The organism is Marinomonas sp. ABL3_031 (assembly GCF_056161265.1).
On the sequence record NZ_JBSWYU010000002.1, the window covers coordinates 346,029 to 403,699 of the forward strand.

Below are 57,671 nucleotides of genomic sequence, written 5' to 3' on the forward strand. Positions count from 1 at the left end.
CGCTGTTGGCTGGAGTGTCTCGACTGGCGTGATGACTTCTATTTCTTGGGCATCAACTTCGGCACTGGAAGCCAGCTCAATGCTGCCATCAAAGCCAGTTTTTTCAGTCTGCTCATGGGGTTCAGCAACAAGCACTGGTTCTTCCTCCAAAGGGCTCACGCTGCCGTTTGGTTGCACCGCAGTTTGCTGACACGCCGTTAAAAAAACCGCAGCAAACAATAAAGATATTTGCTTTTTACTCAATTTCGCCCCTTACATTTGGCAACTTTCGGGTAGATTGATAGTCTACTCTCTTCATTCGAGGTGATAAACGATGACTTTATCACTATTTGTCTTTCTCTATTTATTGAATGTATTTATGCGTCTGATCCTTGCTTGTTATGCTCTACTGTTTCACCTGTCTGCGTTTGCCTTTACGTTTGCTCCAACCAGTCCATTTGAGCAAGCGCAATTTTTACCCGCCGAGCAAGCTTTCCAATTGTCCGTCAGCGCACCGAAAGAGGGACGCTTTAACGCCACCTGGGAAATTGCCGACGGCTATTATTTGTACCAGCAACGTTTTCAGTTTTCGGGACCACAAGCGGATCATTTGTATTTTGCTCCCTTTCCTCAAGGTGAGGCTCATGAAGATGAATACTATGGCAAGGTGACCATTTATCGTCAGCACATCAGTTTACCCATTTATTATGACATTCAGTTACCCGCCGGCACTCAGATTCAGGCCAACCTGCATTTTCAAGGCTGTGCCGACAAAGGGCTTTGTTACCCGCCACAAAGTATGCCGATAAACTTTACTGTACCGGATAATGACAGCACACAAGCCGCTAACAAACAGTCCTTCGCTCAGCAAGCTTCAGCAATAGCACCAGTACCGACAACCGCCTCCAAAAAGGACTTTACGCCCTCCAGCGCCCAGCAAGTCATTCACGCTTTGCAACAGGATACCTGGTTTAGCAGTCTGTGGTTAATGTTCGGTTTGGGATTGTTACTGTCGTTGACCCCATGTGTCTTGCCTATGGTACCGATTGTCAGTGCCATTGTGTTAGGCAATCAAACAGACCATCAAGACAATAAAAAGTTCACCGCCAGTCTGCGTGGTTTGTTGTTGAGCGCGGCTTATGTTCTGGGCATGGCGCTGACTTATGGGGCCATTGGCGGATTAGTCGGTTTGCTGGGATTGGGCTTTAATTTACAAGCTCAGTTGCAAAACCCCATTTTGATTGGTTTTAGCATTCTGATATTTATCTTATTGGCGCTGGCCATGTTTGGCTTTTATGAATTGCGTTTGCCCACGCGATGGCAAAATACCTTACAAGGCTCACGACTTTTTTCTACCAATCAAAAACAAGTCTCTGTCAATCAACAACCGGATTCTGTGAATCATAAGCGGGCTAGTTTGGCCGCTTTTGTGGCGGGTATTCTGGCCACATTAATCGTCTCCCCTTGTGTTTCTGCTCCGCTTGCTGGGGCGCTTTTGTTCATTAGCGGTCAAGGAGACGCAAGCTACGGCGCGCTTATTCTGTTTGTAATGGCCTTAGGCATGGGCACGCCTTTGCTGTTAGTTGGTCTGTTTGGTGCCAGCATTTTGCCCAAGCGCGGCGCTTGGCTGGAAGAAGTAAAAGTCATCATGGGCTTTGGCTTGTTAGCGGTGGCGATTTGGCTATCACGGGCTTGGCTGCCGAGCGGAGGCGAACTCTTGTTATGGGCCTTGTTCGCCCTTACGCTGAGTGGCTACTTTATACATCGCGGTGTTAAAGTGGCATCTCACCCATTGCGTTGGATATTGGCATTGGTGTTTTTCTTATTGGGCAGCATACAAATGGTCGGCGGATTAAGCGGCGCGACCTCACCTTTACAGCCTTTTAGTCGCTTTACTTCCCATTCCGTTTTTAAGGACACCTTGTCTACAGATACTGCCTTATTAGCATCCCACGAAAGTGTGTTTGATGCGCAGATTGGCAGTTTGGCCGAACTGGATCAACTGATAAAGGACGCGGACCCACGCCCCATGGTATTGGATTTGTATGCAGATTGGTGCATCAGTTGTCGCACCGTAGAAGCCATTTTGGCATCCAATGAGGCACAACAACATCTTGCGCAGTTACGTTTGATTCGTGTTGATGTCACAGACAACACAGAAGACAACCAAGTGCTAATGCAAAAATTCCAACTTTATGGGCCACCCTCCTTGATTTTTTTGGACAATCAAGGAGGTTCCTTAGCAGAGCTGGCTTTAATAGGTGAACCCAGTCGACAAGAGTTGATCGAACGCTTAGCCGCTTTGGTCGCTTTACCTGAAGGATAACGGCTTTTTTTCACCAAAATCCCTCTCACAAAAGACATCGGTTTACCTTAGGTTGCTTTTTGACCTAAAGTGGTTTTTTTCTGTTTTTTCCCCGAAGAACTGGACAATATTCTGCTTTTTATTGATAATCCGAATCGGTTACAAGCTTTAACATTTCTATTTTTTCATTCGAGTTTTGTCTAAAGCCGTTTTTACGTTACCTACAATTTACAACCCTCAGTGTGCAAACACTGAAACACTAATACAAACAGAAGAGAGTACCCATGGACATTCGTAAAATTAAAAAACTAATTGAACTTTTAGAAGAGTCAAATGTATACGAAATAGAGATCAAGGAAGGCGAGGAAGCCGTTCGTATTAGTCGTGGTGGTTCACAGGTTGTTACTTCAGTTGCTGCTCCAATCGCTGCGCCAGCACCGATTGCCGCCCCTGCTGCGCCAGCAGCAGAAGCAAGTGCACCTGCAGCGCCAGCCATTACAGGCCACCCTGTTAAATCACCTATGGTCGGAACTTACTACAAGTCTTCAGCACCTGGTGCTAAGCCATTTGTCGAAGTCGGCCAAAAGGTTAATGTCGGCGATACTATTTGTATCGTTGAAGCCATGAAGATGATGAACCAAATCGAAGCGGATAAAGCCGGTACCATCGGTGCCATCCTAGTCGAAGACGGCGAGCCTGTTGAATTCGATCAGCCTCTCGTTACCATCGTATAACCCAACACAATAGGTTTCATCATGCTTGATAAGGTATTGATTGCTAACCGAGGCGAAATCGCGCTGCGTATTTTACGTGCGTGTAAAGAACTCGGTATCAAAACCGTTGCGGTTCACTCGAAAATTGACCGCGACTTATTACACGTTCGCCTTGCAGACGAATCTATCTGTATTGGTCCGAACCCATCCTCTGAAAGTTATTTGAAAATTCCAGCCATTATCAGTGCGGCGGAATTGACAGACACTTCAGCTATTCACCCAGGTTACGGTTTTCTTGCTGAAAATGCGGATTTCGCAGAGCAAGTGGAAAATTCAGGGTTTACTTTTATCGGTCCGAAAGCGGAAACCATTCGTCTAATGGGTGACAAGGTTTCTGCTATCAAAGCGATGAAAGAAGCAGGCGTTCCTACGGTTCCTGGTTCTAATGGTCCTGTGCCTTCTGATCCAGATGAGTGTCTACGCATCGCTAACGAAATCGGTTATCCGGTTATCGTCAAAGCGGCCGCAGGTGGTGGTGGTCGTGGTATGCGCGTGGTTCACAATGAAGCCAGCCTACTTAAATCTATCAGTGTTACCCAATCTGAAGCCGGATCTTATTTTGGTGACAGTACGGTTTACATGGAGAAATTCCTCACTAACCCTCGCCACGTTGAGGTTCAAGTCTTGGCCGATGGTCAAGGCAATGCCATTCACCTTTATGATCGCGATTGTTCTTTGCAACGTCGTCACCAGAAAGTATTGGAAGAAGCGCCAGCGCCAATGTTGGACGAAACATCTCGCCAAGCGTGTTTGAAAGCCTGTGTCGACGCTTGTATCAAGATCAACTACCGCGGTGCAGGGACGTTCGAATTCCTTTACGAAGATGGTCGTTTCTACTTCATCGAAATGAACACGCGTGTTCAGGTAGAGCACCCAGTAACGGAAATGGTAACGGGTGTAGACATTGTGAAAGAACAATTGCGCATCGCCAGCGGCTTACCACTGTCTTTGAAACAAGAAGACATCAAGCTAAACGGTCACGCGGTTGAATCTCGTATCAATGCAGAAGACCCTAAGACCTTTATGCCAAGTCCGGGTAAAGTGGAATACTTCCATGCCCCAGGTGGTATGGGCGTTCGTGTGGACTCTCACCTTTACAGTGGCTACTCAGTACCACCTACCTATGACTCCATGATTGCCAAAGTCATTTGTCATGCGGGTGATCGTACTTCCGCACTGAAACGTCTTTCTGGTGCGTTAGATGAAACCTTCATCGATGGCATTAAGACCAACATTGCGCTGCAAAAAGAGCTAGCCAATGACGCTAACTTCATCGAAGGTGGCGTAAACATCCACTATTTGGAGAAAAAGCTCGGTCTTTAAGGATCCGCGCTCAGAGTCTGACGAGGAAAAGAATCGTCAGACTCTGTCATTTTCCGCTCGCCTCACGCATCAAGCTTCGTTATTCTATTCTTGTAAATTCATTGTTGGACATCTTTTATGCCTTGGTTGCAAATACGTATTCACACGACGCCCGACCACGTTTCTGCTTTTGAAGACACCTTATTAGAATGTGGCGCTATGGTGGTTACCTTTGAAGACATTCATGATGACCCTATCTACGAACCAGAGCTAAACACCACACCAATGTGGAAAAATACTAAGGTAACCGGTTTGTTTGAAGCGGAAGCCAAAGTCGATGAAATTCGTCCAGTGGTAGTGCACAAAGCACAATCCATTGGCGAAGATGACATTGATCTAAAAATTGAAATCCTGGAAGACAAGGATTGGGAAAGAGAATGGATGGACAACTACCATCCCATTCAATTTGGCGAACGTTTGTGGGTTTGTCCAAGCTGGCGTGATGTACCAGATCCCAGTGCCGTCAATTTGATGCTGGATCCAGGCTTGGCCTTTGGAACCGGTACTCACCCAACCACGGCCTTATGCTTAAAATGGCTCGATAGTATTGATTGCCAAAACAAAACCATTATAGATTATGGCTGCGGTTCCGGTATCTTAGGCATTGCTGCCCTATTGCTTGGCGCGAACAACATGGTGGGCATTGACATAGACCCTCAAGCGGTTGAAGCAACACAAGAAAATGCCTCTCGCAACCAGATTGATCCAAGCCGTTTGGAAGTAAAATTGCCACCTTATGAGACAGATTTGCAAGCCGATATTGTGGTGGCAAACATATTAGCAGGCCCATTAGCCCAGTTAGCCCCCACTATTGCAGCTTTGGTAAAGCCGGGTGGTCAGTTGGCTTTATCTGGTATTTTGGCGAACCAAGCGCAAGAAGTCATCTATGCTTACCAAGATTGGTTTAGGATAGAAAACGTGACCGAATGCGATGAATGGGTTCGCATTGTTGGCACCAAACACACTTAACTTTATTATTGAATACATTGCTTTGACTTAAGGAATACATTTGCCCATGGCCAATAGCTTAACCACACGTTGCCCAAAATGTTCCACTGCATTTCGTGTCAGTGATGATGTCTTGAGCATGGCCAAAGGCAAGGTTCGCTGTGGTCAGTGTTTCCATATTTTTGATGCCAAACAGGCCAGTGTGAAAGCAAGTATCGAAGACGCGAATACTGCGCCTCAGCAAACGCCGGCAGTAGAGACTAAAAACGATACGACAAAGACAGCAACAACCTCGTCTACCAAGATGGACAACCGACTGGCCCCTGCGGATGACGCCGTGAATCCGGATTGGCTCAGCACCTTATTTATCGATGAAGATTTGCAACCCGCCGCTGATAATGCGGCCCTTCAAAAACCAAACGCTCAGCAAAATCGCTACCAACAAAGAATCCATCAGGCCAAGACAGAAAACACTAAGACAGAAAACACTAAGACAGAAAAAGCCAAAACCACCTCCAACAACAAAGAAACAACATTCGAATTGGCCCCTTGGGAAGTGGAACTGGCCGAAGTGGAAGCAGCCTTACAGGCACGACCGAAAAATGCTGAAAAACCGGCACCACGTCCTGCTGAACAAGCCGTACCAAGCAGCGCGCAAGCAGCGAATAAGTCGCCGACAACGTCTGCCAAACACACCAATACCGCATCCCAATCTGCTCATAGTTTGACCAATAACAGCGCGGCAAGCGCTTCCAGTAATATGGCAAAAGCAAGCCCTGTAGATGCAGAAAGCGCCCATCAGCCAGACTATATGACAGCCCTGCATTCATTGGCGCAAAGTGCCTCAGAGCAAACCCGCCCACCCGCTGGCGCTCAACAACACAGCTTTTTAGAGCAACTGTCCGCTCAGCAAAGTTTGGCGCCACTGCTGGAAGAAGCCAAAGCTAAGGCATCTGTCAAACGCTCTCATCCTTGGCTGTGGTTCATTGCCATTGTCTTGGGACTGGCTGTTTTAACAGGACAAGCGGCCAACCATTTCTTTGATGAAGGCAGCCGTTCATCCCATTTTCGCGGTTTATATCGCATGTTGTGCTCTTATACAGGTTGCACTTTACCAAGGTTTGAAGACGTCAGTAGCATATCCATTCAACACGTACGTATTCAAAGCCATCCAAGCATTCCAAATGCGTTAATGGTCAATGCCATCATTACCAATAACAGTTCTTTTTCGCAGCCCATGCCCAAAATCGCTTTGGAATTCTTTGATTTAAATGGCAAACCTGTTGCCGCACGCTTGTTTGCACCCAGTGACTACTTACACAAAGACTTTTTAGACATCACTTTCATGCCACCCAATACCCCAATTCATCTGGTGATTCCCATTCAGGATCCAGGTGCGAGAGCGGTGACGCATGAATTAAAAGCCTTTCCGGCAGACACTCGCTCCTACTAATGACGGCCATTTTTTAAAGAAAAAACCCCTTTTCTGTAAAGCATTCCTGACAGATGAAAAAAAAGCACAAAAAATAGCCAATTTTTCACCTGTCAAGACTTCAAAAATAGAAATTGCCTAGGTATTATTCTCGCCCGCTCGACACAGTCGAAGATCTTTAACATTCAATCCAGTATTCAGGAACATCATGGCATTTGCTATTGGCCCATATTGCGTTGAAAAGCCGGTTATTCTTGCTCCTATGGCAGGCGTAACCGATTTGCCTTTTCGTCGCCTCTGTCATGACCAAGGCGCAGGTCTCGTGGTCTCAGAGATGGTCACATCCGATGTCCGACTTTGGCAATCCAATAAAAGTCGTCATCGCTTAGTGCACGATGCTGAAGTGTCACCAAGATCCGTGCAAATTGCCGGTGGTGATCCACAAATGATGGCCGAAGCAGCACAACAAAATGTGCAGCTTGGCGCACAAATCATTGATATCAACATGGGCTGTCCAGCAAAAAAAGTGTGTAACAAGGCCGCAGGTTCTGCCCTGTTGAAAGATGAACCGCTGGTTCGTGACATACTGGAAACGGTTGTAAATAGTGTGTCCGTGCCGGTGACACTGAAAATACGCACCGGCTGGAGTCAAGAGCAAAAGAACGCCCTTACCATTGCTAAAATGGCGGAAGACATTGGTATTAAAGCCTTGGCCATTCATGGCCGTACGCGCGAATGCAAATTTCAAGGCACTGCCGAGTACGACACCATAGCACGAGTCAAACAAGCCATTAGCATTCCGGTGTTCGCCAACGGCGACATCAAGGATGCACAAACGGCGAAATTCGTTAAGGATTACACGCAAGCGGATGGCATCATGGTAGGACGTGCAGCACAAGGCAAGCCGTGGATTTTTCGCGAAATTAATCACTATTTACAGACCAATGAATTGTTGGATCCTCCCTCTCTTGCAGAGGTAAGAACATGGGTTATTCAGCATGTACGCAACCTACACGAGTTTTATGGAGATTATCTCGGTCTGCGTATTGCTCGCAAACATGTTGGCTGGTATTTACAAACATTAGCGGATAACACGCAGTTTCGCAGTGTGTTCAATCGTATTGATAATACGCAAGAACAGTTAGACAAATTAGAAACATTCTTTGTTGGTCACTAGACCAATGAATTGGTACTTAATGCATCGGCCACTGAACAGAATTCGGTTCAATGGCTAATGCCATTATTAAATGGTTAGCTTTAAAAAAAGAGAAGGTCATTCCGTGCTAGAACAAACTCAAACTCATACGTTTCAAGCCGCTTCTTCAGATCAGTCACAAACGCTTCGTGACCATGTTGAGAAAGCACTACAAAACTATTTCGCTCATCTTGATGGGCAACCGGTGACTGACTTGTACCAATTGGTACTCGCTGAGGTTGAGGCGCCTCTGCTTGAGTCAGTGATGAGCTATACCAAGGATAACCAAACGAAAGCATCAACACTTCTAGGCCTTAACCGAGGCACCTTGCGCAAAAAATTAAAGCAGTACGGCATGCTGTAAGCATTAAAAAAAAGGGCGAAGTTCGCCCTTTTTTTGTTTTTCCCCTTATTCATTTAATGTTAACTACATTGCGAGAACCATGATGGCAAATCAAAACACTGTGACTCCAATCAAGCGCGCGCTAATCAGCGTTTCCGACAAAACAGGCATTGTCGAATTCGCTCGTGAATTGGCCGCTCAAGGCGTTGAAATTCTTTCCACTGGCGGTACCTATCGTTTATTGCTCGAAAATCAAGTCGCTGCTATTGAAGTATCAGATTACACTGGCTTTCCAGAAATGATGGACGGTCGTGTAAAAACCCTTCACCCAAAAGTACATGGTGGTATTTTGGGGCGTCGCGACATGGATGGCGACATCATGAAAGAACACGGTATCAATGCCATTGATATGGTGGTGGTCAACCTTTACCCATTCGAAGCGACCATTGCACGCCCAGATTGCGATCTACCAATGGCCATTGAAAACATCGACATCGGTGGCCCAACCATGGTTCGCTCTGCTGCCAAAAACCATAAAGACGTTGCCATTGTGGTATCCCCTAACCGCTACGCAGACATCTTAGCCTCTTTACAAACAGATGGTGGTCTCACCTACGAACAGCGTTTCGACCTAGCAGTACAAGCCTTTGAACATACTTCTCACTATGACGGTGCTATTGCCAACTACCTAGGCAAAAAAGTCACTGGTGGCAGTGAAGACTTCGCGCGTACCTTTAACTTGCAGTTCAACAAGCAAGAAGAAATGCGCTATGGTGAAAATCCTCACCAAAAAGCCGCTTTCTATGTGGAAGCCAATCCTCAAGAAGCCTCTATCAGCACAGCTAAACAGCTACAAGGTAAAGCCCTTTCTTACAACAACATTGCAGACACAGATGCGGCGTTGGAATGCGTAAAGAGCTTCCAAGAACCTGCTTGTGTGATCGTAAAGCACGCTAACCCATGTGGTGTAGCGACAGCAGCCAGCCAACTTGAAGCTTACGACTTGGCGTTCCAAACCGACCCAACCTCTGCTTTCGGTGGCATCATTGCCTTCAACCAAGAATTGGATGCGCAAACTGCGCAAGCCATCATTGACCGTCAGTTTGTCGAAGTCATTATTGCGCCAAGTGTTAGCCCAGCGGCAGTAGAAATCGTGGCGGCAAAACAAAACGTTCGCTTACTAGCCTGTGGCGAATGGTCACAAAACAAACCTGCCGCGCTCGATTACAAGCGTGTTAACGGTGGTCTTTTGGTACAAGATCGTGACGACGGTATCATCACGTTAGACGACTTAAAAGTAGTATCAAAGCGCCAGCCTTCGGCAGAACAACTGAAAGATCTATTGTTCGCATGGAAAGTAGCCAAATTCGTTAAATCCAATGCCATTGTGTACGCCAAAGCCGGTCAAACCATAGGTGTTGGTGCAGGCCAAATGAGCCGTGTTTACAGTGCTAAAATTGCCGGTATTAAAGCCGCGGATGAAAACCTTCAAGTAGCAGGTTCGGTGATGGCATCGGACGCCTTCTTCCCATTCCGTGATGGCATTGATGCAGCGGCTCAAGCCGGTATCACAGCGGTTATCCAACCGGGTGGCTCCATGCGTGACGAAGAAGTCATTGCCGCTGCCGATGAAGCAGGCATGGCCATGGTGTTCACTGGCATGCGTCACTTCCGTCACTAAGCTCTGAGCCAATAAGTAGTGACCCGCTAAGTATGAATCAAAGCGCCATGTAAAACGGCGCTGTTTGATAAAAAAGGATGAGATAATGAAAGTTCTTATTATTGGTAACGGTGGTCGTGAGCATGCTCTGGCATGGAAAACCGCTGAGTCCGCCCAAGTTGAAAAAGTGTTTGTTGCACCAGGTAATGCTGGTACAGCAAGTGAGCACAAGGTTGAGAATGTTAATATCGGCGTAACAGACGTTACTGAGCTTGTGGCATTTGCACAGCAAGAAAAGATTGATCTGACCATTGTTGGCCCAGAAGCGCCATTGGTGATTGGCGTGGTAGATGCCTTTGAAGAAGCGGGCCTCGCCATTTTTGGCCCCACTCAAGGGGCAGCTCAATTGGAAGGTTCGAAAGCCTTTACCAAAGACTTCTTAGCACGTCATAAGATACCGACAGCAGCCTACGGCAACTTTACTGAAATCGCCCCAGCGGTGGCTTACATCAAAGAACAAGGTGCGCCGATTGTTGTTAAAGCCGATGGTTTGGCGGCGGGCAAAGGCGTTATCTTGGCGCAAACTGAAGAAGAAGCCATTGCGGCAGTGGAAGACATGCTGCAAGGCAATGCTTTTGGCGATGCTGGCAACCGTGTGGTGATCGAAGAGTTCTTAGTCGGCGAAGAAGCCAGCTTTATTTGCATGGTCGATGGCGAAACCGTATTACCTATGGCCACCAGCCAAGACCATAAAGCACGCGATAATGGCGACCAAGGTCCTAACACTGGCGGCATGGGCGCTTACTCCCCTGCTCCTGTGGTAACCCCAGAAATTCACGATCGCATTATGAATGAAGTCATTATGCCAACCGTGAAAGGCATGAATGCCGAAGGCAATCGCTACCGTGGTTTCCTATACGCTGGGGTGATGGTCGCTCCCGATGGCACACCAAAGGTGTTGGAATACAACTGCCGCTTCGGTGACCCTGAAACTCAACCTATTATGATGCGTTTGCGCTCTGACTTGGCACAAATGTGTTTGTCCGCGATCCAAGGTGAGCTGGATAAAGTCGAGGCCGATTGGGATCCTCGTGCCAGTTTAGGCGTGGTATTGGCGGCTGGCGGTTACCCAGCAGACTACAACAAGGGCGATGTGATTTCTGGTTTGGACACAGTGCTGCCAGCACATCAAAAAGTCTTCCAAGCGGGCACCGCAAGCAAAGACGGCCAAGTTGTTACCAATGGTGGTCGTGTACTGTGTGCCGTGTCTTTGGGTGACACAGTCGCTCAAGCGCAAGCGGGTGCTTACCAAGTTGTTAACACCCTATCTTGGGACAAGGTGTATTTCCGTACCGACATTGGTCACCGCGCCATTGCTCGTGAGAAAAATTAAGACAATCAAACACACAAAAAAGGCTTCCGTGGAAGCCTTTTTTACTCTGTTTCATTGGTTTTTTATCTATCTGATTTGCATTGCAAGCAGCAATTATGGTTTTAAATTGTTCGCTTTCTTGTCTAACCAAGCCTTAAATACTCTGCCTACTTCCAAGACAAGTAGACCAAAAATCACGCCAGCCATCCAATCAAGTGCCAACAAGAAACCAAGCGTCGCTATCAAACCATAGCCATAGATATAATTAGTTCGCTTTTCTGGATTGGCCGAGCGCGTAAACCAAGTTACCAACAAAAGTAACAAGCAGAACCAAACATAATGTTCAAGCAAAAATGGATATAGCATTCAATCCCCTATCTAGTTAATAATGATAGCCTTCACAGACACAACATGGGCCGGCATTTTGCTTCGATTCATTTTACTCCTTTTATTTTTTGCCTCCAACTTCGCCTTGGGCAAAGCCAATATTGCCATCATTGATGACGCACATTCGTCTTTTAACATTGGCCAAAGTGCCTTCTACTATATCGATGAATCCAAAAGCCTCTCTTATCAAGATGTCTCTTCCGATGAATACGCCAAACGCTTCCGACCTTTAGCCAGAGACTATGTGCAATTTAGCATCACCGAGGGCAATATCTGGATACGTACCGAAGCGGCCATTCAGACTAATATACCGACACCTATCTTGTTGGACATTAGTGCGCCACGCTTACAGGAGTTGGATTTATTTTTACCCAATTTGTTTGGTGGTCAGGTACAAGTCGAATTGGGAGGCACAAGACCTTATGCCAACCTGCCGATTGATGGGTTAAGTTATGCCTACCCTTTGCCCAGCAATATTCCGCCCATTTTTACCATTTACATCAAGATGGCGTCACATTTACCCATCAATGCCAATATGGAATTGAAAACCCTTTCGCAGGCCAACAAAGACGCACAAAACGAAACCTTGTTTACGGGACTCTTGATCGGCGTACTCACAACCTTGTTTGTCTGCAATGTGTTTTTCTTTGTCAGAACGACTCGTACCATGTATCTGATTTATGGTGGCATGCTGGTGAGTATTGCCATTCTGCACTTAACCCTACATGACCATATTGCTCAGTTATTCCCCCATCATCCCGGCATTCAAGAACGCGTTTACAATTTAGCGTCGTTGAGCGGTTTAACCGCGATTGTCTTCTTCTCACGTTTATATTTGGACACCAAGCGCCACTTGCCCATGATGGATAAGTTGCTCTTCTTCATCGGTTCCTTCAATGCTCTTTTGGGCATTTTGTTTACTCTTGTACCAGATAAAATCAACATCATGATTTTATCTGGTAGTGCTGTAATCACCCTTATCATTCTTACTTTTCATGCCATCTATGCCTTCGTCAAGAATGTCCCCTACTCGAGTTATTATCTGACCGCGCGCATTGTCTTATTTACTGGACACTTTACATGGATTTTATCTGTCTATGGGGTGATTCCTAGTCCATTGTTATTAGAATGGGGGTTGACCGTCACCATCATTTTGGAAGCCTTGATTCACTTTACGGGCATGATAGCGCAGACCACGCCTCTGCTGCAGAAATATGCTCATCGCCGCGGCTACTCGCAAGCTGAAATGTTCGATTTATTATCCGATTTATCAAGCCGCTTGCGTCGTCAGATCAATGTGACTGACGGGGTTCTTAAACAACTTAATCATGTCACCAAAAGCGCCGACGACAGTCTCTTTGTTAAAGCGGGACAAATGGCCAATCAGAATGTAAAAAGTCTGATCGAGCGCGTCGATGTGCTGACCGACATCAAAGACAATCAGTTCCCCGAACAAGTCACGCCACTGGCATTAACCAAATTGCTCGACGAAGCCTATGAAGCCTTTCAATTAGTGGATCAGGACAACACGAGCTTAAACATGCACAGTAACAATATCGATCGCGTTGAAGTACTACAAAATGCCCCCTTGATTAAGCATCTCATTGTCGTCTTAGCACAAGAGTTTAAGCACTTTACCGATCAACCACTTAATATGAATTTCATTCGCCACGACATAAATCGTGACGGCATCACCATGCTAGAAATCGAATGCTACCCCTTACCAATTCGCGCCTACAGTCATTACAGTCGCTTTGATCTTGGTTTAAATTACATCAAACTCATCATTGAACATTTAAGAGGCAAACTACTGGAAACGGCAAACGATCAAGATCGCATCATCAATATCCAAGTGCCAATTCGCGTTCATTTACGCCAGAGTGCCATGCAAGATCATTTATCAGAACAGTTTGATATTGTGCTCTTTGGACAATCCGATGAAGACATGCAAACCGCTCACTTCCTAACCTACAAGCACAGTAATAAAATCGAGCAATTCAGCGAATTGGATGCGCTATTAGGGTATTTTCAGAACCCAGACCAACGTCAATCTGGTTCCATTATTTTAGTATTTGATAATGGTGGTCATATTCCTCATGTGACCTTACAACGATTATTACCACTGATGCGCGACGAAGATCAGTGTTTACTCATCAGTAAGAATGTTAAAATGTCACTAGATTATGCACAAAAGCTTGGTTTTGATGATTTATTATCCTCTGCCGAAATCAACGACCAATTAGAAGCACGTTTGATCAAGCTGATTCAAAAAGGCGCGCGATTTAAATCGTCTCCTTTGTCTAAGATCAAAGCTTTGCGTAAAAGCCCTTGATGCTAATCCACTGAGCACAAATAATACCTAGGAGTAATTATGGATTGCCTATTTTGCAAGTTGGTTAAGGGAGAAATCCCTGCCACTATCTTGTACCAAGACGACGATGTCATTGCCTTTGAAGACATCATGCCACAGGCGCCAACGCATTTTTTGGTGATCCCTAAACGCCATATCGCCACCTTGAATGACCTAACGGACGAGGACGCCAGTTTGGTAGGCAAGTTACAAGTCACCGCCGCGAAGGTTGCCAAGCAAAAAGGCATCAGTGACGATGGCTATCGCGTAGTCATGAATTGCAATGAAATGGGTGGTCAAACCGTCTATCATATTCACATGCATGTGCTTGGTGGTCGCAGTATGACTTGGCCGCCAGGCTAACAAGGAGCTTTCAATGACATCCTTTGTTGATAAAGCGGTCTTGCAGTTAGACCGCGCTTTGCAAACCCTAGTACCTCATGTGGCAAACGCCTCGCGTCCTTCGCCAGCTCAAGGGTTAGAAGAAGCGGAACTCAGCACAGCAGAACGCAAGCATGCTGCTGGTCTGATGCGCATTAATCACACCGGCGAAGTCTGTGCCCAAGCCTTGTATGCTGGTCAAGCCACCACAGCAAAATTGGCCAGTGTACGGGACGAAATGGAGCACGCCGCAGATGAAGAGATCGATCATCTGGTGTGGTGTGAGCAGCGTTTGTACGAACTTGGCAGTCGTCCAAGTGTACTGAATCCTCTTTTTTTTGGTGCTTCTTTTGTGATTGGCGCTGGAGCGGGGTTAATCAGTGACAAGCTGAGCCTAGGTTTTGTGGCTGCGACCGAAGATCAGGTGTGTGTCCATCTTGAAAAACACATGGCGAAACTACCAGAGCAAGACCAAAAGAGTAAAGCCGTACTGGAACAAATGCACATAGACGAGGCCAAACATAAGGCCATGGCCCTGGATGCCGGTGGTTATGAATTCCCTACACCTGTGATGAAGATCATGACCAAGGTATCTAAAATCATGACGTCTTCCACTTATCGAGTTTAATTATGAACAGAGATTTGCACTCCATCCGTCGTGACTATCAATTTGATGATTTGCTTGAAGAATCCGTCGGAGACAAGCCTTTCGATTTATTCGATCACTGGTTAGAAAATGCCATCGAGCAATGTCTTGATGACCCAACGGCCATGACATTAAGCACGGTCGGGGCCGACGGATGGCCGCATTCACGGGTGGTCTTATTAAAACAACGGGATGATTCAGGGTTTATCTTTTTCACCAACTACGACAGTGAAAAAGGCCAACAGCTTACGGCCAACAACAAAGCCTGCATTAACTTTTTCTGGCCCGCCTTATCCCGCCAAATTCGCATTGAAGGGGAAATTGAAAAAGTCGCACGTCAGGTGTCCAGCGATTACTTCGCCACGCGTCCTCGTGACAGTCAATTGGCAGCAAGAACCTCGCAGCAAAGTGCGGTAATTGCCGACCGAGAGGAACTAATAGACGCTTATGCTGAGGAAAAAGCCAAGTTTGCTGAGCAAGATAAGATACCTTGCCCAGATAACTGGGGCGGCTATGTTTTAGCACCTCGCTTTATCGAATTTTGGCAAGGTCGCCCAAGCCGTTTACACGACCGAATCTGTTTTACTAAACAAAATGAGGGTTGGAGCCGAACCCGTAAAGCGCCCTAATCTCGAGCCTTGTTAAATTCATAGTAAACGTCGAAAGGTCAAACTGATACGCTCATGTTTGACCTTTTTCCTAACCGGCAGAGTATGTTGCCATAAAACTTGTACTGATGGTGCCATGATCAACCAAGAAGCATCTTCCACTTCAATACTGTGCTTAATACTGTGATCTTGTTTGTAGCGAAACACAAAACTGCGTCTTGCCCCCAAACTCAACATGGCCACCACAGGCGCAGGGCCTAGACTGGCTTCGTCATCCGCGTGCCAGCCCATGTACTCTTCTCCATTCTCATACCAATTCAGCAAAACCGCGTTAAAGCTTTGTCCTGCAAGCTGTTCCGCTTCCTGCTTTACCGCCAATAAAACATCTGGCCATCCAGTGCCAAGATGATCTTTGCCCGAGTAGCGATAGCAAACGCCCGCATCGGCCACAAAAGCCACTTGCCTTGGCACCTGAACATCGCGACCATACATGCGCAAAGTCTCTCGCTGCCACGTCAGCTCCTGTTGCAACTTGGCCATTAACCCTTGCTGGCTTGAGCTGGAAAATAAGTAGCGGTATGATGGTTTGATCGCCATTTAGACCCGTACCTTTGATATCATGCTTTCCCCTATTCAGTCCATTAGTACGAACCGCAGTTTGTTATTGGATGCGTATCGCGGCCTTGCGGTTGCGCTGATGATAGTGTTCCACTTTTGTTGGGATTTGCGACACTTTAACTTTCTTGAGTTTGCCATTCACGACCCTTTTTGGATCCACTTTCGCAGCTTGATTCTAACGCTTTTTTTAACCGCTGTCGGTTGGTCAAGCTATTTAGCCTTACAATCCAGCAAAGCCAATGCCTTTTGGCCTCGTGACCTAAAGCTGTTCATTTCTGCCACGGCCATTTCTTTAGCCACTTATTTGGCAGCCCCCAATCAGTGGATTTACTTTGGTATTTTGCATTTTATCTTTGTCGCTTCTTTATTGACCCGCCCTTTGCTTAGGTGGCCGTTGTTCTCCGCATTACTCGGCGCCGGTATTCTGGTGATATATAAAACAACCGATTGGCTACTCTTTCCCAATGCTTTTGGCTTTATTACTGAACACATTATCACTTTGCCATTTCGCACTTTGGACATTGTCTTTCCTTTTCCTTGGATTGGCGTGGTACTCATTGGGCCTTTATTAGGCTACCTCGGCTGGCATAAGCGCCACATAGGACAAACCTTACCAGTACGACTACTGGCTTTTATAGGACGTCATGCCTTACCTATCTATTTAGTGCATCAAATGATTTTATTCAGTGCAGTAGCTGGTTTCAAAATGGTGCTTGAGCGGTTATCTTGAGCTTTTTTTGTGCAATTAAAATCACCTGATTTTCGACGTTAAAAATTGCTACAAAAACCTTTTTCAGCGCTTGCCAAATTGGCAATCTAACAATGATCAAGCAGACAAGGTAAGTAACCACTTAGTCAGTATAAATTTCTTAATTTTCGCTGTTTTTCAAGCCTTGATTTTCAATCCATTGGGCACTATTGTTCGTTACAGATTTCAAATAAAACACTATATGTAGTGTTTATTTATGTAAACAAACACAATATAGTGTGTAGTAACACTTTTTCTAATAATGCGCTAATGGGAAGTTAAGGCATGAGCACTCTCACAGTTACTAAACGTAACGGGACGACCGAAAATATCGATCTAGACAAGATTCATAAAGTCATTATGTGGGCCGCTGAAGGGTTAGATAATGTCTCCGTTTCCCAAGTAGAATTGAAAGCTCAAATACAATTCTTTGAAGGCATTCGTACTACGGATATTCACGAAACCCTAATCAAATCTGCGGCGGATTTGATTTCGGAGAATACACCAGATTATCAGTACTTAGCAGCACGCCTTGCCATCTTTCATTTGCGCAAAAAAGCCTTTGGTGACTTTGAACCACCGCATTTGCTTGACCATGTGAAAAAATTAGTAGCGCAGAATCGTTATGATGCGCACTTACTAGAAGACTACAGCGCAGAAGAGTTCGATCAATTGAACAGCTTCATTGATCACTCACGTGATATGAACTTCTCTTACGCGGCAGTAAAACAACTCGAAGGTAAGTACCTAGTTCAAAATCGCGTCTCTGGGGACATTTACGAAAGCCCACAGTTTATCTACATCTTGGTTGCGGCGTGCTTGTTCGCTAACTATGACAAGAGCACACGTCTGGATTTCATTCGTCGTTTCTATGATGCCGTCTCTCAGTTCAAGATCTCTTTGCCAACACCCATCATGTCCGGTATCCGTACCCCAACTCGCCAGTTTAGTAGCTGTGTATTGATTGAATGTGGTGATTCTCTGGATTCCATCAATGCCACCTCAAGCGCGATTGTGAAATACGTGAGCCAACGTGCAGGCATTGGTGTCAATGCTGGTGCCATTCGTGCATTAGGTAGCCCAATTCGTGGTGGCGAAGCTTTCCACACAGGTTGTATTCCTTTCTACAAGCACTTCCAGACAGCGGTGAAGAGCTGTTCACAAGGCGGCGTACGTGGTGGCGCGGCAACCGTGTTCTACCCTATTTGGCACTTGGAAGTAGAAAGCCTATTGGTATTGAAGAATAACCGTGGTGTCGAGGAAAACCGTGTTCGTCATTTGGATTACGGCGTGCAATTCAACCGCTTGATGTACCAACGTTTGATCAAGGGCGAAAACATCACCTTGTTCAGCCCATCGGATGTACCTGGTTTGTACGATGCTTTCTTCGCAGATCAGGAAGAATTTGATCGTCTTTACACACTTTATGAGCAAGACGACAGCATTCGTAAGCAAAGCATTAAAGCCTCTGAATTATTTACTTTATTTGCTTCTGAGCGTGCCAGTACAGGTCGTATTTACCTACAAAACGTTGACCACTGTAATACGCACAGCCCATTCGACCCTAAAATGGCACCGGTTAAACAAAGTAACCTGTGTTTAGAAATTGCTTTGCCGACCAAACCACTACAACGCGTTGACGACCCTGAAGGTGAAATTGCCTTGTGTACCTTATCGGCATTCAACCTAGGTACGCTTGAAGATTTGAACGAGCTAGAAGAATTGGCTGAATTGATTGTTCGCGCCTTGGACAGCTTGTTGGATTACCAAAATTACCCAATTCCAGCGGCTCAGCGTGCAACAGAATTGCGTCGCACCTTGGGTGTCGGCGTCATCAACTACGCTTACTACTTGGCGAAAAATGGTGTGAAATATTCAGATGGCAGTGCCAACGAGTTAACGCACAAGACATTTGAAGCCATTCAGTACTTCTTGCTAAAAGCGTCTAACAGGTTGTCAAAAGAATTCGGCCCTTGCTTAGCCTTTGACGAAACCACTTACTCGAAAGGCATTTTGCCAATCGACAGTTACAAGAAAGAAATCGATACGGTTTGCCCGCCAACCCTAGATTACGATTGGGAAGCCTTGCGTAAAGAGATTGTGGAACATGGCCTGCGTAATTCGACGTTGACGGCACTGATGCCTTCTGAGACCTCTTCTCAGATCAGTAACGCGACCAATGGTATCGAGCCACCACGTGGTTTCGTGTCGATTAAAGCCAGTAAAGATGGCATCTTGAAGCAAGTGGTTCCGGAGTTTGAACGCCTAAAAGACAACTACGAATTATTGTGGAGCATTCCATCCAACGATGGTTACCTACAACTTGTTGGCATCATGCAGAAGTTCGTTGACCAAGCGATTTCCGCTAACACTAACTACGACCCACAAAAGTTTGAATCGCAAAAAGTACCCATGAAGGTGATTTTGAAGGATCTGTTAACAGCTTATAAATTGGGTGTAAAAACACTTTACTATCATAACACTCGTGACGGGGCCGAAGACAAACAGGAAGACATGGACGATTGCGCAGGCGGTGCTTGTAAGATCTAAAGACGCCCGACTTACGTAAAACCTAAGCCCCATTTCATTGGGGCTTAGTCATGTTAAAAAGCCAAACACATTAATTAACAAGGCTCGCGGTTCGCAGCCTTGCGCATTAGAGGATATTATTGCGAGATGAGTTATTCGACTTTCAACCGCAAACATTTCGACAGCATGAAAGAACCTATGTTCTTTGGTGAAAACGTCAACGTTGCTCGTTATGATCAACAGAAGCACCCTATTTTTGAAAAGCTGATCGAGAAGCAGTTGTCTTTTTTCTGGCGTCCAGAAGAAGTCGATCTCTCTACTGACCGCAAAGATTTTCAACGCTTAGAAGAACACGAACAACATATTTTCTTAAGCAACTTAAAGTACCAAACCTTGCTAGACAGCGTACAAGGACGCTCACCCAATGTGGCCCTGCTGCCCATTGTGTCATTGCCTGAACTGGAAACCTGGATTGAGACTTGGTCGTTCAGTGAAACCATTCACAGTCGTTCTTACACCCACATCATTCGTAACATTGTTAACGACCCAACCAAGATCTTCGATGACATTGTGAACAACGAAGAAATCACCAAACGCGCCGACAGCGTCTCCAAGTACTATGATCGTTTGATTGAGATGGTCAATATTTACAACACCATGGGCTTAGGGACTTTCAATATTCCCGGCAAAGGCGATGTTGACATCTCTATGCCGGAACTGAAAAAAGCCCTGTACCTGACCATCGCTTCCGTGAACGTACTGGAAGCCATTCGCTTCTACGTCAGTTTCGCGTGCAGTTTTGCCTTCGCTGAACGTACTTTGATGGAAGGTAACGCTAAGATCATTAAACTGATTGCCCGTGACGAAGCCCTGCATTTAACAGGCACTCAGCATATGTTGAACCTAATGGCATCAGGCAAAGACGATCCAGAAATGGCAACCATTGCGGCACAATGCAAAGATGAAATGCGTGACATCTTCATCGAAGCGGCTCAACAGGAAAAAGAATGGGCCAGCTACTTGTTTAAAGATGGCTCTATGATTGGTCTAAACGCGCAAATCCTAGGTCAGTATGTGGAATACATCAGTAACGTTCGTATGCAAGCCGTTGGTTTAGAAGCTTATTTTGAAACTAAGCACAACCCGATTCCATGGATCAATGCTTGGTTAGTAAGTGATAACGTGCAAGTTGCGCCACAAGAAGCGGAAATCAGCTCTTACTTGGTTGGCCAAATTGACAATGATCTAGACGAATCGGATTTCGATGACTTCGACCTCTAAAGTAGACATCTACCAACCTGAGCAAGCAGAACAGACGTCATCACCTGCTCAGGACAAGGATCAAGTTCACCGTGTGTTGCTGGGTAAAAAGCAAATTCTGGTAACAGAAGATGAACCCTTATTGATTCAACTCGAGCGTGCTGGTATTCATGTTGAATACCAGTGTCGTGAAGGTTACTGCTCGTCTTGTTCGATAAAGCTGCTGTGGGGACAAGTGAGTTACCCATTCGAGCCCATGGCTTGGGTACAAAGCGGCTATTTACTCGCCTGTTGCGCCATTGTCAAAAGCGACATTGAAATCGCCTTCTTCGACTAACAAACCTCTCTTCTATTTTTCTTCGCGCAAGGTTTGATAGCCTGCGTACAAGCGCGTGGCTGTCGTTAGCCAACAAATGCAGCCGAACACATAGGCCAAAACGCTGAAATAATTTGGCAATAAGCAAGCTAATACCAAGAAGGCAATGGTTTCTGCCCCTTCCGCCAAACCGCCTAAGAAATATAGGGACTTATTACCGTATTCCAAACGTTCGATGTTGCGTTTTTGCGCCATAATCGCAAAGGCTAAAAAACTGCTTCCCGTGCCCATAAAAGCAAAAATCAAGAAAGCCGCTGCCAAACTATTGTCCAATGGATTGGCAAGCGCGAACCCAAACACCACCCCTGAATAGAAAATAAAATCTAAGGTGATGTCTAAATATCCGCCCAAATCCGTTGGTCCTTGCAAGCGCGCCACAGCGCCATCTAAGCCATCCATCAAACGGTTGATGATCACGCACCACAAAGCCAGATCGTAAGCTTGCCAATACAAAGCAGGTAGGCTCAACATTCCTACTATGAATCCCACTATGGTGATTTGATTGGCGGTGATGCCAAGAGCATCAATGGCTTTGGCAAGATTACGCAATGGCGACTTCAAGTGCTTAATGAAAAAAGGGTCAAACATCAGGTTACTTCTCTTTTGTGAAGACGAAAGCCAAGCTGGCTTGATATAATAAACACACATTCTGCAACAGCAAGGTTAGTATGACACACGTAAAACAGTATGGTTCAACCGGCCCAAACTTAATGGTTATTCATGGTTTATTTGGTAATGCTAACAACTGGCACTCCATTGCCCAATCCCTTGCTGAAAATTTTACTGTGTATTGTGTTGATCTCCCTAATCATGGCAAATCCGCCACCATGGAAGCAGCCACTTACCCCAAAATGGCTGAAGCCATATTGACGTGGGCGGAGCAAGCCGGTTTGGATTCTTTCTATCTTCTTGGCCATTCCATGGGTGGCAAAGTCGCCATGCAAATGGCCAGTCTCACCAGCAAGATAGAAAAGCTCATTGTGGTGGACATAGCACCAGTCGATTATCAAGCCAGTCACACCAAAATTCTGCAAGGTCTGCAAGCATTAAAAAGCCAAGTCTTTAAGAGTCGCAAAGACGCAGATAAGCTATTGGCTGAATACGAGCCGAATATGGCGGTACGTCAATTTTTACTGAAAAACCTCAGTAAAACGGAACAAGGCTTAGTCTTGGATTTGGCGGTTGAGCAAATTGCCTCAGCCTACCCGACTATTCTCCAGAAACCTCAGTTAACGCTACACAATCCGTTAACCACCCTATTCATTAAGGGTGAACATTCTGATTACATCATTGCGGATTACCAACAGGCTATCATGGAGGCTTTCCCTAATGCTGACTACAAAATGCTTGCTGGCACTGGACATTGGTTGCATGCAGAAAAACCCATCCCCTTTACCAGTCTGGTAAAGCGCTTTTTACTGAATGGATAATATTGACCCGTACTCGTTTTAACATTCTGTGTCAGAACACAGACCAAACTGTTCTTTTAAATAGAGTTGAGAGGGCAACACAATACCGTGTGCTTTCACCAAATAGGGATTAAAACTCACCTTTAATACACTTGGATAACCTGCCGGAGGCAAAATACCAGTGCTCTGCCAACGAGTGACCATCTTACTCAATAAGGTTAATTTAGCATCAGCATCAGAATGAATAGCAAACAAAGCACCAGCGCGTACGAAGGCAAAAGAGGAACCGATCATCACTTTTCGTTGATGAAACAGCAATTTGAGTATGTCTTGAGCATTACCTTTTTGGAACAATTGGCTATCCACTAAAGAAAATACTAATTCAGACTCTTCCAACAAGTGGTTAACTGACATCAAAACCGACATACGATCGGTGTTGGTCTGCCAGAAGACAAACTCAAAACCATATTTTTCCGCCTTTTGTTGCATTACAGCTTGATCCAATTGTAAAGCGTCAGAAAACAACACCGCCAAGGGTTTTGGATCCAACCAAATGGCTTTCAACAAGGCCAAACGTTTCTCCACTGGGGCACCTGAGAAGACCGCGGAATGGCTTACAGAACAGTTTTTAGAAAGACTGTAAAATTCTTCCCGACCAATAAAAAGACCAATTACCGCGCCACGAGACATGGCCAAACAAGCCTGTTTAAATGACTTGGCACCAATGGTTACCACCACATCTTGTGCTTCAACTCGAGCAATGTTGTTGAGGAAGAAAGTGTCTCGCACAGGAATAGGTGACTCGTTGATAGACAGACGCTTTGACAATTGAAAACTCAAAGAGCGCACTGAACTTTCATCAGAATCATGCAGCACAAATATGGCTGCCGAGACTTGGAAAGCCATCAGACAGCCTATAATGATTGAAAAAATCCTTTTCAAAATGATCATATTCCGACGCTAAAAGCTAAGACTGGCAAATACATAAGTATAGGTGTCTTTCTCAAAATTATTATTTTTGGTGACAAAACCATTGTCGTCCAATCGACCTTCTGCTCCTACACCGAAATTCGCTTTGGTATAAAGTCCGAAAGAATGGCGGTAGGACAACCAGAAATTCAGTAGTTTATAATCCAATCCCCCCAAGTCTTTACCGTACCAATAATAGCCTTGCGCAGACCAATTATCGGCCAAGGGAAGACTGCCAAATAATGATACAATCACAGGGGTTGTAGCCCGTTTAAGCTGTTCATTGTCGGTATCCGTATCTTGGTAGGCAAAAGTAATACGCGTCATGGCGCCCGATCGCGTTCGCCAATCTAATTCCAATTCGACACCGTTAATCGCAACGTCTTCAGTAACGCCTTCTTCTATCGGAGCATCAATACCACTAAATGCTGAAAACACTTTTGAACTCAATACCATGTCATCCACTTCATCATGGTAGAGTTTAATGTCTAGGGAGATTCTGTTACTTGGCCAAAAATGATAATAACCCAACTCATAAGAAGTGATTTTCTCCGCCTTTTCTCCCTCATCCGCGTAAGTCGTGGTTGAAGTCGCGCCGTTTGATAAGACATAATGCCAACGCAAATATTCATCCGCTAAATCCGGTGTGCGAACGGCTTTAGAAACATTGAATCTCAGCGCATCTTGTTCGCTTAACTTATAGGTCAAACCCAACTTAGGAGAAAGAAAGCCCCCACTCATGTCACTGTGCTCGAACATTGCACCTGTGTTCAACACCCAACCTGAATTAACTCGATACTCCACATTTGAAGACAAGCGAAACACTTCATCTTCTGCAGTGCCCGACAAATAATGCTCAGATTGTGCGTTTTCCCAACGATACCCTAACGCTGAGATCACTCTAAGTTGCTCAGATGCTTGCCATGTACTTTGCAGCTCTATATCACGTCGTGTTTCAACTAAGTCCACTTCATAGGATTCTTCGAGATCAGAGCTAATCGTGTCACCAAAAATTTGTGCATAAAAAGTTGGCGACAGAGTCACTTGATGCCATTCGTAAATATCCGATTCATCGTAGTAGGCTTGCAGTTTGAGTTCGTGATACTCCGATGTCTGCCACTGATAGGCCATCTTAATGTGCTCGCGATGAACAATACGTTCAGGGTCATTGATATCGTATGAATTCAGGCCATATTCCGACGGCTCAATGTTCGCGACCAAATAACTCGCTCCTAAGTCCAAATCGAAACTCGTGGTGGCCGTTTCCTTGATCATTAACAGATTACCCATACTGGCACCATGGCCATCATGACGGTCGTCTCCCTCGTCATCTAGATCAAAACCAGCAATATTATTCGTAGAGGCCGATGCCCGATAACTCCAATCACCACTCAAGCCACTGTGCTGACCATACAAGCGATAATCCCCCTGAGATCCCGCATAAGTGGAAACACTGTTACCTAAGGTTTCAAGTGGAGAGCGGGTAATGATATTGACCACAGCAAAAAAGGAATTGATGCCATAACTGGCCGCATTTGGTCCGCGATTGACCTCTACACGTGCCACATCCTCAATACTGATGGGCAAGGTTGCCCATTCCACTCGCGCGATACCTACACTGTAAACTGAGCGACCATTGATCAATACCTGTATGCGTCGATATTGATCTAATTGAGTGCCATGATAAGACGCGACTATTTCACTAGAGGCATGGTATGGCGCCACAGAAAAGCCCGGCACAAACTGCAATAAATCCTCTACGTACTGCACATTGACTCGTCGTATGAATTCACCATCCAAAACAGACAAAGTAGAAGAGACATCCACTCTTGGTTGGGAAATTTTAGAAGGGGTAACTACAACAGGAATCACATCCAAAAAACCATCGTAGCCACTGATATCATTCCCGTCGGCATAAGATGACTTATCGACAAAGTCTTCTTCACTGTACTTTTCATCCATCAATGGATCATTGAAAAGAATCTCATAGTTGGAGGTGTCGCTGTCAGCCCAAACAGCCATGCTGCTCATCCAGAGCCCCAAAATACTCACTGTAAATCGCATGGTAACTACTTAAGCCTATATTCGTCCGCCAGATAGGTTCCCAAGATTCGCACTTCTTCAGAAAAGAAGCGCAACTCTTCCAGTGCTGCTTGCATGTCGGGTGCTTGAAAATGCGCTTCCACATCCACGTAGAACTGCGTGGCGGTGAAATTCCCATTTACCATATAACTTTCTAGCTTCAACATATTGATACCTTGTGTGGCAAAGCCCCCCATGGCTTTGTACAGAGCGGCAGGGATGTTGCGTACACGAAACATAAAAGAAGTAATGTAAGTATGTTGCGTTTCATAAACTGGCATTTTCTGCTGACGAGACAGAACCAAAAAGCGCGTCGTATTACCTTGCGTATCATTAAAATGCATTTTTAGTACCTGTAAGCCGTATAATTCCGCCGCTAACTCAGAAGAAATCACTGCCAAACCAGGTTCATCTTGTTCCGCTATGTGTTTGGCTGCACCAGCCGTGTCATACATGGCTTGGCTTTTCGCCTCCAAGGCTTTGATGTTGGTATCACATTGCGCCAAAGCTTGGGGGTGACTGCCAATTCGCGTAATGTCAGATAAGGTCATATCGTGACGCGCAATCAAACAATGATTCACGGGCTCAAAATGCTCTTTCACCACATACAGTTGGGTTTTGCGCAGTTCGCGGTAAATTTCTTCTACTCGCCCCGCGGTGGAGTTTTCAACTGGGATCATGGCGTAATAAGCGTCACCCTTTTCAACCATCTGCAAAGCATCTGCAAAGGTCGCGCAATTGACCGTGTTCCAGTCAGGAAAAGTATGTTTACAAGCAAGGTGTGAGTAAGCGCCCGGCTCGCCTTGATAAGCGACGATTTGACCGGCATCAAGTGTTAAAGAAGAATCTGGCATAATATAATACATCTTAAGACTTTCGTTATCTTACATTACCAAATAGAGTCTGCTAGATACATCCTTAATCTAACAAATTACTGACCTACTATGCTGAAAACCATTGCCATCTTTATCATCAAAATATATCAGTATTGTATTAGCCCATTATTGGGAAATAATTGCCGTTTTTACCCTTCTTGCTCGCAATACAGTATTCAGGCTATTGAGCGTTTCGGGGTCATTAAAGGAAGTTATTTAAGTGTTCGACGCTTATTGAAATGTCACCCTTGGCATGCAGGGGGAGAAGACCCAGTACCGGACAAACAACCACATAAAACCTGTACTAAGTGCGATACGAACAAAACGTCAGACTAAATGTTGTGACATTCTGTCTACTCGCTTTTATTAGGCCGTCATGGTCAACTTCAATTCGCTCGCCACCAGCACAGCTTGAGTACGATTATTGATTTCCAGTTTACGAAAGATGGCGGTGATGTGTGCTTTCACTGTGGCCTCAGAAATGGATAGTTCGTAGGCAATCTGCTTGTTTAGCAAACCCTCATGTAGGTAACACAACACTTTGTATTGTTGGGGTGTTAGCTCAGCCACACGCTTTTGCATGGTAAGATCCGCTTTGGGCTGCTCCTTAACGGCTCGCTGAATACACTTTGGTAACCAAATATCACCACCCAAAATAGCATTAATGGCTTCCACATAAGTACTGGGTTCACTGGTTTTTGGAATGAAACCCAACGCGCCCGCGGCAATGACTTTGGCGACCAAGGCACTGTCTTCACTGCCAGAAATGATTGCCACTGGAACATCTGGATAGGCTTTTCGAATTCGGATCAAGCCATACAAATCACCACTGCCCGGCATATTCAAATCGAGCAATAACAAGTCCAATTCATTTGCTTGTTCCAGACACAACATAGTCGAATCCAAATCATTGGCTTCGACTATGTGTAGATTGGTCATTTCCGTTTGCAATGCGCTACTCAACGCACTGCGAAACAATGGATGATCATCCGCAATTACCAGTGACAGCACTTGTTATCCTTTTGCATTAGGAACTATGTCACCCATTTAAACGGTTTTCGATCAAATCATCAACCACGCTTGGATCCGCGAGTGTGCTAGTATCGCCTAATTGATCCTGCTCATTAGCTGCAATTTTACGCAAAATACGACGCATAATTTTACCGGAACGTGTTTTTGGCAAACCGCGACTCGCCCATTGGATCAAATCGGGCGTCGCTATTGGACCAATTTCTTGACGCACAAATTGCTTAAGAGACTGACTCAACTCGTCATCTGGTGTGACCCCAACGACAGGCGTAACATAAACATAAATGCCTTGACCTTTGATGTCGTGCGGATACCCCACAATCGCCGCTTCAGCAACCGCAGGATGAGCAACCAAGGCACTTTCAATTTCCGCTGTGCCCAAACGGTGACCAGACACATTCAATACGTCGTCCATGCGTCCCGTTATGAGATAATGGCCATCTTCGTCACGAGAAGCGCCATCACCCGTAAAATACATACCATCGAAAGTACTGAAGTAAGTTTGTTCAAAACGTTCATGATCACCGTATACAGTTCTCGCTTGGCCCGGCCAAGAATCGGTCAGAACCAAGCCACCCTCCACTAACGCGCCTTGCTGACGTTGGATATCTCCCTGTGCATCCACTAAAGCAGGCTGCACACCGTATAAAGGTCCAGTACAGAAACCTGGCTTAGCATCCCCCTGACCCACTCTCGGTGTCATCATCATGCCGCCAGTTTCCGTTTGCCACCACGTGTCCACAATGGGACAAGAGGAATTGCCTATTTCGCTGAAATACCAAGACCAAGCTTCAGGATTGATGGGTTCACCGACACTACCAAGAACACGCAATGATTTACGTTCGCTGCTTTTCGTCGCTTCATCACCTTTTGCCATTAAAGCGCGAATGGCCGTTGGTGCTGTGTACAAAATGGTAACATCAAACTTATCCACCACTCGACCAATGCGGCCTGAATCAGGGAAGGTGGGTACCCCTTCAAACAAAATACTGGTCGCCCCATTGGTAAGCGGGCCGTAAACCATGTAACTATGGCCTGTGATCCAACCCACGTCCGCAGCACACCAATAAACATCATCAGGTTTAAGGTCAAATACCACTTCATGAGTAAGCGAAGCATAAACCAAATAGCCGCCCGTGGTATGCACTACGCCTTTAGGTTTACCAGTGGAACCAGAAGTGTAGAGGATAAACAGAGGGTCTTCTGCGTTCATCGGCTCTGCAGGACATGCTGTGCTTTCACTAACGACTGCTTTAGCCCAATCCACATCACGTCCAGCTTCCCAAGGAATGTCTTTTTGCGTATATCGGTACACCAAAACGCTTTCCACACTTGGGCAAGCATTGTCTTCTAGTGCCATGTCGACATTATGTTTCAGAGGAATGGTGTTCCCAGCGCGTTTGCCTTCGTCCGCCGTTATCACCAGCTTCACACCGCAGTCATTGAGACGGTCTGCAATCGCATGAGCAGAGAAGCCTCCAAAGATCACCGAATGAATGGCTCCAATTCGAGCACAAGCCAACATACTGTAGACAGCTTGCGGTATCATAGGCATGTAAATAGCAACACGATCGCCCTTTTTTATTCCTTGACGTTTTAATAAATTGGCGAGGCGACCCACTTCGTCGTGCAAGGTTTGATAGGTGATGGCCACTTTTTCATCGGATTCTTGATCACCTTCGCAATAATAAGCGACTTTATCCGCCAAGGCTGGTAAATGGCGATCAATACAATTGTGCGCTACGTTCAATTCACCATCTTCAAACCATTTGATGCTGACATTGCCACGTGCGAAAGAGGTATTTTTTACTTTGCTGTAAGCTTTGAACCAATCCAAACGCTTACCTTCCCTGCCCCAAAATTCGTCTGGGTTTTCAATCGATTCTTGATAGCGTTTTGCAAACTCAGTCTGACTGATATTAGCCTGTTTTTCCGCTGCTACTGAAATATCGCTATATACAGATTTCATAACCCGCTCCATTGTTGCTGTTTTTATTCGGATGCAGAACTACTATAACGGCCTATCCATGACTCGCTATTCCACTTTAGTCTTACTTTCTCATGGAAGGAAACAACTTACCATCTTGATCATAACCTTGTTAGCCATTAAAACGACCCGCTTTGACAAAAAAAGGCAAGCTCACATCTTGCTTTTGATTGGGAGTTTGCCAAGCTGCTTTTAAAAGTTCCATACTTTGCAACAGAGCTTCCTCGCCAGATTTTCCTTGTTCTGCAATGAAAGCTTGACTGCTTGACCAACTCAACATCAAATCTTGCACCTGTGTGACTGTCCAATGACAGGTCAACTCAAATTTTGGAACAGGTATTAGCTCAACAGGAAATTCAACATCATCATATTGATTCCACAATAAGCGACTTTCTGATGGCCAATAAGGCGCTAACAAAGGTAGAACATGCTCATTTATGGCCTTATCTTCTTGTGGACCAACCGACAGACGGTTATAACCCATACAGACGAACATACCACCTGGCTTTAAAACTCGCTTTAATTCCCGCCAAAACACATCCAAATCAAACCAATGTAGGGCTTGCGCAACACACACCAAATCAAACGATTGATCTTCATAAGGCGTCTTTTCAGCAGGCGAAACTTGATAATGGATGCGGCGATGTGGCGACGCAGCATGAATTTGTGACTCACTGATATCAGAGGCTTCTACTCGTTCAAAATAGGCCGCTAAATCCAACGCCACTTGTCCAGTTCCACAAGCGCAATCCCAAGCCACGTTAGGCTTTGATACTTGTTGAAACAGCCAATAGTAAAATTCTGGCGGATACATAGGACGAGTTCGAGAATAATTGGTTGAACTGACGCCATCAAAAACTCGCATAACAACCCTCTTTAGTTGACCAACACCTGGTACTTTTCCAGCACTTGCCGCGCTTGGGAGACACCTTTTACACGGTATGCATGCATGCCAAGCGACTGCGCCATGTCTATGTTGATTTGATTATCATCAATAAACAAAATATCCTGTGCTGCGACCTGTAACTTGTCTAACACAACTTGATAAATTTCTGACTCTGGTTTCACCAAGCCTAGTTGATGCGAAGCAAAATAATGATGAAATTGTCCCGCCAATCCCATTTCATCCAATAGCCTTGGCCAATGCGCCGCGTTCGTATTAGACAAAATGGCTTTATGGTACTCTGGCTTCACTTGCTTTACCAAGTCTAGCGCACCATCGAATAAACCTCTTGGCCATGCTTGAAAAGCCTGTTTAAAACTTTCTTTATCAGCACGGCTGTTTACTTCCGCCAACAGTCGGCTTGCAAAAGTATCGAAATCAATTTTGCCTGTATCAAAGGCTTTTACTGCAGGAGATCGTAGCCACTGCAACCAGACTTGCGATTCTTCTCCTTGAGTATTCAACATAGCATGCATTTGTGACACTTCTCCTAAGTCCACTAATACATTACCAAGATCAAACATTACTACACGAATATGATGCTGCTGTGTCATTTTTAAGCTTTTGTCCCCGTCGGCAATTTATTGCTTATACTAAGGTATCTAATTGTAAAAAAGACAGTGAATCGTGTTTTTTCATTGATTGATAGGAAAACATAAATACGTCTTCTGAACGTCTGTGTTATTAAAGAAACGCTGGAGCCATTGCCGTATCCAGGTTACCTGTTTACGTCTTAGCTAATAAGCAAAAAATTGCCGATACCTTGTTTCATAAAATCAGCAAGAAATTGCTCAAAACAGGAGAAAACGTCATATCCCTGATTACATAAAAATGAAAAACCTATAATTTTCATATGGTTATGAAGTTGGTACGGTTTTCGCTATTCAAGAATTGAATCAAACCCAAAATAGGAGAAAAATAAAATGAAATTGGGATTTGTTAGCAAAGCACTTCTGACGGGCGCTACTGCGGTAGCATTAACTTTTTCTGCTACCTCGGCATCCGCTGCAGACAAGCGAAATTATATCTTAGCAACCGCTTCAACGGGTGGTACTTACTATCCTGTTGGCGTAGCCATTGCCACCCTTAGTAAGATCAAGTTGGAACCAAAATTTGGCCTTTCTGTCTCTGCCATTAGTTCGGCAGGATCAGGTGAGAACATCAAATTGTTACGTGAAAATCAGGCGCAATTCGCTATTTTACAAGGTCTATACGGTGCTTGGGCATGGGGTGGTGAAGGACCTTTCGAACAAGTTGGTCAACAGAGTGAACTGCGCTCAGTATCTATGTTATGGCAAAATGTAGAACATTTTGTTCTCAAGACAGAACTCGCCCAAACAGGCACAGTAACCGATCTAAAAGACTTAGAAGGCACCAACAACAAGTTCTCTATCGGTAAGAAAAACTCAGGAACAGAAGGCTCTGGTCGCCAACAATTGAAGGGATTGGGCATTGACCCTGACAAATTCAGCTTGGCCTACATGGGTTACGGTGCCAGTGCTGACGCCATGCAAAACGGTAACATCGAAGGCATGAACACACCGGCAGGCGTTCCGGTTAGTGCGGTAACACGCTTGTATGCCTCTATGGGCGATAAAGTAACTGTATTGGATTTTACCGATGAACAAATGAAAGAGGCGAACGGTGACTACCAATTGTGGACACGATATGTGATCCCTGCCAATACTTACCCAGGTCAAACCAAGGATATTAATACAGTAGCTCAACCCAACTTCTTAGCCACTCGTGCCGACATGTCTGAAGAAGATGTGTATCAGTTAACCAAATCTTTGTACGAAAACTTAGGCTACCTAAGCGCGATTCACAAAGCGACGTCTGTTATGTCGATTGAAAAAGCCATCGCAGGTCTTCCTGTACCGCTGCACCCTGGCGCAGCGCGTTACTATCGTGAAGTTGGTATCGAGATTCCTGCACGTTTGATCGCAGACTAGTTCACCTGCTCAAGTTAGCGCCGTACCTAGTACGGCGCATTCTCTTTTTTGTTCATCTAAGGTAGCTTGTTAATGACTGCTTCTTCGCCATCCACAAACGACCAAGACATTAATTTAGAAGACTTCGAAACCAAATACCGTTCTGGTCCTTGGCTTAATCGTTTGGTCTTTACCCTATCCATTTTTTTAGCGGTTGCACACATCTACATCAACACCATAGCCACCTTACCTGAATTATGGGTATCTGCTTTTCACTTTGCAGGCTTTGGTGCACTCTGCGCCCTACTGATACCTGCCACACCCAAATGGCAACACAGTAAATTGGCTCTCATTGGCGATAGCATCATAGTGCTGGCTCTGGCGGGCATGGTGCTCTATATCATCTTCTTTGAAGATGCCTTATACGCTCGTGGCGTCACCTTTGTTACCAGTGATTGGATGGTTTCAGGCACAGCAGTGTTGCTGTCATTGGAACTTATACGACGCACCAGCGGCTGGTTTATTCCAGTATTGATTTTTATTGCCTTAAGCTACGTCGTGGTTTGGGGGCAATGGTTAAGCGGGATGTTTACCTTCCCTGGCCTAAGCATGGAAACCTTACTCTATCGCAGCTTTTTTAGTAGCGATGGCATGTTTGGTTCCATCTCACGAATTTCATGGAGCTTTGTCTTCATGTTCATCTTATTTGGTGCTTTCTTAGTCAAATCGGGAGCTGGTGATTTCATCATAGATTTATCCCGCGCTTTGGCCAGCAAAATGATTGGTGGCCCAGGTTTCGTGGCGGTGCTGGGTTCTGGTTTAATGGGCTCAGTTTCCGGTTCTTCGGTTGCCAATACGGTTTCCACTGGGGTCATTACCATTCCTTTAATGCGCCGTGCTGGCTTCCCCGCTCGTTTCGCTGCAGGCATTGAAGCGGCCGCTTCCACTGGCGGTCAGTTAATGCCACCGGTAATGGGGGCGGGGGCTTTTATCATGGCATCCTACACGCAAGTGTCTTATGTCACCATCATAGGTGCGGCTGCCATTCCGGCTTTACTGTACTTTTTATCCGTGGGCTTTTTTGTGCGCGTGGAAGCCAAACGCAGCAAGGTAGTGGCCACATTAGATGATAGCCAGATTGTGGTGTCACAAGTACTCAAAGAAGGCTGGCATCACATCATTCCACTCGGTGTGTTGGTCACCCTTCTAATACAAGGCTTTACGCCAACCTATGCGGCGGGTTTGAGTATCATTGCTGTTATCTTGGCTTCTTTTCTATCCAAACGACATAAAATGGGGCCAGTAGCGATTCTCGATGCCATGGCACAAGGGGCCAAAAATATGTCGACCACAGCGGTTTTATTGATAGGTATCGGCTTGGTCGTCAATGTAATTAGTACCACAGGCGTAGGCAATACCTTCTCCTTGTTAATCACCAACTGGGCGGGAGGTAGCCTTTTCTTGACGATTGTCTTGGTGGCCATTGCCTCATTAATTCTGGGCATGGGGTTACCTGTGACCGCCTCCTATATTGTCTTAGGCACTCTGTCTGCACCGGCGCTATTTAATCTGATTGCTGAAAGTCAGTTGGTCGAAATGATTGCTTCAGGCAGTTTGCCAGAGACAGCTCACGCCATTTTCATGCTGGTTGACCCCAGTGTACTGGGTGCTTTAGCGCAAGGTATGCCAATAGATCAAGCACAAGCTTTGGTGGCACAAGTACCTAACGACTTTAAAGGCATGTTGATGGATCAAGCATTAGGAGCGGAGCATGTGGCAATGATTTTGGTCACCGCGCACATGATCATCTTCTGGCTATCACAAGACAGTAATGTCACTCCACCTGTCTGTTTGACTGCTTTTGCCGCTGCCGCCATTGCCAAAACACCGCCTATGTTAACTGGCATGACGGCTTGGAAACTGGCCAAAGGCTTATATATAGTGCCTCTCTTAATGGCTTACACTCAGTTAATTGGTGGCGACACGGAAACCTTAATGCGTTTATGCTTTTTCGGCATTTTCGGTTTGTATGCCTTGGTTGCTGCAATGGAAGGTTATTTAGAAGACAAGCTAAACTTGCCATATCGCCTAGTCGCACTGTCTGCAGCCATCTTAATGCTTTGGCCAAATTTGGAGATCTGGCTGCAATCTATTGGCTTAGGGTTATTCCTTGTGCTGTTCGTATTGGGCAATCGTAGTTATCAAACAAGCGTCCAATAATCTGAAACTGTGCTATAAAAAAGCCTGACTTGAGTCAGGCGTTTTATACCCGATCAGAATCCTGAGTACTTTTGGTCGCGCTTAAAGCACCAGTCCCAGGGTTAGGATGGCTCATCATATCAATCCAGCGCGCTACGTTGGCTTCGTATTCGGCCATTTGATCACTGGGAACCGATTGCGCGGTGGGAATTTTGGCTGTCATCGGGTTAACAGGGCGACCACGAACGTGCAGTTCATAATGCAAATGCGCTCCCGTCGTACGGCCAGTGTTACCCGATAACGCAATCACCTGACCTCGTTTCACCTTCTGACCTTTTTTGACCAAAATCTTGCTTAGATGTAAAAAACGCGCGCCATATGGACCGGTGTAATCAATCACTAGGTATTTGCCCGCATATTTATGACTGGCCACCCGAGTCACAACACCATCCCCCGTTGCCAGTATTCTGGTGCCCACAGGGGTGGCTAAATCCACACCATTATGCGGCGCAAGATGGCCAGTAATTGGGTGTAATCGATTGGCGTTGAAGGGGGAACTAATTCGGTAATGTTGTGAGGTTGGCCAACGCAACAAAGCTGGCGTCAAACTATTACCGTCCTGATCGTAGAAGCGCCCATCCGTGTGCAAGAAGGCACGGTAGGTTTTGCCTTGCACCACAAATTGCAGAGCTTCAATCTGTGTATCACCCACTTGGACGCCATCAATACTGCCATTTTTGACAATCAAATCGAACTCATCATTGGCGCGCAAGTCCTTACGAAAATTCACTCGACCTTTCAGTACATCATGAATAATCAAAATATTGTTATCCGACAAACCTAGCTTCTTGGCCGACAAATAGAAATTGCCCACTATTTTACTGTGAATACTGGTTTGCGTGTAGGTAACTGGCTTAACCTGTTCTTCGTAAATAAAACCGCCACTGTCATGACGCACGAAAGAAACACTTTTGCTGATGTCGAGACGTCTGGTTAAACGCTCTAGTTGGCCATTCTCATCTAATTTAAAAGTGAATTTATCTTTTGGCAAAAGCGGCTCTAACACCAAGTATTCTTGATCCGCTTCAAGTACGGCGTACATGGATTCTTTGGATAAACCAAACCGATTGAAGATTTTTGCCAGGGTATCACCCGATTGAATAATGTACTCAATGCTGGCTGGTGTTATATCTGCTTGCTCAACGTTTTGTATTGGGTCCGTTGAAAGCAACCCATCAAAGTCCTGCTCAGGTTTAGTGACTTCAATATCGTGACGTCGAATGCTGGTAACAGCGGTTTCATTAGGCAAGACAAATTGCTGTGTTGGCCTTGCTGTTGGCAATACTAAGGCTTTGTAGACCCATAAAAACAATAAAAAAACGGCTACTATTGAGGCGAGCCATGCACGCTGACCTTGAAAACACCAATTCAGCATGCGTTTAAAAAAAAGCATAAATAAACTCATTTAGAAATATGGGCAGCCAGTCGCCCTACAAAATATTCACCACTAGGATAGTGTTCTTCATTCTTAAACTAAGAAATATTAACCGGATACTCGCTACTTTGTCTTATGTTTTACAATACTGGCTACTAATAGTGCGTAATAATCATGCTTAATGCCGGATTTGAGTAATTTCTTACAAAAACCATACAAAAATAACGTCGCTATTTATCGGGACGCTAGAATACGGCATTTCACTGTACAAAGAAACACCTATCATTCTATCAATCAAATGCCGCTGAACCAGATCAAAACATGTTTTTTAATTTCACAGTATTTCCATGCAAAATTTCTAGACGCAGCAAATAAGCCTACGTACTATGAAACGTTTAAACACGCTGGATAAAGTCTCTCATGTCACTCGATGAATTTGCCTACCAAGGCTTTCATGCAACGCCATATCACCATCTTGGGGAAGTCAATGCATCCACCTGTGTGGACTTGGTAGAAGAATTACCCATCTGTCTCAGCATTCAAGGCATCACTCATGCTGTCATTATGGCGACACCCATTCAGATTGAGGAATTTGCCTTAGGTTTTGCTATCAGTGAAGGTATTATCGAAAGCCTGCAAGACATACGTGACATTCAGTTTGAAGAAGAAATGACAGCGAATGGCATCAAAGCATTGAATATCAATATTCAGATCAGCCCGCGACGTTTCAATGACTACAAACAAAACCGTAAAGCCCACCTTGGTGCCAGTGGTTGCGGTTTGTGTGGCAAAGAATCCCTACAACAGGCTTTTCCAACCTTAGCCAAGTTAACCCCAAGCACTTTAGTGGATTTTTCTTTTCTCAAGGGTTTGCGAGACCGGGTCTTTTCCGCGCAACATTTAGGACAACGTACCGGAGCCTTACATGCGGCTCTATTATTGGATCCGCAAGGTAATATTCTTTGCTGCCTAGAAGACATAGGTCGCCACAATTGTTTAGATAAAATAATAGGACATGCAGCGCAAGCATCGATCAATTTGCACCAACATTCTGTGGTCATGTCCAGTCGCTGTAGCACTGAGCTAATTCTTAAAGCAGTCAAGGCTGGGCTCTCTACCCTGATTCATCTTGCTTCTCCCAGTCAACTAGCGGTAAATTTAGCGCAAGATTATGGCCTTACGCTGATTCATTTACCCAAACAAGATGCTCCTCGCTTCTTCACACCGGCCAATAGAAAGGACAATTTAGTATGACAAATAAAACACAGCGCTTCACTCCGTATAAAGGTCCGGCCGGCGGTTGGGGTGCATTAAAAAGTACTGCACAACATTGGTTAAAAAGTGAAAATGCCACGCGCAATATTTTTACCCTACTTAAAACCAATCAACCCCATGGTTTCGATTGCCCTGGTTGCGCATGGGGTGAAAAGCACGATCCAGCCAAAATTCGTTTTTGTGAAAATGGTGCTAAAGCAGTGAACTGGGAAGCGACATCCCGCAAAGTAGACGCGAATTTTATGGCCCAGCATTCCGTCAGCTGGCTCAAAACCCAAAGCGATTACTTTTTAGAATATCAAGGTCGCTTGACCGAGCCTATGCGTTATAACCCGTCTACCGATCACTATGAAAGCATTACTTGGTCAGATGCATTTAAACGGATTGCCGATACACTCAAGCAACAGTCTTCCCCCGATAATGTGGCTTTTTATACCTCAGGTCGTGCCAGCAATGAAGCCGCATTCTTGTATCAGTTATTTGCTCGCGCCTACGGTACTAATAACTTCCCAGATTGTTCGAATATGTGTCATGAAGCCAGCGGCTATGCTCTCACCAGCAGTATCGGCATTGGTAAAGGAACGATTGAAATTGACGATTTCGAAAAAGCTGATGCGGTTTTTGTATTTGGCCAAAACCCTGGCACCAATCACCCTCGCATGTTGGAAACCCTCAAAGAAGTAGTCCAGCGCGGTGCTGAGCTACACACCTTCAACACACTAAAAGAGCGTGGACTTGAGCGTTTTCAAAATCCACAAAGTCCAATCGAGATGCTCACCAACTCGTCCAAACCAACCAACACGGCCTATTACACGCCTAAAATTGGTGGCGACATGGCGGTTGTTCGTGGCATGGTGAAAGTACTGATCGAGCTAGAAGAAGCTGCTCAACAAGCGGGGAAAGCGGTTTTCGATCATGATTTCATTGCACAACATACCCAAGGAATGGACGCCTACCTTGAGCAAGTAAAACAAACATCTTGGTCCAGCATTATTGAACAATCAGGGCTGAGCCGAGAACAAATAGAACAAGCTGCAAACGTCTATGCAAAAGCAGACAGCAGTATTATCACTTGGGCGATGGGCATCACGCAGCATCATCACTCGGTTGCCACCATTCACGAAATCGTCAATCTATTAGCCTTGAAGGGGAACTTCGGTAAAACAGGCGCAGGCGCTTGTCCAGTACGAGGTCACAGTAATGTGCAAGGCGATCGTACTATGGGCATAAACGAAAGACCCAGCGAGGCATTTTTACAGGCGTTGGAGCAACGCTTTCAGTTTACTCCGCCAAAACAAGAAGGGTTGGCGGTGGTCGATACCATCCGCGCTATGCAACAAGGTAAAGTTAACGTCTTTATCGCCTTGGGCGGTAATTTCGCCGCCGCCACACCAGACACCCAAGCGACAGCGCAGGCTTTAGAAGCGTGTCAGTTAACCGTACAAATCAGTACCAAGTTAAACCGCTCTCATCTGGTAACAGGCAAAGAGGCTTTGATTTTACCTTGCCTTGGTCGTACTGACATTGATCATCAAGCCAATGGCCAACAAAAAGTCACAGTAGAAGACTCTTTCAGCATGATTCATGCTTCAGGCGGTGTGTTAGAGCCCATGAGCGATTTACAGAAATCGGAACCGGCCATCATAGCAGGCATGGCCGAAGCGACATTAGGCAAACACCCAGTAGATTGGCAAGCACAGATTGCGGATTATGACCTAATTCGTGAGCACATTGCCGCCGTGGTGCCTGGCTTTGCTGACTTCAATCAACGCATTTTACAAGATGGCGGTTTTTATCTAGGCAACAGTGCTCGCGATCGACATTGGAAAACACCCGCTGGAAAAGCCATAATCCATAGTCACACATTGCCTGAGTCTATTTTACCTAAGCAGACAAAAGGACTGCTCACTGAGCGCAGCTTCATTTTGCAAACCTTGCGCTCTCACGATCAGTACAACACCACCATATACGGCTTAAACGATCGCTATCGAGGCATAAAAAACGAGCGCAATGTGATCTTTATTAACCCTGCCGACATACAAAGACTGGGTTTTAAAGAAGGACAAAAAGTCGCCATTCGCTCGATTTGGAACGACGGCATAGAACGAAAAGTAGAGGGTTTTAAGCTGGTACCTTACAGCATTCCAGCTGGTAATTTAGCTGCCTATTACCCAGAAACCAATCCTTTGGTACCGTTAGACAGCCATGGGGAGTTTAGCCATACGCCAACCTCAAAAAGCATAGCGGTAGAATTGGAGCTCAGTGAAAACCAAGCGGAACTGGAAATCACCTCACTCTAATGCCCAATCACTTTATTGCTGAGCGCTTTATTATTTAGCGCTTAATGCTGAGCCATGTGGCGTCGCTCTTTAATAATGACGCCACATGGACATAAGAGTTAATGGCGCCACATGGCAGGCAAAAACAGCACCAACACGGTAAAATACTCTAGGCGGCCTAGTATCATGGCAAAACTCATTAGCCAGGTTCCAGTGTCGCTGAGTGGTGCAAAGTTATTACCTAACTCAGCAAAGCCTGGCCCTAGTACATTTAAACAAGCGGCAGTCGCACTCAGGGAAGCCATAAAGCTCATTCCTGTTGCCATTAATAATAAGGTAAACACCAAGGTGACAATAGCCGCCACACACATAAAGCCCATGATAGAATGACGAATATCGTCGCTGATATGCCGGCCTTGAAACTTCATAGTAAAAACCCCATTAGGGTGCACCAAGCGCTTAATTTCTAAACTGATGGACTTCAAGGAAATAACATTGCGAATGACCTTATTGCCACCCGCCGTCGAACCAGCACAACCGCCTATGTAACCAATAAAAATCAACACAATAGAGGTAACAGCAGGCCACGAACCAAAGTCCGTGGCGGCAAACCCAGTACTGGTAATAAACGAAATCACATGAAAAAAAGCTTGCGTTAAGGCGTTCCAATTTCCCAGTTCTGCCTGCGTTTGGTAGAGAAACACAGCTAACAACAAAGCCACCAGCGCGACAATAATCAAAAAGGCATGGGTTTCCTCATCTTGCCAATACAGCTTGATAGCACGAGCTAGGAAAACTCGATAATGCAACGCAAAGTTAATGGCCCCAAGTAACATAAAAAGATTGCAAATCCACAGTATAAGCGAACTATTGAAATAACCCATACTGGCATCATGAGTAGAAAAACCACCCGTAGAAACCGTCGTAAAACTGTGTCCTATGGCGTCAAACACAGTCATACCAGCCAAATAATAAGACATGGCGCACAGCAGAGTAATAGCCACATACACCATCCATAAATAACGTGTGGTACTGGATACTCGTGGCGATAACTTATCATCTTTAATTGGGCCAGGGGTCTCTGCTTTTAACAAACGCATTCCCCCTATGTTTAACATGGGGAGAATAGCCACCACAAAGATGACTACTCCTAAGCCCCCCATCCATTGTAGAAATTGCCGATACATCAAAAAGCTTGGTGGCAACTCATCCAGGCCAGATAAAATGGTCGCCCCAGTAGTCGTTAGCGCACTGATGGATTCAAATACCCCATCGGTAAAAGACACTTGAGTTACATGAATAATGGGGATAGCCCCTAATACACCAACAGCACACCAAGTCAAAGAAGCAAACAACATAGCTTCACGAACATTTACCGATGGCAAAGGGTATTTTTTAAAAGCAAAGAGTAACGGCATAGCACAACAAAAGGTCAGCACCGCAGGCACCGCAAAGTCACGACCGACGCCGTCTTTAAAAAACATAAAAGACAACTCGGCAAAGACAAACTGCACCAAACTCATCCATAAGCAAGGCATGGTTAAGAGACGAATAATCAACAGCGGACGAATCATTTACATCATGGCCTTGTGTTTCATTAGGTTAAAGAGCGTATTTCCCTGAACGCCCGCATTGACAGATGAGGACAACGCTTTTCCATGCCTCTAACTATAAGGCAATGAAAAGGGTAACCCGCAGACCAAATATGAAAATAGCTTGGTTAAAAGCGTACGATAGTGCAAGTAATATGGACACCACACAAAGATTGTGCTTTTATTAATCAAACAATAATTAGATAAAGTCAACTGGAGGAGCACAATATGGATATGCTTTTATTGGATGATGTTGTTCATCTCACTGCACTGGCCATTACGGTAGGCAGTTTTTTGGTTATCAGTGGCAAACGAATTATCGAATTGTGCGAACAAACTCGATCTAAATAGTGGTCAGACAAAATTTTCAGAAAAGCCGAATGCTCCCTCACATTTGGCTTTATAAATTGATAAAGCTTTTAACACAACATCAAGCTTCGAATATCATCCGGAATGGCCTGAGCTTGTAACTTTCCTTGTTCATTTACACATGCCCAAACACGTTTTTCAGCACATTCAACCGCCAAATCACCTTGATTAAACAGGCGATGTTGAACGCAAAAGCTGGCCCTACCAATTTCTGTGAACTCACTTTCAATACTTACCACATCACCATACTTAGACGCTTTGTAAAACTGTGATCGAGTATCCACCATAGGAAAGCCCACACAATGCGCTGTTTCTCGAATACAACTCAGAGGATATCCCATGGCATGGAATAACTCACCAGTTGAGGCATCGAAGAAGGCGAAGTAACGCGGATAAAATACGATATCCGCTGGGTCACAATCCCCCCATTCAATGCGTATTTCTCGCTCATTTTTAAACATCTTAGAGACTGATCACTTGTTGCGCTATCGGCTCTTGATATAAGAGTTCCACTTGATCCTCACGATGAGATTGCACCGCACGTTGATTCAAAGACCCCTTATCGGTGATTTCATGAGCATCAATACTGGCTGGTGTTGCCTGTAGTATAATGCGCTTCACCAAAGTGGAACTGCCTGTGCTTTGCGCCGCAGCTTCTTGCATTTTCTGATGGAAAGCCTCGCGTACCACTTGATGCGCTATCACTTCTTCATTGGATTCCACCACATCGTGAGGCAAGATGGCTTTGCAGTGCGCCCAATCAGGAAACACCATAGCTGTGATGTAACCTCGGTTGGTTCCGCATAACACTACATCCTGAGCAAAAGGCGCTAATGCACTAATAAACTTAGCTCGCAAGGTTCCCGCACTGACCCAGGTACCACTATCGAGTTTAAAATCCTCTGATACTCGACCATCAAAACGAAAGCCACGCTCTGGTTGTGTTTCATCTAAGAAAGCAAAGGCATCGCCTAAACAATAATAGCCTTCTTCATCAAACGCCTTTGCGGTCAGCTCAGGTTGACGCCAATAGCCCGGCATAACGGTCACCGCTTTCACTCTGGCTTCCAACTTTCCTTGATTAGGTATCAATTTAATCGATACCCCAGGCGCTGGCACGCCAATCACACCAGAAGTGGATTCTTCAACCGACGCAAAGGTTGCCGATGGTGCCGTTTCAGTACAGCCTAAACCTGTAAGCATAGGGATTTTTTTGCCCGTATATTGAATGGCTAAGGCGTCTAAATCATCCCAAATATGTTGTGCTAAGCCCGCAGCGGCAAAAAAGGTAAACTGCAAACGGGAAAAGAATTTTTGTGCAAATTGGTCGTCCTCTTTGAGTTTTTTCACTAACAACTCAAACCCTTTGGGAACATTAAAATACACAGTTGGCGAAATTTCCGACAAATTTTTCAAGGTTTTATCAAACAGCTTCTCTGTTGGCTTACCATCGTCGAGATACAAGCTACCGCCATTGTAAAGTGCTATACCAATATTATGGTTACCACCAAAAGTATGATTCCAAGGTAACCAATCCACCATGATGGGTGGCTGATCTTTTAGGAATTGCATCACTTGATGAATCATCACCTGATTGGCGCAGATCATTCGCTGAGTGTTGATAACGCCTTTCGGCATACCCGTAGTACCTGAAGTGAAAAGAATTTTCGCAATGGTATCGCCATTGACCTTGCTATTCTCAATCTCAATCTGCGGAGAAATAGCGTGCGCCATACAGTCTTGATAAGACACGGTAGGATTATTGATTTGCTGTGCCTGCGTGTCGCCTTTTAATACCAATACTGGCGTGGTCTCGCCCTGACAAACGGCTTTAATGGCTTTTTCATAGGGCGCTAATTCATCCACGACAATAAGACCTGGCGTCAGTATGTCCATGATGCCTTGCAATTTAGCGTAATCGGTAGCAATCAATGAATAGGCAGGAGACAAAGGCGAGTGAGCAATGCCCACATACATGCCAGCCAAAGCCAACATAAGATGTTCAGCACTGTTACCACATAAAAAAACAATGGGATGTTCGGTCGAGACGGGTTGGGTAAGCAACCAAGAAGCCAACTTCTTGGCCCGCAACACAGCATCCGAATAGGTAATCTTATCCCATTCACCTTGCGTATCACGCTGGGCAACAAACACCCTGTCTGGTGCTTGTTGTGCCCAGTACGCTAATTGATCTGTCCAACAACGGGCAAAATCATCCAATGGCTTTTGACTGTTTACTATCTTTACGCCATCCTCGCGCTTAATTAATTCGATGGGATGCGCAACGACTTTAATAGGATGAAATCCAACACTCATGTTCTGCTCCTAAAACCACCTTGTTTGTTTTTATGTGGTTTAAGTTTTATTTTTGAGTCGCTAATGACCTTGTCACTAACGCTATTATTGTTATTCTCTCGATGACTTAAGTCTACGCATGTCTCTGTCGCCAGACTTAAGTCGAGGGGCCAGTTATTTGGCCGCCATACGAATTGCACCGTCCAAACGAATGACTTCGCCATTCAACATACTGTTCTCAATGATGTGTTGAGCCAAGCTAGCGTATTCGTCAGGCTCCCCTAAACGAGGTGGAAATGGCACGGATTCCCCCAGAGATTTTTGCACTTCTTCTGGCAGCACATCCATCATTGGGGTTTTAAACAAACCCGGTGCAATGGTCATGACACGAATACCAAAGCGAGCTAATTCTCGTGCGATAGGCAGAGTCATAGCACACACGCCGCCTTTTGAAGCGGCATAGCCAGCTTGACCAATTTGTCCGTCAAAAGCGGCAACCGATGCCGTGTTAATAATCACGCCCCGCTCTAAATTATCGGCTTGCTGATTGTGTTGCATCTTGTCCGCCACTAAGCGAATCATATTAAAAGTACCAATCAGGTTGACCGACACAGCGCGTTGGAAACTTGCCAATCTATGAGGGCCTTCACGTCCCACCACTCGCTCCGCACCGGGAATACCGGCACAGTTCACCAAGCCATCAATGGCACCAAATTTTGCCACCGCTTGATCTACCGTTTGTTGTACCGATACTTCATCAGCAATATCGGTAACACAAGCTTGCGCCTGTCCACCCAAGTCGGCTTGGACACGCTGTAAACCCGATTCGTTGACATCCGCCAACGTTATTTTTGCGCCTAACGACATGAGACGACGCGCTACCGCTTCACCAATACCAGAAGCCGAGCCCGTGACAATAAAATGTTTACCTTGGATTTGCATAACAACACCTCAATTTCACTCTACTCTAGAGATGGATAACTAGGATTTTTTACGATTCAAAAAAGCATCAATACGGGCTTTCACTTCTTCACTGGTTTGCGTAATACCGCAGATCAATGATTCCGTGTACAGACCCTCTTGGCCCGCCATGTTATTGATACGACTGAGTCCCGTAGTCATTGCCCAGTTAGAGTATTTGGAGTTTTTGTTAATGCCTTTGGCGATATCGAACGCTTTATTTAATGCTTCGCCCGTCGCTACCACATAATGACCTAAGCCAATGCGATACCCTTCTTCGGCATCCACATCACGTCCAGTTAGCATCATTTCCGTCATGCGACTGGCTCCGATAACATTGGCCACGTTAACAGAAGCGCCACCGCCAACAAAAATGCCATGCTTGCCTTCAGGTAAACGATAAAAAGTATTTTCCTCAGTCACGCGCACATGCGCACAGATGGCCAATTCCAAACCACCTCCTATGACAGCACCATGCATGGCAGCGACCACTGGTGTGCCGGAATCACGAATGTGGCCAAATACGCGATGCCACATTTGCGAATGCTTCACCACTTCAAAAGGTTCACGAGCCTTGTGCTCTCGCAAGTCCAAGCCGGAACAAAATTCGGGACCATTACCAGAAAGAACGATGACATTGACATCATCACTGAGGTTTAAAAAGACGTGCTCAATTTCTAGACATAAGCTGTCATTAATCGCATTCTTTTTTTCCGGGCGATTCAGCTCTAAATGGCCAACACCATTATCGACAGAAAATTTAATAAATTCGTAAGGAGTCATATAAGCCTCTATTGTTATGTTTATAGGCCAAGCGTTAGCTCAACACTCAAACGCCAGATATTTAGTTTAAAGAAATAATAGTTGTATATATAAACAAATGTCAATTACAACAAATTGAAATTCTATTTTTTCGATACCTTGCATCTTAATTGAATGAAAAAAGCCGTGAACTTAGGGAAACATCAAGTCCACGGCAAACACCTAACGGTCAGATACCTTGATGACCACAGCCATACCTGTATCACCCGCTGCGCAACCAGTAAACAAGCCATAACCGCCACCCTTTAATACCAGTTCTTCTATTAATTCTATGATGGCACGCATACCAGTCGGCCCTTGAGGGTGGCCCCAGATCAAGGAACAACCATAGTTATTCATGGTCATCACATCCAGCGCCATTGCCTTAGCAAAGGCCACGTCATTTACCGCAAAGGGGTTGTGAGTTTTAATGGCTTTAATGTCTTTAATATCGACTTCTGCAATGGTCAACGCACGTTTTGCTGCCTCTATCGGGGCGGCCGGCATATAAGCCAAATCATCACGGGCTTGCCCAAAACCAAGCAGTTCAATTTTGATGTCTGGACGAGAGGTTAAATTCGCCACCTCTTCTGAGCGACACAAAATGGCTGACGCATTGCCATCCGCAGGATGGGTTTGGTTACCGAAGGTGATCACGCCACCCTCTTGAATGGGTTTTAATTTTTGCAAACCTTCCAAGGTGGTTGGAAAGACCCCTTCATCACCATAAATGACCTTATCTTCTTTCTTAAAATTAGCCGTTGGCACGGACAGAGGTAAGGTCATGTAACGCTTCTGAAATGCCTGATCGTCTTTTAGCGCATCCTGATATTGCTCGTAACGTCTAATGGTGACTGCGTCCAACTCTTCACGAGTGATATCAAAACGCTTTGCCACATTTTCACCCGTTTGCATCATAGAATGACCGCCAACACAATCATTCATCATGTTATAAGTCACCTGATCTTCTGAAGCACCTGCTGGCCCTTTGGCATTCGGGTAATAAATATGCGGGCCATTAGAGCAACGATCTGCGGTCATCAATAAAGAGACGTTGGCCATACCACAAACAATTTCCGACGCGGCGGCAAACAAACCACGCGCACTGGTTGCACACACTTGGTTCACCGCATGACCTGCGGTATTGACGGCACCAATGTCATACAGAGGCCAAGGCGCGCCATTAAAAGATTGGTACTGATTAATGGTCATGCCCAACACACCAGAATCAAACACCTTTGGATCGATATCACGGTTGGCCAACTCTTGCTTTGCAACATGCGCTGCGAATTTCATGGAATGCAAGTGTTGCAAGCTACCCTGCCACTTAGTAAAGGGCGTACTCCAATAAGCACCATATGGAATTTCAACATTCTTAATAGACATACTTAAACCTCAAATTAGTTTGTTATTTTTATTGGCCTTGCGCTGTCATGATCTCACTCAAACCACCCCATTGTTCAGCAAAAATGGCCTCCGGCATGCTGGTCAGATCGTCAGCAATAATAGGACGGAAAGACATCGCAGCCAGTACATCTTTTTCAAGATCCAAACCCGGCGCAATTTCGGTCAACACCATGCCTTCTTGACGTAATTCCAATACGCAGCGCTCGGTAACGAATACCACTGGCTGTTTGTTGGCACGTGCCACGTCACCACTAAAGGTAATGTGGTCCACTGCATCGACAAATTTCTGCACCTTGCCTTCTTCGACAACCTGCAGCTTACCTCCACTAAACTCCAATTTAGCGCCATTGACTAAGGTGCCACAGAACACCACTTTCTTAGCGCTTTGAGAAATATTAATGAAACCACCCGGCCCAACCACTTTGGGACCAAACTTGCTGACATTCAAATTGCCCTGTTGATCGGCTTGTGCCAAACCTAAGAAGGCAATGTCCAAACCACCACCATCATAAAAATCAAATTGTGCCTCATGCTCAATAATGGCATCGGCATTCCAAGCCGCACCAAAATCCGCACCAGAAGCAGGAATACCGCCATACGTCCCCAACTCAGTCGTTAAGGTAAATAAATGTGATACTTTTTCTTCTGCTGCAATCGCCGCCACGCCGTCTGGCATCCCTATACCTAGGTTCACCATCACATTGGCTTCTAGCTCCATGGCTGCGCGTCGCGCAATGACTTTACGCGCACTAAATGGCATAATGGGTAAAGCGTTTAATGGAACTCGCGCGTTGCCCGCCAAGCCAGGGTTATAAATACTGCCGATGGTTTGTTTGTGATCTTCAGCAGGGGCCACCGTTACATAATCCACCAGTACACCAGGTACTTTTACTTCTTTCGGGTGAAGAGAATGACGTTCGGCAATGTACTTCACCTGAGCAATAACAATACCACCATTGTTTTTCGCTGCTTGCGCCATCGGCAAAATTTCCGCCAACATGGCTTCTTCTTCAACCGATAAGTTGCCATCTTCATCCGCTGTTGTGGCACGAATTACCACGACATCGAGAGGAAACTTTTTAAACAACAACCACTCTTCGTCTTCGATATGAATGCGTTTTACCAAGTCCTCTGTGGTTTTACTGGTAACCTTGCCGCCACTGACCAGCGGATCTACATAGGTCCCCATGCCGATTTTGGTGATCACACCAGGCTTATTGCCCGCAATTTGACGCCACATAGTGGTCAATACCCCTTGTGGTAGCAAATAGGCTTCGATGGCATCATCGGTAATCATTTGCGCCATTTTAGGCGCTTGTCCTGTATGGCCTGAAATCAGTCTTTTAACCAAATTGGGATGGGCTAGATGAGACATTCCAGCGTCTTTACCATCGCCGCAACCACAATCATGGATGAGTGTCAGTTGTTTAGGATGGCCAGTATTTACAAAGCGCTGTTCGACGGCTTTGGCTACCGCCTCTGCGAAGTAAGACATGCCTACTGTTGACCAAGCGACCGACGCACCATCTTGGATTTGTTCTGCGGCTTGCTCAAGAGAAATCACTTTTGTCATATTCAACCTCATATTATTGTTATGCTAATGACGGCTTTAACTGATAAAAATGTTGTACAGCACAACAATTAAATTATCAAACATTTTCGGCTTTTTTTTATGGCATATTGCTTTTTTTGAATACGCTAAGCAAAAAAGTCATGGTCATTATGATTGAATTAGCCTTGGCTTATGTCCAAAATGATTTTATGTCTCGAGAGCAAACTAGGCACATGAGATTACCAATGTGTTACATTGGTCATAGTGACACTGGACAACACAAAAATAATAAGGTGCTAATCATGAAAATGTTAAACATAAAAGCTCTGGCTTTAATGGCTGGAACCCTTCTTTCGACAAGTGTACTTGCAGAAGCTGAATACACTTTCAAACTACATCACATGCTTCCCCCAGTCTCCAATGCGCAAGTCAACTTCTTGCAACCTTGGGCAGACAAGGTGGAAGCCGAATCCAATGGACGTATTCATATTGATATCTACCCTGCCATGCAACTGGGTGGCAAACCACCTCAATTGTTTGATCAGACACGCAAGGGTATTGTCGACATGTCTTGGACAGTGGGTGGTTACACGCCTGGCCGTTTCCCTAAAGCGACAGTATTTGAGCTGCCTTTCATGCCATTAAGTGCTCGCATCACCAGTATGGCATTGCAGGAATACGCTGAAACCGAGATGCAAGATGAGCTAAAAGACGTCAAATTGCTTGCCCTACACACTCACTTCCCTGGTTCTTTGCATTCACGCACCAAAGACATCAAAAAACTGGAAGACCTAGCAGGTATGAAAATACGTGCGCCAAATAAAGTCATGGCAGAAGCGTTTGGTATTTTAGATGCCAATACGGTTTTCATGCCTGTACCCACCATGCCCAGTGCCCTTTCAAAAGGCGTTATTGATGTGACGGCATTACCTTATGAAGTGGTTAAACCATTAAAAATTCATGAGCTAGCACCGCACCACACAGAATTTAAAGGGGATCGTGGGCTATATACTCAATTCTTTATCTTCTCAATGAACAAAAAAGCTTATGATAGCTTACCTACAGATTTACAAAGAGTCATTGATGACAACTCAGGCGTGCCAGTAGCAGGCTTTGTTGGCGATGTATTTGACGCTTATGAAATCGGTGCTCGCAAAGACGCAGTAGACAACGGCAATACCTTCAATATTATAGAAGGTGCTGAATTCGATCGTTGGAAAGAAACGCTTCAACCGGTAACCGAGAATTGGATTGAAGAAATGAATGACGATGGCTACGAAGCCAACCGTCTATTGGAAAAAGCAAAAACACTGATCGAGAAATACGAGAACTTTTAAGTTCTCGTTAGTTAGGTAATGTAAGCATGATGCAAAATACGGCGTTTTCAAGACATCTTTTAATAGAGCGTCTTGCCAATATCTTCGCATTGACGGGTGGTTTCATAATGTTAATGCTGGCAATCATTACGGTTGCCAGTATTATCGGCCGAAGTCTGATTGGACAATCCATTGTCGGCGATTATGAAATTACAGAAATGGGACTTGGCATGGCCATTTTCCTCTTCTTACCCAAATGTTATCAGCAAAAAGGCCATGTCGTTGTTGACCTCTTTACTGCGCACTGCAAACCGAGCACCTTGCGCACTTTAGATATCATCAGTGACGCCTTATTTACTGCTGTTTGTTTTACTTTTGCGTACCGCATGACCTTAAGTGGTCTTGAGGCGAAAGAATACCTTGAGCAATCCATGCTACTGGAACTTCCTACATGGTGGACTTTCACTGTCGGAGTCATTTGTATGATTCTTTGCGGAATTTGTGGTCTGAATAGACTGTACACCACACTTCGTGGAGGCAACCATGAGTAATATTGAGCTGGCCTTTTTAATGATGGCAGCCCTAATGGTGCTAATGAGCATCCGCATTCCAATTGCTCTATCAATGATGGTATGTGGCGGTATTGGTTATGTGATGATAGGTGGCATGCCTGCCTTATTGGATTACCTCGGTACTGCTCCGGTATCTAAGTTTTCTACTTATGACTTATCCGTTGTTCCCTTGTTCCTCTTAATGGGAGAGCTGTCAACACGATCTGGTATTACCGCAGAATTGTTCCGCACCTGTAACACATGGATTGGTCGTCAACGTGGCGGTATTGCTATGGCTGCCATTGCTGGCTGTGCTGCATTCGGAGCCATTTGTGGCTCCTCGTTAGCCACCGCTTCAACCATGGGTAAAGTGGCCTTGCCTGAAATGAAACGCTTAAAGTATTCAGGTAGCTTGGCTTCCGGCGCTTTGGCAGCGGGTGGTACTTTGGGAATTTTGATTCCTCCTTCCATGGTGTTAATCATCTTTGCCGTGCTAACAGAGCAAAACATTTCAAAAATGTTCATTGCGGCCTTTGTACCTGGCTTCTTAGCGGCGGCTGGATACATTCTTGCCATCGCCATTTATGTGCGCATCTATCCTGAATCAGGTCCTCGCGGTGAAAAAACCAGTTGGGCACAAAAGTTCAAATCCACTAAGGATGTGTGGCACATTACCATCATTTTCTTGATAGTATTGGGTGGCATTTATTTGGGCTTTTTCACACCAACTGAAGCCGCTTCTGTGGGGGTTATCTTAACGGCTATTCTCGCCTTGACCCACGGTAAAATGCGCTTAGACGGTTTGCTCATGTGTCTTATGAAAACCGCCGTTTCCTCAGCGATGATTTTCTTTATCGTATTAGGGGCGGACTTATTTAGCGTTTTCATTGCCTTATCACGCTTACCTGATGTGGGTGTGGAGTTTATCACTAACTCCGGCCTATCACCTTACACCATTCTAACCATCATGTTACTAACCTACTTAGTTATGGGTTGTTTTTTGGATAGCTTAGCCATGATATTGCTGACCATTCCTATTTACTTCCCAATCATAGTGGCAATGGATTTTGGTATTCCTGTCGCGGATGCGGGGATTTGGTTTGGTATTCTGGCACTGATTGTCGTGGAAGTGGGCTTAATCACCCCCCCTGTAGGCATGAATGTATTTATCATCAAATCCTTTGATGACAGCTTAAAGCTAAAAGAATGTTTCAAAGGGGTCGTGCCTTTCTTGATTTCGGACTTTGTCCGTGTAGCACTTCTGGTCTTGTTCCCAGGCATTACTCTTGGTCTGGTTCATTTAATTGGCTAATTAACTAAGAGTTGAACAAATACCTTCAAGCCGACCTTGTGTCGGCTTTCTTTTGCTTTTTATCACCCACCCATAAAATTACTAAACAGTTTAATAACACAACAATAGCTGTTTATATTACAATTATTCGTATCTAAAAAACTGTAAAGAGAAATGAATGTCGCGAGAAATAAAAACTTCAGATAAAGATATCGACTTCGGCATTTTAAATAACCTAGTAGGTTATCGCCTAAGACGAGCGCAGATGAATTTTTTCAACAAATTTTCCGAAGTCTGTTCAGACCTAGGCATCAGTCCAGGCTTATTTGCCGTTATTGCTATTGTGGAACGCAATCCAGGGTTAACTCAAACTGCCGTTGCACAAGCACTCGGCAATGATAGATCAGCTATGGTAGCGGCGGTTGATAAGCTTGAACAGATGAACATTATTGAACGTCATCAGGCAAAAAATGACCGACGTTCGTATGCTTTATTCATGACGACGCAAGGAAAAGACTTCTTCAAAACCATAAGCGAACGGGTGATGGAACACGAACAAGCCATGGCCAACCGTCTGGAAGACGATAAGGAAGTGCACTGGCTGTTAAAAACCCTAGACGTATTAGCAAGGGATTAGCCGATACAAACCAAATAAGTAGGGGCTTGTTATCCGCAAGCCCTCATTACAAGATTACCCAGAACAGCTAATCCGAGGAAAACTGATTCGCAAATTGACTCACCGCATCCACGACTCGCTTAGCCCCTTCTTGAATTTCAACAATAACCTCACCAGCTTCATTCGAAAGGGATAAACCTTGTTCTGCTTGTTCTTTACCTTTATTGATCAAAGCAACCGCGTTATCGGCTAAAGTCTGGTTTTTCTCTACCACCCCCACAATTTCCTCCGTGGCCTCACTGGTTCGAGAAGCTAATTGACGCACTTCATCTGCCACCACAGCAAAGCCTCGTCCTTGCTCACCTGCACGCGCCGCTTCGATGGCGGCATTCAAGGCCAGCAAGTTAGTTTGATCGGCAATCCCGCGAATGCTTTGGATAATAGAACCCACCAACTGAGACTGCTTATCCAATTCCGAAATACCATCTGCTGCCTGCGCCATTTGATCCGATAAGTGATTCATGACGTCCACTGTATGCTGGACCACCTGACGGCCCTTTCTCGCAGTATTATCCGTCTGTTGAGACGTGGTAAATGCAATGTCAGCCGCTTCTGAAACCGCCATTTCATGGTTTACTACATCCGTAATAATGGATGCAAATTTCACCACTTTGTATAAATTACCATGCACATCCGATATTGGATTATAAGAAGCTTCCAGCCAAACTGTATTGCCACGGCTATCAACACGTTTGAACCGACCAGTAGAAAAATGGCCTTGCGCCAAGCGTTTCCAGAACAAAGCATATTCTTCTTTTTCTGTTTCGCTAGGATCGCAAAACATTCGGTGATGCTTACCCTTAATTTGATCCAAAGAATACCCCATCCCTTTAAGAAACAGGTCATTAGCGTTCAAAATGTGTCCCGTCAAATCAAATTCAATCACTGCGGTAGAGCGTTGCAGAGCAGTGATGATGTTTTCATCTTCACGAGATTTGGTAATGGTTCGAGTAAGGTCATTACAATATAAAGAGCAATATAAAATCTTTTTCTCAACATTGAATATTGGTTGAAATATGCCCCTCAGCCAAGCTTTCTGACCATCTTCTCTCTCTAACTCAATGGCCCCCACCCAATGTTTTGCCTCTTTTATTGCCTGATTAAGTGCATGAAAATGGTCTGTATCGCGGGCATAATGAGGCGTTAACTCAGCAATGGTTTTACCTATAAAATAACTTTCCGATGATGATAACTCCGTTACAAGACCTTGATTAACGTGATTCACTCTTCCATTTGGACTTAATATCATAACCAGCATTTCTTGATCGAGACTGTCTTTAATCTGACTCAGTGCATGCAGCCTTGCTTCAAGCTGTACCATGTCGTTTTTCAAACTCGTGTTAAACATTCCTAATCTCCAATAACACTTTGTCAAGTCACTGTTATTCAGATTAGTCGTAAATTGAAGGTCTCGCTGTGTTATTTATTTTTTCTACAATTTGCGCTGTTTCAAATTCAAGCTTGATAACGAATTCCGTTGCCAATATATCGGCTAAATAAGCCGACACCAAAGACGAGTTTATTTGTTGTTTAAGCCCTTGTTCAAACTGACCTACGACACCAGATAACCCTAACAAGCCCATGGTTAAACAAGCTCCTTTTAAGCTGTGTAAGGCTTCTCTAGTTGTGTCTATATCTGCTTTTTGCGCTGCCTCTTGAATATTCTCGATCAAGAATTTTGCTTCGCTTTCAAAACCATTGATCACACTTAAATATAAGTCTGGACTACCACCAAAACGATCCAAAATACTATCGATACTTTCATGCTCAACGACGGCGGCGTCACCAGTCATCTCACTATTCGATTCAGGCTGTTGAGAAAATAATACGGCAGGTGAAGATGTCTTAGCAGAGAGCTCGTCTCCATTTAATCTTTCTTGATTGAGTACTTTATGATGAGGGACAAAAGCCAAAATACAGCGAATGATTTGCTCAATATCCAATGGCTTACCGAGATGATCATTCATGCCAGCAGCAAGACAAGCTTGACGATCATCCATCGAGACATTGGCAGTCATGGCGATGATAGGTAAGTTATCAAAGCGAGTATCCATACGAATTTCCCGAGTGGCTTCAAGACCATCAATGTCAGGCATTTGCATGTCCATCAAGACCACATCATACTGATTTGTGGTCTGATTTAGCACCTTAGCGACCCCTTCTGCACCGCCTTCTGCAACATCCACTTGTGCACCTTCCATCGTTAATAATTCGGTGGCGACCTGTCGATTAAACTCATTATCTTCCACTAACAATAATTGCAAGCCAGCGAGTGATTTGACGCCGTCAGAAGCACGAGATGAAAGAGGCTCCTTGCTTTTATGAGTAAGACATTGATAAACAGTTTCAGATAGGCGACTCAACGTCACTGGTTTCAACAACTGTATTGTTGAGTCATCAAGCCCTTGCTGAGCAGCCTGTATGGCATTCACTAAAAGGATGGAATTGGGTACTTTAAAGTCTTCTCCCATTGCCTGATAAAATGCTAGCAATTGCTTTCGTGAAGTGTCATTGAGTAACTTTCCATCCAATAAAATAACATCAAATGCTTCACCTTCATTATGGGCTCGACCTAAAGCCTCCTGAACGCCATCCAAATCATCCGCTTTTTCCAACTGCCAGCCTAGATTGTGCGCCATCCTAGCGAGAATAATTTGGGAGGCGAGATTACTTTCAGCCACCAACACCTTGATGTCTTTTGCCACAATGTTAAACAAAGAATTTTTGTTTTGATCCATGCCATTTGCAATGGGCAAATCAATACTAAAATAAAAACGGCTTCCTTCACCTAACTTACTGTCAACCATCAACTCACTGCCCATGAGTTCGACAAATCGACGACAAATCACCAAACCTAACCCTGTGCCACCAAAACGACGCGTCGTCGACGACTCTGCCTGAGAGAAGACTTCAAAAATAGACTCTAAGTTTTCTTTTGAAATACCAATACCCGTATCCTTAACCGCGATTGCTAAGTTAGCTGTTTGAGTATCCGCTGTATTACATTTGATTTCTAACGTGATGCTGCCTTGTTGCGTAAATTTGATGGCATTGCTTAACAGATTAATCAGTACTTGCAGTAAACGCAGCTTATCCCCTATCAAAAAGGCAGGAATGTCTTTATCAATGTCAAATATCAGCTCCACACTTTCCGCTAAAGCGCTCCCGGAAAGTACGGTTGATAATTCACACAGCAGTTCTTCTACATCAAAAGGCGCTTGCTCTAACTCCAATTTTCCTGCATCTACTTTAGAAAAATCCAACACATCATTAATTAAGCCAAGTAGGGATTTGGCCGAAATGTGTGCTTTATTGATGTAGTCATCCTGCTGTTCCGTAAGAGAGGTACGTTTCACTAACTGCAACATGCCTAAAATGGCATTCATTGGTGTACGAATTTCATGACTCATATTGGCAAGAAAGCTAGATTTGGCAGCACTGGCTGCATCCGCTTCATCCTTGGCATGGCGCAACCAAGTCTCTAGTTCACGCTCTGTAGTGATGTCTTGATTGACTCCAGTTAATCGTATCGCATTTCCATGTTCATCTTTTTCTATGTAAGCACCAGCTTGAATGTAACGCACAGTATCATCGGGTAAGATAATGCGGAAAACATCATTGTAGAGTTTGCCGCTGCGTACCGACTGATAAAAATGATTTAACGTGTTTTCTCTATCCTCAGGATGCAACCTCGCCTGCCAAGTTTGCAGACTGATACCTTCTTCTTTGACACTGCGAGGGTAGCCATAAATGTCGTACATCATGTCGCTCCACTCCAAGCCATCCTGCTCCACATCCCAGCTCCACACCCCAAGTTGCGCAACTTCAGCAGCAATCAATAATTGATCTCGTGCCGCCATAAGTGCCTGTTGAGTACGCTTTTGCACAGAAATATCCATCGCCATACCCAAAAAACCTATGGTATCACCACGAGTGTTTTTCATCTGAGTAACCACCAGAGATACCGGTATATGGGCGCCATTTTTATGAACATAGGTCCATTCTTGGCTGTCATAATTTTTTTGCTTGGCTTTAAAAATTAAAACTTCCATGGGATCAGACAAGTAGACGCCAAATTCTTCAAAAATAGCGGCTCGCTGTTGATCCAGTTCAGCGGTAGTATGGAACACAGTAGGCGTCATCTGGCCCAACATTTCTTCGGCACGATAACCAAGCATCCTTTCTGCACCCTTATTAAATAAGGTAATCTCGCCCACCACATTGGTCGCAACAATGGAGATTTCAGAAGAGGCTTGCAGAACATCTTTGAGCAGTAGATTCAATTCTTCTAACTCGGAAGTACGAGCTTTCACTTGATCTTCCAGGCTAACGTTTAACTCATGAATTTTTGCTTCGGCTTTTTTACGTTCCGATATGTCACGTACACTCTGTGAAATACCCACGATTTGCTGATTCGCATCAAAAATAGGTGATATCGTTAGCGATACAGGAATCTGTGCACCCAATTTGGTTGTGATCTTGCTTTCTAAAGACATGGCTTTTTTATGATGGCGGACCTGTTGAAAAGCCATTTTATCTTCAACATAGTGATCTTCAGGCACCAAAATGGATAAAGCCGTTTGATCAAGCACTTCCTCTGCTTGATAGCCAAAGATATTCTCTGCGCCTTTATTCCAGCTGTGGATAACACCGTCTAAATTTAAACCTATGATGCCATCGGCCGAGCTTTCTACTACAGCGGCAAGTCGAGACTGATGTGCCACGACTTCTTTACGCCTAGCCAGATTAATTCGCACTATGGCCACAATAATGGCTGCTAAAAAGGTGATTAATCCGCCAAAAATCAATATCAAAGCAGGATCAGGAAGACGTAAGTCTTGAACAAAAGCGGAAGTCACCCGCAATCGACTTTGCCACTGACGACCATAAATATCTTCAGTAGCATAAAACAAGTCACCTTCTAATCCCTTCTCACCATTATTGTAGAAACACACCTGATCATCCAGATCCGTAATATCGTACAATTCAAATTGAATCTTATCTTGATCAATCTTCAACCCTGATAACACATCTTCCATAATCAGTGGCGCATAACTCCAACCGAAACCCGCAGCATTGCGTTCTTTAATAGAGCTTGGTATCTGACCACTTCGATAAATTGGCATAAGAATCAATACCGATTGCAAAGTCTTGCCACTGGCTTGTACTAACGTAA

49 protein-coding genes (2 of these 49 cut by a window edge) are annotated in these 57,671 nt (G+C 45.0%); 28 read left to right on the top strand and 21 right to left on the bottom strand.

Annotated elements, in window-relative coordinates:
* Positions 1 to 243 carry the 5' end (the start) of a hypothetical protein gene (locus tag ACXAH2_RS04135; protein ID WP_475076901.1) on the bottom strand. 681 nt of this gene lie to the left of the window's left edge, so the window shows 243 of its 924 coding nt (coding positions 1-243); the start codon lies at positions 241 to 243; its stop codon lies beyond the left edge, outside the window.
* Between the two features lie 70 nt (positions 244 to 313).
* Between ACXAH2_RS04135 and dsbD the strand changes: the two genes are divergently transcribed.
* From dsbD to purD, 9 genes are all read left to right on the top strand, one after another.
* Entirely contained in the window at positions 314 to 2,305 is a 1,992-nt protein-coding gene (gene dsbD, locus ACXAH2_RS04140; RefSeq protein ID WP_475076902.1) for a protein-disulfide reductase DsbD, read from the top strand.
* A 263-nt stretch (positions 2,306 to 2,568) separates the two neighbouring features.
* The gene (gene accB, locus ACXAH2_RS04145; RefSeq protein WP_475076903.1) at positions 2,569 to 3,018 is read left to right on the top strand and encodes an acetyl-CoA carboxylase biotin carboxyl carrier protein; all 450 of its coding nucleotides are present in this window, start codon (positions 2,569 to 2,571) and stop codon (positions 3,016 to 3,018) included.
* 21 nt (positions 3,019 to 3,039) lie between these two features.
* Entirely contained in the window at positions 3,040 to 4,380 is a 1,341-nt protein-coding gene (gene accC, locus ACXAH2_RS04150) for an acetyl-CoA carboxylase biotin carboxylase subunit (RefSeq protein ID WP_475076904.1), read from the top strand.
* Positions 4,381 to 4,497: 117 nt separating this feature from the next.
* On the top strand, positions 4,498 to 5,388 hold the full coding sequence (prmA, locus tag ACXAH2_RS04155) for a 50S ribosomal protein L11 methyltransferase (protein WP_475076905.1): 891 nt from the start codon (positions 4,498 to 4,500) through the stop codon (positions 5,386 to 5,388).
* A gap of 46 nt (positions 5,389 to 5,434) precedes the next feature.
* Positions 5,435 to 6,820, top strand: a complete 1,386-nt coding sequence (locus ACXAH2_RS04160; RefSeq protein WP_475076906.1) for a zinc-ribbon and DUF3426 domain-containing protein — start codon at positions 5,435 to 5,437, stop codon at positions 6,818 to 6,820.
* A gap of 187 nt (positions 6,821 to 7,007) precedes the next feature.
* Entirely contained in the window at positions 7,008 to 7,976 is a 969-nt protein-coding gene (gene dusB, locus ACXAH2_RS04165) for a tRNA dihydrouridine synthase DusB (RefSeq protein ID WP_475076907.1), read from the top strand.
* Between the two features lie 103 nt (positions 7,977 to 8,079).
* Entirely contained in the window at positions 8,080 to 8,358 is a 279-nt protein-coding gene (gene fis / locus ACXAH2_RS04170; RefSeq protein WP_475076908.1) for a DNA-binding transcriptional regulator Fis, read from the top strand.
* An 82-nt stretch (positions 8,359 to 8,440) separates the two neighbouring features.
* Positions 8,441 to 10,018, top strand: a complete 1,578-nt coding sequence (gene purH / locus ACXAH2_RS04175; RefSeq protein ID WP_475076965.1) for a bifunctional phosphoribosylaminoimidazolecarboxamide formyltransferase/IMP cyclohydrolase — start codon at positions 8,441 to 8,443, stop codon at positions 10,016 to 10,018.
* An 85-nt stretch (positions 10,019 to 10,103) separates the two neighbouring features.
* Positions 10,104 to 11,390 (top strand): phosphoribosylamine--glycine ligase, encoded by a 1,287-nt coding sequence (gene purD, locus ACXAH2_RS04180; RefSeq protein WP_475076909.1) that lies wholly within the window; start codon positions 10,104 to 10,106, stop codon positions 11,388 to 11,390.
* Between the two features lie 93 nt (positions 11,391 to 11,483).
* Here purD and ACXAH2_RS04185 read toward each other — a convergent pair whose 3' ends face one another.
* Entirely contained in the window at positions 11,484 to 11,735 is a 252-nt protein-coding gene (locus ACXAH2_RS04185; RefSeq protein ID WP_475076910.1) for a hypothetical protein, read from the bottom strand.
* A gap of 58 nt (positions 11,736 to 11,793) precedes the next feature.
* Between ACXAH2_RS04185 and ACXAH2_RS04190 the strand changes: the two genes are divergently transcribed.
* Genes ACXAH2_RS04190 through pdxH form a run of 4 tightly spaced genes read left to right on the top strand, consistent with a single transcriptional unit; the run spans position 11,794 to position 15,762 of the window.
* Positions 11,794 to 14,088 (top strand): 7TMR-DISM family protein, encoded by a 2,295-nt coding sequence (locus ACXAH2_RS04190; RefSeq protein WP_475076911.1) that lies wholly within the window; start codon positions 11,794 to 11,796, stop codon positions 14,086 to 14,088.
* 39 nt (positions 14,089 to 14,127) lie between these two features.
* Complete coding sequence (locus ACXAH2_RS04195) at positions 14,128 to 14,469, top strand: histidine triad nucleotide-binding protein (RefSeq protein WP_353669162.1); 342 nt, start codon at positions 14,128 to 14,130, stop codon at positions 14,467 to 14,469.
* A gap of 13 nt (positions 14,470 to 14,482) precedes the next feature.
* Entirely contained in the window at positions 14,483 to 15,115 is a 633-nt protein-coding gene (gene coq7 / locus ACXAH2_RS04200; protein ID WP_475076912.1) for a 2-polyprenyl-3-methyl-6-methoxy-1,4-benzoquinone monooxygenase, read from the top strand.
* Positions 15,116 to 15,117: 2 nt separating this feature from the next.
* Complete coding sequence (gene pdxH / locus ACXAH2_RS04205; protein ID WP_475076913.1) at positions 15,118 to 15,762, top strand: pyridoxamine 5'-phosphate oxidase; 645 nt, start codon at positions 15,118 to 15,120, stop codon at positions 15,760 to 15,762.
* Positions 15,763 to 15,780: 18 nt separating this feature from the next.
* Here the strand turns inward: pdxH and ACXAH2_RS04210 are convergent, their stop codons facing one another.
* Positions 15,781 to 16,338, bottom strand: coding sequence for an alpha-ketoglutarate-dependent dioxygenase AlkB family protein (locus tag ACXAH2_RS04210; RefSeq protein ID WP_475076914.1), 558 nt, complete (start codon positions 16,336 to 16,338; stop codon positions 15,781 to 15,783).
* Positions 16,339 to 16,360: 22 nt separating this feature from the next.
* Between ACXAH2_RS04210 and ACXAH2_RS04215 the strand changes: the two genes are divergently transcribed.
* The 4 genes from ACXAH2_RS04215 to yfaE all read left to right on the top strand — a co-directional run bounded on the left by ACXAH2_RS04215 (position 16,361) and on the right by yfaE (position 21,233).
* On the top strand, positions 16,361 to 17,089 hold the full coding sequence (locus ACXAH2_RS04215) for a heparan-alpha-glucosaminide N-acetyltransferase (protein ID WP_475076915.1): 729 nt from the start codon (positions 16,361 to 16,363) through the stop codon (positions 17,087 to 17,089).
* A 303-nt stretch (positions 17,090 to 17,392) separates the two neighbouring features.
* Entirely contained in the window at positions 17,393 to 19,657 is a 2,265-nt protein-coding gene (gene nrdA, locus ACXAH2_RS04220; protein ID WP_475076916.1) for a class 1a ribonucleoside-diphosphate reductase subunit alpha, read from the top strand.
* 126 nt (positions 19,658 to 19,783) lie between these two features.
* Positions 19,784 to 20,917 carry a class Ia ribonucleoside-diphosphate reductase subunit beta gene (nrdB, locus tag ACXAH2_RS04225; RefSeq protein WP_475076917.1) on the top strand — a complete coding sequence of 378 codons (1,134 nt, stop codon included), beginning with the start codon at positions 19,784 to 19,786 and terminating at the stop codon, positions 20,915 to 20,917.
* Positions 20,901 to 21,233, top strand: coding sequence for a class I ribonucleotide reductase maintenance protein YfaE (gene yfaE, locus ACXAH2_RS04230; protein ID WP_475076918.1), 333 nt, complete (start codon positions 20,901 to 20,903; stop codon positions 21,231 to 21,233). Before nrdB ends, yfaE begins: the two co-directional genes overlap by 17 nt.
* A 12-nt stretch (positions 21,234 to 21,245) precedes the next feature.
* Here the strand turns inward: yfaE and ACXAH2_RS04235 are convergent, their stop codons facing one another.
* Positions 21,246 to 21,860: a CDP-alcohol phosphatidyltransferase family protein gene (locus tag ACXAH2_RS04235; RefSeq protein ID WP_475076919.1), complete on the bottom strand. Its 615-nt coding sequence runs from the start codon at positions 21,858 to 21,860 to the stop codon at positions 21,246 to 21,248.
* An 80-nt stretch (positions 21,861 to 21,940) separates the two neighbouring features.
* Between ACXAH2_RS04235 and ACXAH2_RS04240 the strand changes: the two genes are divergently transcribed.
* Complete coding sequence (locus tag ACXAH2_RS04240; RefSeq protein ID WP_475076920.1) at positions 21,941 to 22,702, top strand: alpha/beta fold hydrolase; 762 nt, start codon at positions 21,941 to 21,943, stop codon at positions 22,700 to 22,702.
* An 18-nt stretch (positions 22,703 to 22,720) separates the two neighbouring features.
* Here the strand turns inward: ACXAH2_RS04240 and ACXAH2_RS04245 are convergent, their stop codons facing one another.
* Genes ACXAH2_RS04245 through ACXAH2_RS04255 form a run of 3 tightly spaced genes read right to left on the bottom strand, consistent with a single transcriptional unit; the run spans position 22,721 to position 26,586 of the window.
* The gene (locus ACXAH2_RS04245; protein ID WP_475076921.1) at positions 22,721 to 23,587 is read right to left on the bottom strand and encodes a hypothetical protein; all 867 of its coding nucleotides are present in this window, start codon (positions 23,585 to 23,587) and stop codon (positions 22,721 to 22,723) included.
* Positions 23,588 to 23,641: 54 nt separating this feature from the next.
* Complete coding sequence (locus ACXAH2_RS04250) at positions 23,642 to 25,681, bottom strand: TonB-dependent receptor plug domain-containing protein (RefSeq protein ID WP_475076922.1); 2,040 nt, start codon at positions 25,679 to 25,681, stop codon at positions 23,642 to 23,644.
* Between the two features lie 38 nt (positions 25,682 to 25,719).
* Entirely contained in the window at positions 25,720 to 26,586 is an 867-nt protein-coding gene (locus tag ACXAH2_RS04255) for a prephenate dehydratase (RefSeq protein WP_475076923.1), read from the bottom strand.
* Positions 26,587 to 26,676: 90 nt separating this feature from the next.
* On the opposite strand from ACXAH2_RS04255, the gene yidD reads away from it, so the two are divergent.
* Complete coding sequence (yidD, locus tag ACXAH2_RS04260) at positions 26,677 to 26,943, top strand: membrane protein insertion efficiency factor YidD (protein WP_475076924.1); 267 nt, start codon at positions 26,677 to 26,679, stop codon at positions 26,941 to 26,943.
* A 30-nt stretch (positions 26,944 to 26,973) separates the two neighbouring features.
* Here yidD and ACXAH2_RS04265 read toward each other — a convergent pair whose 3' ends face one another.
* From ACXAH2_RS04265 to ACXAH2_RS04280, 4 genes are all read right to left on the bottom strand, one after another.
* Complete coding sequence (locus tag ACXAH2_RS04265; protein ID WP_475076925.1) at positions 26,974 to 27,618, bottom strand: LuxR C-terminal-related transcriptional regulator; 645 nt, start codon at positions 27,616 to 27,618, stop codon at positions 26,974 to 26,976.
* A 28-nt stretch (positions 27,619 to 27,646) separates the two neighbouring features.
* Positions 27,647 to 29,605: an acetate--CoA ligase gene (acs, locus tag ACXAH2_RS04270; RefSeq protein WP_475076926.1), complete on the bottom strand. Its 1,959-nt coding sequence runs from the start codon at positions 29,603 to 29,605 to the stop codon at positions 27,647 to 27,649.
* A gap of 130 nt (positions 29,606 to 29,735) precedes the next feature.
* A complete protein-coding gene (locus ACXAH2_RS04275) occupies positions 29,736 to 30,488 on the bottom strand; it encodes a class I SAM-dependent methyltransferase (RefSeq protein ID WP_475076927.1) in 753 nt (250 codons plus the stop codon).
* Between the two features lie 11 nt (positions 30,489 to 30,499).
* Positions 30,500 to 31,120, bottom strand: coding sequence for an HAD family hydrolase (locus tag ACXAH2_RS04280; RefSeq protein WP_475076928.1), 621 nt, complete (start codon positions 31,118 to 31,120; stop codon positions 30,500 to 30,502).
* Between the two features lie 369 nt (positions 31,121 to 31,489).
* Here ACXAH2_RS04280 and ACXAH2_RS04285 point away from each other — a divergent pair, with 369 nt between their 5' ends.
* Positions 31,490 to 32,518 (top strand): TAXI family TRAP transporter solute-binding subunit, encoded by a 1,029-nt coding sequence (locus ACXAH2_RS04285; protein WP_475076929.1) that lies wholly within the window; start codon positions 31,490 to 31,492, stop codon positions 32,516 to 32,518.
* Positions 32,519 to 32,590: 72 nt separating this feature from the next.
* Positions 32,591 to 34,717, top strand: coding sequence for a TRAP transporter permease (locus tag ACXAH2_RS04290; protein WP_475076930.1), 2,127 nt, complete (start codon positions 32,591 to 32,593; stop codon positions 34,715 to 34,717).
* Between the two features lie 43 nt (positions 34,718 to 34,760).
* On the opposite strand, the gene ACXAH2_RS04295 is transcribed toward ACXAH2_RS04290, so the two are convergent.
* Positions 34,761 to 36,149 carry a peptidoglycan DD-metalloendopeptidase family protein gene (locus ACXAH2_RS04295; protein WP_475076931.1) on the bottom strand — a complete coding sequence of 463 codons (1,389 nt, stop codon included), beginning with the start codon at positions 36,147 to 36,149 and terminating at the stop codon, positions 34,761 to 34,763.
* Between the two features lie 402 nt (positions 36,150 to 36,551).
* On the opposite strand from ACXAH2_RS04295, the gene fdhD reads away from it, so the two are divergent.
* Together fdhD and ACXAH2_RS04305 are read left to right on the top strand one after the other, a co-directional pair.
* Complete coding sequence (gene fdhD, locus ACXAH2_RS04300) at positions 36,552 to 37,385, top strand: formate dehydrogenase accessory sulfurtransferase FdhD (protein ID WP_475076932.1); 834 nt, start codon at positions 36,552 to 36,554, stop codon at positions 37,383 to 37,385.
* A complete protein-coding gene (locus ACXAH2_RS04305; protein ID WP_475076933.1) occupies positions 37,382 to 39,706 on the top strand; it encodes an FdhF/YdeP family oxidoreductase in 2,325 nt (774 codons plus the stop codon). Before fdhD ends, ACXAH2_RS04305 begins: the two co-directional genes overlap by 4 nt.
* Before the next feature lie 98 nt (positions 39,707 to 39,804).
* Here the strand turns inward: ACXAH2_RS04305 and ACXAH2_RS04310 are convergent, their stop codons facing one another.
* Positions 39,805 to 41,259: a TrkH family potassium uptake protein gene (locus tag ACXAH2_RS04310; protein WP_475076934.1), complete on the bottom strand. Its 1,455-nt coding sequence runs from the start codon at positions 41,257 to 41,259 to the stop codon at positions 39,805 to 39,807.
* A 246-nt stretch (positions 41,260 to 41,505) separates the two neighbouring features.
* Here ACXAH2_RS04310 and ACXAH2_RS04315 point away from each other — a divergent pair, with 246 nt between their 5' ends.
* On the top strand, positions 41,506 to 41,628 hold the full coding sequence (locus tag ACXAH2_RS04315; protein ID WP_475076935.1) for a hypothetical protein: 123 nt from the start codon (positions 41,506 to 41,508) through the stop codon (positions 41,626 to 41,628).
* A gap of 68 nt (positions 41,629 to 41,696) precedes the next feature.
* On the opposite strand, the gene ACXAH2_RS04320 is transcribed toward ACXAH2_RS04315, so the two are convergent.
* From ACXAH2_RS04320 to ACXAH2_RS04345, 6 genes are all read right to left on the bottom strand, one after another.
* Complete coding sequence (locus ACXAH2_RS04320; RefSeq protein WP_475076936.1) at positions 41,697 to 42,107, bottom strand: acyl-CoA thioesterase; 411 nt, start codon at positions 42,105 to 42,107, stop codon at positions 41,697 to 41,699.
* 1 nt (position 42,108) lies between these two features.
* On the bottom strand, positions 42,109 to 43,962 hold the full coding sequence (locus ACXAH2_RS04325) for a feruloyl-CoA synthase (protein ID WP_475076937.1): 1,854 nt from the start codon (positions 43,960 to 43,962) through the stop codon (positions 42,109 to 42,111).
* Positions 43,963 to 44,115: 153 nt separating this feature from the next.
* Entirely contained in the window at positions 44,116 to 44,883 is a 768-nt protein-coding gene (locus ACXAH2_RS04330) for an SDR family NAD(P)-dependent oxidoreductase (protein ID WP_475076938.1), read from the bottom strand.
* A gap of 39 nt (positions 44,884 to 44,922) precedes the next feature.
* Positions 44,923 to 45,684, bottom strand: coding sequence for a crotonase/enoyl-CoA hydratase family protein (locus ACXAH2_RS04335; RefSeq protein ID WP_475076939.1), 762 nt, complete (start codon positions 45,682 to 45,684; stop codon positions 44,923 to 44,925).
* Between the two features lie 201 nt (positions 45,685 to 45,885).
* Positions 45,886 to 47,088, bottom strand: coding sequence for a thiolase family protein (locus ACXAH2_RS04340; protein ID WP_475076940.1), 1,203 nt, complete (start codon positions 47,086 to 47,088; stop codon positions 45,886 to 45,888).
* A 28-nt stretch (positions 47,089 to 47,116) separates the two neighbouring features.
* The gene (locus ACXAH2_RS04345; protein WP_475076941.1) at positions 47,117 to 48,682 is read right to left on the bottom strand and encodes an acyl CoA:acetate/3-ketoacid CoA transferase; all 1,566 of its coding nucleotides are present in this window, start codon (positions 48,680 to 48,682) and stop codon (positions 47,117 to 47,119) included.
* A gap of 281 nt (positions 48,683 to 48,963) precedes the next feature.
* On the opposite strand from ACXAH2_RS04345, the gene ACXAH2_RS04350 reads away from it, so the two are divergent.
* From ACXAH2_RS04350 to ACXAH2_RS04365, 4 genes are all read left to right on the top strand, one after another.
* Positions 48,964 to 49,998 (top strand): TRAP transporter substrate-binding protein, encoded by a 1,035-nt coding sequence (locus ACXAH2_RS04350; RefSeq protein WP_475076942.1) that lies wholly within the window; start codon positions 48,964 to 48,966, stop codon positions 49,996 to 49,998.
* A gap of 26 nt (positions 49,999 to 50,024) precedes the next feature.
* Complete coding sequence (locus tag ACXAH2_RS04355; RefSeq protein WP_475076943.1) at positions 50,025 to 50,528, top strand: TRAP transporter small permease; 504 nt, start codon at positions 50,025 to 50,027, stop codon at positions 50,526 to 50,528.
* On the top strand, positions 50,521 to 51,840 hold the full coding sequence (locus ACXAH2_RS04360) for a TRAP transporter large permease (protein ID WP_475076944.1): 1,320 nt from the start codon (positions 50,521 to 50,523) through the stop codon (positions 51,838 to 51,840). Before ACXAH2_RS04355 ends, ACXAH2_RS04360 begins: the two co-directional genes overlap by 8 nt.
* Before the next feature lie 157 nt (positions 51,841 to 51,997).
* Positions 51,998 to 52,456 (top strand): MarR family winged helix-turn-helix transcriptional regulator, encoded by a 459-nt coding sequence (locus tag ACXAH2_RS04365; RefSeq protein ID WP_475076945.1) that lies wholly within the window; start codon positions 51,998 to 52,000, stop codon positions 52,454 to 52,456.
* 67 nt (positions 52,457 to 52,523) lie between these two features.
* Here the strand turns inward: ACXAH2_RS04365 and ACXAH2_RS04370 are convergent, their stop codons facing one another.
* A complete protein-coding gene (locus ACXAH2_RS04370) occupies positions 52,524 to 53,843 on the bottom strand; it encodes a methyl-accepting chemotaxis protein (protein WP_475076946.1) in 1,320 nt (439 codons plus the stop codon).
* 43 nt (positions 53,844 to 53,886) lie between these two features.
* On the bottom strand, positions 53,887 to 57,671 hold the 3' portion of the coding sequence (locus ACXAH2_RS04375; protein ID WP_475076947.1) for a PAS domain-containing hybrid sensor histidine kinase/response regulator. Its footprint extends 562 nt past the window's final position; only the last 3,785 of its 4,347 coding nucleotides appear in the window; its start codon lies beyond the right edge, outside the window — the gene reads right to left on this strand; the stop codon is at positions 53,887 to 53,889.

What these genes read in the sequence shown, in the direction of transcription:
- ACXAH2_RS04280 (WP_475076928.1), bottom strand. Translation starts at nt 31,120, where the DNA reads ATGACACAGCAGCATCATATTCGTGTAGTAATGTTTGATCTTGGTAAT.
- ACXAH2_RS04275 (WP_475076927.1), bottom strand. Translation starts at nt 30,488, where the DNA reads ATGCGAGTTTTTGATGGCGTCAGTTCAACCAATTATTCTCGAACTCGT.
- ACXAH2_RS04235 (WP_475076919.1), bottom strand. Translation starts at nt 21,860, where the DNA reads ATGTTTGACCCTTTTTTCATTAAGCACTTGAAGTCGCCATTGCGTAAT.
- ACXAH2_RS04345 (WP_475076941.1), bottom strand. Translation starts at nt 48,682, where the DNA reads ATGACAAAAGTGATTTCTCTTGAGCAAGCCGCAGAACAAATCCAAGAT.
- ACXAH2_RS04305 (WP_475076933.1), top strand. Translation starts at nt 37,382, where the DNA reads ATGACAAATAAAACACAGCGCTTCACTCCGTATAAAGGTCCGGCCGGC.
- purD (WP_475076909.1), top strand. Translation starts at nt 10,104, where the DNA reads ATGAAAGTTCTTATTATTGGTAACGGTGGTCGTGAGCATGCTCTGGCA.
- ACXAH2_RS04185 (WP_475076910.1), bottom strand. Translation starts at nt 11,735, where the DNA reads ATGCTATATCCATTTTTGCTTGAACATTATGTTTGGTTCTGCTTGTTA.
- accB (WP_475076903.1), top strand. Translation starts at nt 2,569, where the DNA reads ATGGACATTCGTAAAATTAAAAAACTAATTGAACTTTTAGAAGAGTCA.
- ACXAH2_RS04310 (WP_475076934.1), bottom strand. Translation starts at nt 41,259, where the DNA reads ATGATTCGTCCGCTGTTGATTATTCGTCTCTTAACCATGCCTTGCTTA.
- ACXAH2_RS04215 (WP_475076915.1), top strand. Translation starts at nt 16,361, where the DNA reads ATGCTTTCCCCTATTCAGTCCATTAGTACGAACCGCAGTTTGTTATTG.
- prmA (WP_475076905.1), top strand. Translation starts at nt 4,498, where the DNA reads ATGCCTTGGTTGCAAATACGTATTCACACGACGCCCGACCACGTTTCT.
- coq7 (WP_475076912.1), top strand. Translation starts at nt 14,483, where the DNA reads ATGACATCCTTTGTTGATAAAGCGGTCTTGCAGTTAGACCGCGCTTTG.
- ACXAH2_RS04315 (WP_475076935.1), top strand. Translation starts at nt 41,506, where the DNA reads ATGGATATGCTTTTATTGGATGATGTTGTTCATCTCACTGCACTGGCC.
- ACXAH2_RS04240 (WP_475076920.1), top strand. Translation starts at nt 21,941, where the DNA reads ATGACACACGTAAAACAGTATGGTTCAACCGGCCCAAACTTAATGGTT.
- ACXAH2_RS04325 (WP_475076937.1), bottom strand. Translation starts at nt 43,962, where the DNA reads ATGAGTGTTGGATTTCATCCTATTAAAGTCGTTGCGCATCCCATCGAA.
- yfaE (WP_475076918.1), top strand. Translation starts at nt 20,901, where the DNA reads ATGACTTCGACCTCTAAAGTAGACATCTACCAACCTGAGCAAGCAGAA.
- ACXAH2_RS04320 (WP_475076936.1), bottom strand. Translation starts at nt 42,107, where the DNA reads ATGTTTAAAAATGAGCGAGAAATACGCATTGAATGGGGGGATTGTGAC.
- acs (WP_475076926.1), bottom strand. Translation starts at nt 29,605, where the DNA reads ATGAAATCTGTATATAGCGATATTTCAGTAGCAGCGGAAAAACAGGCT.
- ACXAH2_RS04295 (WP_475076931.1), bottom strand. Translation starts at nt 36,149, where the DNA reads ATGCTTTTTTTTAAACGCATGCTGAATTGGTGTTTTCAAGGTCAGCGT.
- dusB (WP_475076907.1), top strand. Translation starts at nt 7,008, where the DNA reads ATGGCATTTGCTATTGGCCCATATTGCGTTGAAAAGCCGGTTATTCTT.
- ACXAH2_RS04285 (WP_475076929.1), top strand. Translation starts at nt 31,490, where the DNA reads ATGAAATTGGGATTTGTTAGCAAAGCACTTCTGACGGGCGCTACTGCG.
- ACXAH2_RS04290 (WP_475076930.1), top strand. Translation starts at nt 32,591, where the DNA reads ATGACTGCTTCTTCGCCATCCACAAACGACCAAGACATTAATTTAGAA.
- ACXAH2_RS04210 (WP_475076914.1), bottom strand. Translation starts at nt 16,338, where the DNA reads ATGGCGATCAAACCATCATACCGCTACTTATTTTCCAGCTCAAGCCAG.
- ACXAH2_RS04365 (WP_475076945.1), top strand. Translation starts at nt 51,998, where the DNA reads ATGTCGCGAGAAATAAAAACTTCAGATAAAGATATCGACTTCGGCATT.
- ACXAH2_RS04250 (WP_475076922.1), bottom strand. Translation starts at nt 25,681, where the DNA reads ATGAGCAGCATGGCTGTTTGGGCTGACAGCGACACCTCCAACTATGAG.
- ACXAH2_RS04255 (WP_475076923.1), bottom strand. Translation starts at nt 26,586, where the DNA reads ATGCCAGATTCTTCTTTAACACTTGATGCCGGTCAAATCGTCGCTTAT.
- ACXAH2_RS04335 (WP_475076939.1), bottom strand. Translation starts at nt 45,684, where the DNA reads ATGACTCCTTACGAATTTATTAAATTTTCTGTCGATAATGGTGTTGGC.
- nrdA (WP_475076916.1), top strand. Translation starts at nt 17,393, where the DNA reads ATGAGCACTCTCACAGTTACTAAACGTAACGGGACGACCGAAAATATC.
- ACXAH2_RS04355 (WP_475076943.1), top strand. Translation starts at nt 50,025, where the DNA reads ATGATGCAAAATACGGCGTTTTCAAGACATCTTTTAATAGAGCGTCTT.
- fdhD (WP_475076932.1), top strand. Translation starts at nt 36,552, where the DNA reads ATGTCACTCGATGAATTTGCCTACCAAGGCTTTCATGCAACGCCATAT.
- ACXAH2_RS04370 (WP_475076946.1), bottom strand. Translation starts at nt 53,843, where the DNA reads ATGTTTAACACGAGTTTGAAAAACGACATGGTACAGCTTGAAGCAAGG.
- ACXAH2_RS04330 (WP_475076938.1), bottom strand. Translation starts at nt 44,883, where the DNA reads ATGCAAATCCAAGGTAAACATTTTATTGTCACGGGCTCGGCTTCTGGT.
- nrdB (WP_475076917.1), top strand. Translation starts at nt 19,784, where the DNA reads ATGAGTTATTCGACTTTCAACCGCAAACATTTCGACAGCATGAAAGAA.
- purH (WP_475076965.1), top strand. Translation starts at nt 8,441, where the DNA reads ATGGCAAATCAAAACACTGTGACTCCAATCAAGCGCGCGCTAATCAGC.
- ACXAH2_RS04360 (WP_475076944.1), top strand. Translation starts at nt 50,521, where the DNA reads ATGAGTAATATTGAGCTGGCCTTTTTAATGATGGCAGCCCTAATGGTG.
- yidD (WP_475076924.1), top strand. Translation starts at nt 26,677, where the DNA reads ATGCTGAAAACCATTGCCATCTTTATCATCAAAATATATCAGTATTGT.
- ACXAH2_RS04160 (WP_475076906.1), top strand. Translation starts at nt 5,435, where the DNA reads ATGGCCAATAGCTTAACCACACGTTGCCCAAAATGTTCCACTGCATTT.
- ACXAH2_RS04195 (WP_353669162.1), top strand. Translation starts at nt 14,128, where the DNA reads ATGGATTGCCTATTTTGCAAGTTGGTTAAGGGAGAAATCCCTGCCACT.
- accC (WP_475076904.1), top strand. Translation starts at nt 3,040, where the DNA reads ATGCTTGATAAGGTATTGATTGCTAACCGAGGCGAAATCGCGCTGCGT.
- ACXAH2_RS04340 (WP_475076940.1), bottom strand. Translation starts at nt 47,088, where the DNA reads ATGTCTATTAAGAATGTTGAAATTCCATATGGTGCTTATTGGAGTACG.
- pdxH (WP_475076913.1), top strand. Translation starts at nt 15,118, where the DNA reads ATGAACAGAGATTTGCACTCCATCCGTCGTGACTATCAATTTGATGAT.
- ACXAH2_RS04245 (WP_475076921.1), bottom strand. Translation starts at nt 23,587, where the DNA reads ATGGCTTTCCAAGTCTCGGCAGCCATATTTGTGCTGCATGATTCTGAT.
- dsbD (WP_475076902.1), top strand. Translation starts at nt 314, where the DNA reads ATGACTTTATCACTATTTGTCTTTCTCTATTTATTGAATGTATTTATG.
- ACXAH2_RS04350 (WP_475076942.1), top strand. Translation starts at nt 48,964, where the DNA reads ATGAAAATGTTAAACATAAAAGCTCTGGCTTTAATGGCTGGAACCCTT.